The following is a 57,671-nucleotide window of genomic DNA, read 5'->3' on the forward strand; positions in this document are numbered from 1 at the left end:
CATCAATCGACTCAAGCAATTCTTTTACTTGGTCATTTACGTACAACGTGATTTTGGCCGTAAGCGACTTGCCGATTACTTTTTCATTACGGGCTTCTTCTAATGCCTTTAAGACGTCATTACGAAGCTTCATGAATGATGTCCATTTTTCCTCTAAAGCTTTAGCCTTCGGAAGCTCTTCGTACTCTGGCATATCCGTTAACTGGACACTTTCTTCTTTCACTGATGGAATAAAGCCCCAAACCTCGTCAGCCGTATGAGAAAGAATAGGAGCAACCAACTTCGTTAATGCAAGTAAGCTCTCATAAAGAACTGTTTGGATTGCGCGGCGATCCTTATGATCCGTTCCCTCAATATATAAAATATCTTTAGCAAAATCAAGGTAGAAAGCACTTAAATCGAGTGTACAGAAATTGTTAATTGCATGATAAATTCCTGCAAACTCATAATTTTCATAAGCATCACGAACCGTTTTAATCAATTTATTCAGCTTAACAAGCATAAATTGATCCACTTCACGTAAATTTTCATAAGCCACCTTATTTACAGCCGGATCAAAATCATCTAGATTTCCTAGCAAGAAACGGAATGTATTGCGGATTTTCCGGTACACTTCAGCCACTTGCTTTAAAATTGGGTCAGATACCCGGACGTCAGCTTGATAATCAACAGAAGCAACCCATAGTCTTAAAATATCTGCACCAAGCTGGTTCATTACTTTAGCAGGAACAACAACATTTCCAATCGATTTACTCATTTTTCTTCCTTCACCATCAAGAGCAAATCCATGGCTTAAAACTCCTTTATATGGAGCTTTCCCTGTTACAGCAACAGCAGTTGAAAGGGAAGAATTGAACCAGCCGCGATATTGATCAGAGCCTTCAAGATATAAGTCAGCTGGTCTTTGCAGATCATCACGTTCCAAAAGTACAGCTTGATGGGAAGAACCGGAATCGAACCATACATCCATAATATCTGTCTCTTTTGTAAACTTGCCGTTCGGGCTTCCAGCATGTGTGAATCCTTCAGGAAGCAAGTCTTTTGCCTCACGCTCAAACCAAATATTTGACCCGTGTTCACGGAAAAGATTGGAAACATGATCAATTGTCTCATCCGTAATAATTGCATCTCCATTTTCAGCATAGAATACCGGAATTGGTACTCCCCAAGCACGCTGACGGGAAATACACCAATCGCCACGGTCACGAACCATGTTAAATAATCTCGTTTCTCCCCAAGCAGGCACCCATTTTGTTTCCTTTACTGCATCCATAAGGTCATTGCGGAAATCTTTAATGGAAGCAAACCATTGAGCTGTTGCACGGAAGATAACTGGCTTTTTCGTTCGCCAATCATGCGGGTATGAGTGAGTAATGAAGGTGAGCTTTAATAAAGCACCTGCAGCCTCAAGCTTTTCAGTAATCGGCTTATTTGCTTCATCATAGAATAATCCTTCAAAGCCAACTGCTTCTTTTGTCATTACCCCGCGATCATCAACTGGACATAATACATCCAGACCATATTTTTGACCAACATAGAAGTCATCTTCCCCATGTCCTGGTGCTGTGTGAACACATCCAGTTCCAGCATCTGTAGTAACATGTTCTCCAAGCATAACAAGTGAATCTCGTTCGTATAGCGGATGTTTGGCAAGGATATGTTCAAGTTCAGCGCCTTTCACGGTTTTAACCACTTGCGGGTTTTCCCATTCAACCTCTTTTGTTACTGCTGATAATAAATCCTCAGCAACTAGATACTTGCTGTCTTTTTCTTCAACGACAACATAATTAAGTTCAGGGTGAACCGAAATTCCTAAGTTTGCTGGAATCGTCCAAGGTGTTGTTGTCCAAATGACAATTTGCGTATCTGCATCAAGAACATTCTTTCCGTCTGCCACCTTAAATCCAACATAGATAGAAGGAGAACGTTTATCTTTATATTCAATTTCAGCTTCAGCCAAAGCGGATTCAGATGAAGGAGACCAGTAAACAGGCTTTTTCCCTTTATAGATGTAGCCTTTCTTTGCCATATCTCCGAAAACTTTAATTTGCTGTGCTTCATATTCAGGCTTTAAAGTGATATAAGGATTCTCCCAATCTCCTCTCACACCTAAACGTTTAAATTGCGTACGCTGGCTGTCGATTTGTCCATATGCATACTCTTCACATAGCTTACGGAACTCAGCAATCGTCATTTCCTTACGCTTTACTCCTTTATTTGTTAGGGCTTGCTCGATTGGCAGGCCATGCGTATCCCAACCTGGAACATAAGGTGCATTATAGCCAGTCATTGATTTATGACGCACGATGATATCCTTAAGAATCTTGTTTAATGCATGACCCATATGGATATCGCCATTTGCATAAGGAGGTCCATCATGCAGGACAAACATTGGACGGCCTTTCGTATGATCTTGTACCTTCTTGTAAATGTCCATTACTTCCCACTTTGCTTGGATTTCAGGCTCGCGCTTTGGTAAATTCCCTCTCATTGGAAATTCAGTTTTTGGCATTAATAATGTGTCTTTGTAATCCATGTCCATTCCTCCAGTTTTGCTCATTTACTCCATGATTTCCACTTCTCTTCACAATAAAACTTACTGAAAAGTAAATAAAAAAAACCCTCTCATCCCAAAAAGGGACGAGAAGGTTTTATCTCCCGCGGTACCACCCTTGTAGATAGAAATTCAATCTTTTCTATCCGCTCAAGCATTCTTAACGCGAATGAATCGCCTATGCTTAATAATTCATTTGAACGTTCAGCAAGGAACTCAAGGGTGATCTTCCAATATTTTGCTTCTACCGGGCTTTCACCATCCCCGGATCGCTAACAGGCAAATTCATGCACTGCTTAAAGCATATAAATATTGTACTGTCCCTCTCACAGTTCATATTTCTTAATTTACTTTGTTTTAAAAATTATATGCATTTATTTAACATTCGTCAAGCCAATGAATCTTCTTCTTGAGCAGATTTTAATTCAGTTGCATCAAGCTCGTATTCAAGAAGATGATCCCAATCATCATTATTCAGTAAATCTAATTGTGCTTCAATAAGCATTTTAAAACGAGTCCTGAACACCTTTGATTGCTTCTTCAGCTCTTCAATTTCAAGAGCAATCTTTCTTGCCTTTGATAAAGATTCATTTACAATCCGATCAGCATTTTTTTCAGCTTCCTTAATAATGAGCTTTGCTTCTTTTTGAGCATTTCTTCTTACTTCTTCTGCTGCTTCTTGAGCCACGACAATTGATTTGTTTAATGTTTCTTCAATCGTTGTAAAATGGCCAATTCGTTCGTTAAGATCATTAAGCCTTTCTTCTAATTCCTTTTTCTCCCGAATGACAATTTCATAGTCTTTTATCACTTGGTCAAGAAATTCGTTCACTTCGTCTTCATCATAGCCTCGGAATCCTTTGCTGAATTCCTTATTATGAATATCCAACGGTGTTAATGGCATCATGGCCACCTCCCAAAATCCTTCAATTATGTATAGAGCTATTATTCGACAACTTGCAGCAAATTCCTGCAAATTGAAAATAATTTTTATAACAGCAATTCTCCCTAAAATGAAACAAATTAGTATGTTGTATACAAAGGTTGATTTCCGCTTCAGGCTGATCGCTTTCCGCGGGGTGGGCGGTGAGCCTCCTCGGCACATTAGTGCCTGCGGGGTCTCACCTGTCCCACTCATCCCGTAGGAGTCTCTCACCTTCCGCTCCAATCAACTAACATATTTGCATGCAGAGTCAATTAGAGAATGACTAATTGCAACAAATCATTGAAATAGGCAAGATACATGAAAATATCTAAACAAGCCATACTTAAATGTATTCCAAATTGCCAGTAATAGAATTACTTTGCCTTCCCCGCAGTGATTTTCCATTTGTCTTTTTTGGTTTTTCCTTCAATAGAGATGATTTTTGAACGTCCATAGCCCCTGACAGATATCATATCATATTCTTTGCATTCAGAAGCAGGATTTTCGATTAAGCTCCAATTTAATTTTACCAGACCTTGCTGGATAAAACCTTGTGATTTTTGCCTTGATAAATGATAAATAGCTGAAATTACGGTGTCTAATCTCAACGAAGTAGATGTAACAGAAACTTCATGCCAATTTTCTTCTGGCTGAACAGCATTTGCAAGTGGCTGTGCACGTAAACTAACAGATGTTTTCCCAACCGATTCTAATTGCAAGCTTATATAGTCCTCCACATCCTTTGAAACAAAAAACTGAATTCTCCCGTCATGAACAAGAATGTCTCCGAACTTGCCCCTTTTTAATCCTAAAGACATCAAGCTGCCTAGCACTTGCGGATGTTCAAGTGTAATAAATTTACTAGGGTACTCAACTTCAAATAAACAAATCTGATAATCCTCTTCTTCAACTTGAAAATAATCTGGATAAATAATTGCACGTTTTCGTTCTGAAGAGTGTGTACCGCCAAACAGTTCAAATTTCACTTCCGTTTGACTGCCAATGATTGACCTAACAATTTCCTGCTCCCTTGGATCAAGAAAATCGGTTAGCTTTGGTGCATAGGCAGCATCAACTGCATCCTTCCAGTTAAGAACTTGATCAATAAACTCCTTTTCTTCCGGACGGAAATGCTGGTATATCGTCATTCATTCATAAACCCCTTTACAAGCCCAAATAAAGAGGGCCGAGTAAAGCCCTCTTTTATCGTTTAACTTATCCAAACAAATAATTGTCCTAATCCGCTTATTGCAAACTTAAGAACTAAAATCGCAACGATTGGTGAAATATCAATCATGCCAAGTGGAGGAATTATTTTTCTAAACGGCTCTAAATATGGCTCACAAATTCTTGCTAAAAATTGACCAATTACTGATTCTCTTGCACCCGGAAACCATGTCAATAGAATATAAATAATTAATGCCCATGAATAATAGTTAATAATCGTTGCGATAATGTTGAATAATAGTACCATTTAGTGCTACCACCTCGTATTTTCGAAATCTTGCTCTTGCATCATTTGTGAAATATTACCGGAAATTTCAATATTATCAGGAGTACAAAGGAAAATATCTGTACCAATTTTTTGAATATCTCCGCCAATTGCATAGACCGTTCCGCTTAGGAAGTCAACAATTCTTTTTGCTTGATCCTTTTCAATTCTTTGTAAGTTAACGACAACTGCACGTCTATTCTTCAAATGGTCAGCAATATCCTGTGCTTCCGCATAAACGCGCGGTTCGACCAGAACCATTTTGGATGACTTTTGCACACTTTGCAGGCTGACAATATTATTTTTTTGTGCAGGCTGAGCTTTTGGTGATTGTTTAACAGGCTCTAATTCTTCTTCGACGATTTCCTCTTCTTTATAGTCATATTCATCATCTAAGAAGAAAAATGTTTTAAATTTAGATTTGATACTCATTTTTTATCAACCTCCTACTCCTTCTTCACCTACTAAAGCGGTGCCTATTCGTACCATTGTTGCTCCTTCTTCAATGGCAATCGCATAGTCATTTGACATTCCCATTGACAGCTCTGCGCAAGGTGCATACTTAAGTTTTAAATTTTTAATTTTACTCTGTAATTCATTTAGTTTTCGAAAACAGGTACGCAGCACCATTTCATCCTCTGTAAATGGAGCCATTGTCATTAAACCACAAATTCGTATCTTATCATACTTACTTAAGCTCAGTACGAATTCACTTACTTCATCAGGAGATAGCCCTTGCTTTGATTCCTCACCAGAAACATTTACTTGAACAAAGCAATTCGTTACTTTTTCAGCTCTTTTATTTATTTCTTCTGCAAGTGAAATTCGATCAAGTGAGTGAATATAATCGACTTTATCGATAATATTTTTTACTTTTCTTGATTGTAAGGTTCCGATATAATGCCATGTTGGCTTGTCCCTCAGTGCATCCCATTTAGCCAAGAGCCCCTCATCTCGGTTTTCTCCTAAATGGACAACACCAGCTTCAACCGCTTCCTGTGCTCTTTCAATTGTTACATATTTAGTAACAGCAATAATTGTAACATCGTCAGGATGTCTGTTAGACCTCCTACAAGCCATCTCGATGTTTTCTTGAATCTTCTGCAAATTTTCTTCTACCTTCAAACCAGTTAATCCTCCTTCCAGCCGATAAAACCCATCATTCTCCCCGTACTCCCCTTGTCTCTTCGATGGGAGAAAAAATGTTCCTCATGACAGCTGGTACAAAAATTCGATACTTGAATGTTTTTTTCTAACACACCTGCTTGTAAGAGGATCGATTTATTTACTTCTTTTAAATCTAATTCATATTGGTTTTCTTGTATATGATTAAATGGATGCTCCTCAATATTCCCTAGCCTGTTCTTTACTAAAGTAATCACAGGCTCATCTACAATATAACAATTTCGGCATATTGAAGGGCCGATAACTACCTGAACTTCTTTTGCTCCAATACCCTTTGTTTTGTATAATTTCACCATTTCTTCTGCTATTCCATTTACAGTTCCCTTCCATCCTGCATGTGCCACACCAATTGCCCCTGTTTCTCCATGAATGAAAAATAAAGGGACACAATCTGCAAAGCATAGTGTTAATAGGATGTTTTTATTGAAGGTAAAAAAACCGTCTGTGTCCTTGAAGGATTCTTCATAAGATAGGGAGCCTTTTCCCGCATCTTTCATAGCGATCATTTCAATGTTTACCTTATGGGTTTGTTCTGCTCCAACCCAGTTTTCAACTGGAAAACGGAGTGCTTCCGCCATACATTGACGATTTTCTTTCACACTAGTGATAGAATCATTCACATGCAAGCCAAGATTCAAAGTAGAGAAATTTGAATTACTGATGCCGCCATTCTTTGACGTGAATCCCGCAACTAAATTAGGGAATTGATCCATCCATTCCTTTATTAGAAAATATCGAGTATCTTTCAAAATAAATGGTTCCATTGAATAACCCTCGGCTTCCAATTTTTAGCGCAGCGTACCTTCCACAGAATACTACTTTATCAGTGGTAAATCAGATACTTTTCGCTGTTCATATTTTCTTTAGTTTACCATAACAATCATTGACTTCACAGTTTTAAAAGACATATTTATGCATCTTCCTCAGCATTATTCAACATATTATAATCTTTATGCCTCACTAAAATGACATCTTCTCCAATTTTCAGGATATTTTTCCAAGGAATGACAATATCTTCGTCACGTCCAAAAAAGCCCAATACCTTCCCTGCCCCCCCAATGATCACAGCATCTATTTTTCCTGTTTGAATATTTATATCTATATCCCCAATATTTCCTAATTTCTTTCCGTTTGATACGTTCACAACATCTTTCAATTGGAATTCAGAGATTTTAATCATTTCTCGCGCCCCCAGTATTTCATTCTATATAAAATATATGACTACATACGCAAAATTATTGTTAACAAACATATTTTTATTAAGGAAAAACTAAAAGCGGAAGCACCTTGATCATCGCCGTACAAACTGGAGGGGCCTCGACTGAGATAAAGGAGACACGTGAGCGATAGCGAATTGATGTAGACTTATCATAGGGAGGGGACCTGAAGTTTGATAGGCGATAGGAGCTGCAGCTAGACAAAAAAAAGCCGCCAGTCAGGCAGCTTTAGCTTTGGATATTTTTATTCATCTGTTTTATGGCAGCTTTTTCAAGTCTAGACACTTGTGCTTGTGAAATACCGATTTCCTCAGCAACCTCCATTTGTGTTTTCCCTTGGAAAAAACGTTTTCTGAGAATCATTTTTTCCCGATCGTTTAATCTCCTCATCCCTTCTTTTAGAGCAATCTCTTCAATCCACTGGATATCTTTATTTTTTTCATCACTTAATTGATCCATGACATATATCGGATCTCCGCCATCATTATAAATAGGCTCAAATAAAGAGACTGGATCCTGAATTGCATCTAATGCAAAAACAATTTCCTCATGTGGAACATCAAGTTCTTTCGCAATTTCAGCAGCTGTCGGCTCCTTGGATGTTTTACTCATTAATCGTTCTCTTACCTGTAGTGCCTTATAAGCAATATCCCTTAAAGAACGAGAGACTCGAATGGGATTATTATCACGCAAATATCTTCTAATCTCTCCGATAATCATCGGAACAGCATAAGTGGAAAACTTCACGTTTTGACCTAAATCAAAATTATCAATAGATTTCATTAGGCCGATACAGCCGACCTGGAATAGGTCATCAACAAATTCGCCTCTATTGTTAAAACGCTGAATAACACTCAGTACGAGACGTAAATTACCGTTGACGAGTTTTTCCCGCGCGGATATATCCCCCTTATGCATTTGCTTGAAGAGCTCTCTCATTTCTTCGTTTTTCAATACTGGAAGCTTCGAAGTATCAACACCGCAAATTTCTACTTTATTTCGAGTCAATCCTTTTCCCTCCTCACAGGAGCTGCTGTACAAAAAACAGTATTTCCTTGAGAAGGAAAAATATGCACTTGCCTCATTTCACAATTTATAAGAAAACTGAAATAAACATCATAAAATAAGCAGTTTTTCAGTCTTTTTATTTTTAAAAAAATATTTTTGTATCCAAAAAAAATAAAATGGCTTACACCATTTTATTAAACTCCTTCTTTAATCTTTTTATAATTCTTTTTTCCAATCGGGAAATATAAGATTGAGAAATACCAAGCATATCTGCCACATCCTTCTGTGTCTTTTCTTCCCCCGTTCCAAGACCAAAACGAAGCTCCATTATTTGCTTTTCACGGTCAGATAACTGATGCAATGCTTTCGATAGCAGCTTTTTATCCACATTGGCCTCTAAATCCTTCGTGATAATATCCTCATCTGTTCCAAGTACGTCAGATAGCAGAAGTTCATTTCCATCCCAATCTATATTTAAAGGTTCATCAAACGAAACTTCGGAGCGGATTTTATTATTTCTTCTTAGGTACATAAGGATTTCATTTTCAATACATCTTGATGCATATGTAGCAAGCTTTATTTTTTTTTCGGGATTGAAGGTATTGACAGCCTTAATCAATCCAATAGTGCCGATACTTATTAAATCTTCTATATTAATTCCCGTGTTTTCAAATTTCCTCGCAATATAGACAACTAAACGTAAATTTCTTTCGATAAGAATGGACCTGGCTGCCTTATCACCATTTGGGAGTTTTTCTAATAATACTTCCTCTTCTTCTTTGCTTAAAGGAGGAGGCAATGCTTCACTTCCACCAATGTAAAATACTTCATCTGTTTTCAGACCGAGTTTCATTAAAATTTTATACCAATAGTATGAGATGCGAAGCTTTAACCTTTTCATGGTATGTCCTCCTCTGTATAGAAAATAAATAGATAAACTCATTAAGCATGTTTTGCTTCAGCTCTTCTTGTACTTGTTAACATTTTTGGGTGAACGATACACTGAAATGCATCCTCTGGCGATAGCTGCTGTGTAGAAAAAGAAACCAAACCCCTATCCACATGATGTAGCTCCCCTTCTTTTTCGATGAGAATGTTATCCGGTTTTATCGCTATGATTAACTGGTGCTCTTGTCCAAGTACACTGTATGGGATAATCCTCATTCTATTCTCCCAATCAGGTGCTATTTCTTCTGTTCCAAGAATAAATTTATCAGGGGTTTGCGCCATTTCAACTAGATACTTTGGAAAATCTGTTACTCTTTCTCTGATAGAAATGAACATAACAGGCATTTTTGAAATCGGGTCATAGAGCTGATTTCCACTATCAATCAAGCCTTTAAATGAATAGGACACATCATTGATCTGAACAATCACCTTAATTAATGAATCATATTGAATTTTTGTTATTTCAATGGCCTCCACATTGCGTTTAGAAAAATGCCAGGCAATCGGAAACCCTAAAAGAACAAATAGCCAGCTAATCGGATCACCAAATCCTTTTACACTCGCCAATAGAACAGTGGATGAAAGCTTGAAATCAAATTTCACAAAATAATGGACACCTATTAAGGAGCCGCCAATTAAAAAGGTCATTAAATAAAAAGTCATTAAACCTCTTATAAAAAACCGAATTCTTTTATATCCAAAAGAGGTCAATACCATTGCAAATGAAAAAAACAATTTTGTTATCGGATGACCTGCATAGGAATGTAAAGGAGTGATCGATAATAGAATAATTATTGAGCCGACTAATCCCCCTGCAAAAATCCTCCAGAGCCTGACATCTCTTTTTAATATAATTGCTGTTAAATAAAGGAGGAGGCTATCAAATAAGAAATTCAATGCCCAAATTATATCTAAATAAACCTCCAATCTTCTTCCTCCCTTTTGCTATTTCCATAAATCGGATTATGCAAGAATGGATTTATCTTCTATTTTTTTCATCCTATTAATCTGTTAAAAAAAGTATAGCGTACTCCACTAGATGGAGTGTGTCACTTTCTGTAATGAAAACGTTAGAAATTTTCACTATTCTCTTCGGATTTTGTCATTATTTATCTTTTTCATTTGATATAAGTGAATTATTTTATTAAAAGCGTGATGTAAATCACGGTAACGGATTTTTGAATTCACTATAATGACAGGGAAAATAGAAAAAAGGAGTTTTTCAACATGTTAGAACAAAAAACAATTGATATTATTAAAAGTACTGTTCCTGTTTTGGAACAGCATGGAGAAGCGATCACAAAAACGTTCTATGAATTAATGTTCAAAAAACACCCAGAATTATTAAATATTTTTAATCATGCAAATCAAAAACAAGGCCGTCAGCAAAAGGCACTTGCCAGCACAGTTTATGCAGCGGCTAAGTATATTGATCAGCTCGATGCAATAATCCCTGTAGTCACTCAAATCGCTCATAAACACCGTTCATTAGGAATCCAACCAGAGCATTATCCAATCGTTGGCGAGCATTTGTTATTAGCAATTAAAGAGGTTCTTCAAGACGCTGCCACAGAAGAAATTATTGATGCATGGGCAAAAGCTTATAGTGTCATTGCAGATGCGTTTATTGGCGTTGAGAAAGGCATGTACGAGGCAGCTGAAAATCAGCCAGGTGGCTGGAAGGATTTCAAGAATTTCAAAGTAGAAAAAATTGTTCAAGAGAGTGAGTGCATTAAATCTTTTTATTTCAAACCTGCTGATGGGGGAGAAATTACAGATTATACACCAGGACAATATATTAGCCTCAAGCTAACAAATATTCCTGGACAGAAATTCACACATATTCGTCAATATAGTTTATCCACCTCTCCAAATAAAGAATATTATCGTATTTCAGTAAAACGAGAAGATGAAATAAATAATAAACCGGCTGGCATCGTCTCTACCTACTTGCATAATGAAATTCAAGTCGGTGACCTCGTTAAAATTAGTGCTCCTGCTGGCGATTTTGTATTAGAGGAAAACAATGACAAATCCATCTTGCTGCTTAGCGGTGGGGTAGGAATTACACCGATGCTAAGCATGCTTAACCACTTGGCAGATAAGAATAAGAAAACCGTGTTTATACATGCGGCGATCAACGGAAATGTGCATGCATTTTCAAATGAAGTAAAACAAATTGACCTGGCTAACGAGGCTATTACTAGCTATTTCTGCTACGAAAAGCCTACAGATCTTGACAAAGAAGAAAAAAGATTTGATAAAGAAGGATTCATTACAGCGGATTGGATGAAAACAATAGTCAGTGATAAAGAATCAATAGTATATATGTGCGGACCGGTTGTATTTATGCAAGCCATGTTCGAAGCTTTAATAGAAGCAGGATTTAAAAGAGAAAATATTCGCTATGAATTCTTTGGTCCAGCTATGGAATTAAAAGAACCTAAGCATGCGTAAAAAATGCGTAAGTGCCTTGCTAAGCACGGTTGGACCGGGCCATCACAAACGAAATAAAGGTAACACAATGTGCAAATGCGATTCGATGTTGGATTATACTTATCGTTAGATGGAAAGGCAAGTCCAATGGATGCTAAGCTGCTTGCGTTAGACAATACTCAAATTCAAAAATAGTAATACTTATTTTTGTAATAAAAAAGACATGCTCTCCAAAGAGAGCATGTCTTCTTGTATATTAATTTATCTTAGCGTCTTCTATTTCGGTTACGCAAGAATGTTGGGATATCTAATGTTTCATCAGCTTGTTGAGAAGGAGTATTTCTCACTGGTTCATGTGAAATTTCTTCTCTCTTTTGCTCACGCTTCACAGTTCCCATTGGATTTTGCTTTGGTTGTTGCCCAAATGAAGGTCTTGTCTGCTGTTTGACCTGTACTACGTCCTCATTAAATCCTGTTGCGATAACTGTTACAACAATTTCATCATTTAAGTCCTCATTAATAACAGACCCAAAGATCATGTTAACATCCTGATCAGATGCTGTAGCTACAATATCTGCTGCTTCTTGAACTTCATATAGGCTTAAGTTCGTACCGCCTGTTATGTTCATTAGTACCCCTTGAGCACCATCAATTGACTTTTCAAGTAATGGAGAGGAAATAGCTTTCTTTGCTGCTTCAGCTGCACGATTTTCACCTGCAGCAATCCCAATACCCATGAGGGCTGATCCCTGGTTCGACATTATTGTTTTTACATCGGCAAAATCAAGATTGATCAATCCTGGAGTCGCAATCAAATCAGAGATCCCTTGTACCCCTTGACGAAGGACATTATCAGCTTCACGAAAAGCTTCCAACATCGGCGTGCTTTTATCAACAATTTCTAATAATCGATCATTAGGGATAACAATAAGTGTGTCTACCGCTTCCTTCATAGAAGCAATTCCACCCGCGGCCTGTGTTGAACGTTTACGGCCTTCAAAAGTGAATGGACGGGTAACAACACCTACTGTCAAAGCACCTAAATCACGGGCGATTTGGGCAATAACAGGAGCCGCACCTGTTCCTGTTCCGCCACCCATTCCAGCAGTAACGAAAACCATGTCTGCCCCTTTTAACGCTTCTTCAATTTGCTCTTTGCTCTCTTCTGCAGCTTTTTTTCCAACTTCAGGGTTAGCACCCGCTCCTAGACCTCGAGTTAGCTTTCCGCCAATTTGCATTTTAATTTCTGCTTTTGATAGATTTAAAGCTTGTGCATCCGTATTAACGGCTATGAATTCTACACCTTGTACACCATGTTCAATCATTCGGTTAACCGCGTTGTTACCGCCGCCGCCAACGCCGATGACTTTTATCGTTGCTAATGAATCTAAATTAGTATCAAATTCCAACATGACAAATCCTCCTAATTCGTCGATGTTCCTAAAGAACACCATTTTTACTCAAAAAAGTATCCAAGGAACTTCTTCACTCTTGATGTAATTTTTTCTTCCGGTTGTTTTTCCGGCTTTGTTTTCGGTTGCGGTTGTTTTTGTACACGTTTTTCTTTCATTTCCTGAGTATTGGCAGGGGCTGGTCCTCCCATTTTTCTACCTTGCAGCTTTGCATTTTTATACGCAAATTTAATGAGTCCTACAGCCGTTGTATATTGAGGCTCTCTCACACCAATATAATCCGGAATTGCAATACGAACCCGATTTTGGAAAACATCCTGTGCTAATTCAAGTATTCCTTGAGTGTTTGCCACCCCGCCTGACAATACATACCCTCCAGGCAAATCATGGGTACCTAAACGTCTTATTTCATTTTGGATGAGATCAAAGATTTCTTCCATTCTTGCTTCGATAATATCGGAGATTTCCAGCTGATTAAATTGCTGATGCTGGTCACTGCCGATAATTGGAACGCTAAAGACTTCATCTTCAGATGCATGGTCATAGAAAGCATATCCATATTTCGTTTTTATTTTTTCTGCATCCTCTGTAGACGTGCGAAGGCCAATCGATAAATCTTTTGTAATATGATCCCCGCCAACAGGTAAGACACTTGTAGCTTTAAGAATTCCTTGCTCAAACAGTGCAATAGTCGTTGATCCACCACCAATATCAACAAGGGCAACACCAAGATTTTTTTCATCCTTGGACAATGCATATGCCCCTGCAGCTAAAGGCTGAAGTGTAATATCAATAATCTCCAGACCAGCGCGTTCAACACAGCGTAATGTATTATGTAATATTGTCTTCGATCCGGTAATGATCGTTCCTTCCATTTCTAAACGGACACCTATCATCCCGCGAGGATCATTAATTTCATCTAGCCCATCGACAATAAATTGCCTAGGAATAACATCAATAATATCTCTTTCTGGTGGAATGGAAACGACTTGTGCTGCATCAATAACTCTAGCAACATCCTCGTTAGATATTTCCCTATTCTCACTAGAGACTGCAACTACACCATGTGAAGGCTGAAGCATAACATGATTCCCGGTAATACCAACTATTACACTAGTAATTTCCATTCCTATCATTCTCTCAGCCTGTTCAATTGCTTTCCTTATCGAATGAACGGTTTCATCTATATCAACAATGGATCCTTTTCTTAAACCTTCGGACTTCACACTGCCGACACCAATAATATTTAAAGAGTCATTGACCATTTCTCCAATGATAACCTTTACACTGGATGTACCGATGTCAAGACTTACATATATTTCATTGTTGTTCATTCTCTGGCACCTCCTTTAGCATTCAATAACTTAAACATTTTTATCATTTAATTATATAACGTCATGTGAAGTTACAATCTAACATCAATAATTGAGCCTAATCAAACAAGTTCTAGTACGAAAGGGAAAGGATGGAGTCAAAAAAATTGGAGTTTTTCTTCCCAACGAAGCTCCCCTCTTTTCCCTATACTAATTTAATTAATTTATAAAATTCGTCAAAACTATCCTATTTCCCTTTAAAATAATTAATTTTTTTCTGTTTTTTCCTTATTTACAGTCCATTTCGTTAATAATATTCTTCTAATTACTGCAATATTTTGGAATAATCTCACCCCAAATGCAAATACTGCAGCTAAATATAAGTCTACACCAAGATGGACACCTAGAAAAGCCAAACTTGCTGCAAGAACAATATTAAAAAAGAAACCTGAGACAAAAACTTTTTCATCATATATGTTTTGCAGTTGAGCCCTTATTCCTCCAAAGAGAGTGTCAAGGCCGGCAAGCACAGCAATCGATAAGTAATTTGCGTACTCCTCAGATACTTTTATATCTGTAAATAACCCAAGAATCACACCAATAATCAAGCCTAACACAGGAAGCCACATTAAGAATTGCCTCCTTTTTCAGGATCCACAGGCTTCATATCCCTAATTCTAATTGAATTTTGATAGGCGGGAATTGTTATTCTTCCTTCTGGTTTTATAACTTTCACCCGTAAATTGTCAACAAAAAATTCGTCAGCTGATTTTGAAACTTGCATCCTGTTGTATAATTTCTCAGCCCCCTTCGCATCTTCAGCAATCACCAGTATTTCAAATGGCAGTTTCTTAATCGAATGTCCATCAATTTTTGTTTCATTATTTATATCACGGATAACAGTCGTATTGATAAGACGTTGATTGTCTATCGCTATATGTGATGCTTCATACATATTCAGTTCATTTACTAATCTTTTCAATAAATCAGGAGATACATTGGATACAGTTTTACCAATAAGTAAATCTTCCATGACAGGCTCAATTGATAAAATAATCCCATATCCAGTCACTTCTGTTAGTCCTGCCTCTACCTTTAATTCCTCTAATGTGTCTCTTAAAACTTGCTCCTTGCTATGTTTTAGCTCCGTTTCATACTGGGCAATTTTTGCTTCATGTGATTGAACTTCACGGATAAGCTTAAGCTGAAGCTCATTTTCTTTCAAAATGTCATCACGAAGCTGCCATGTATCACGAGTATCACGGACTTCCGGCTCCTTTACCGTTCGAAACTGAATTGCAATCATAAAACCTATAACGACAGCAATAAGAGTAAAACTAAAATTTTTTTTCTTTTTGTCCACGTTTTTCACCTTGCTTTCCAAACTTTATTTAAAAAGTGGACGTTAACTATGTATGGGGTCAAAAAGGGAAGCTTCTCCCTGGGAAATAACTTGCCCTTTCAATTAAGAGGCCTGTAATAATGGCTCCATTATGACTTCAGCTTTTTCTTCTAAAGTAAATTGGATATTCTCATTTACTAAAGAATCCTTCACCCCTCCAGTTAAATTTAATGCAGAAGATAAAACTTCAGCATCTCCAATAGCCGATATTACAAAGGGAGCTGGGTGCTGATAACCGTCAATTTCAATTACAGGACCATTGCATAAAATATAGGAATTATGAGTAAGCCTTTGCCCATTAATAGCAATGGCTGATGCACCAGAAATATACAGTTCATTTATAACCTTAAAAACATGCTGTTCATGAACAATATAATTATTAATATTTTCTTCATCTGGGTTATAGGCTCCATCCGAAAGAGTGACTTCTACCCCTTGACCCTTCACATCAATTTTCCCAAGATACATTCTTAGTTTCTCTGCATCTTCCGCAAGATTAAAATAAACTTGGGCTTCTTGAGATAATTCATTTTCAATTTCACGAACCTGCTCTTGTTTCTCGTGCAGTTCCTTTTGTAATGTGAGATTTTTTTTCTCCAAATCAACCAATTGATTTCGGAGCTCCAAATCTCTATCCCACTGTTTTCCTGTAATAGCAGTATTCTCTCCTTCACTTTTCGTCACATGATAAGAAAAAGCAATAATATAGCCGAGAACAAGAAAAACGAGAGAAAATATTACATGATTACCCTTCACCTTCAGTTTCTTCTTCATCTTTATTTTCATCAGCTCCCTCTTGTTCATAAGCTTTAAAATAAGAGCCGACCTCTATGTCAATAACGCCCTCTTTAGCAGGGTCTAATTGACTTACGATGGAAGGATAATGAGCCATTTTTTCTGAAAAGCTTCTAATTGTTGCACTTACCTCAAATCCATCATTCATAAAAAGAGTGACATGATAGGTATCCGTCTCTTTCGGGGAATGATGAATTTCTGAAATAGTATTAAATACTTCATCTGGCAATATTCCCAATTCTTCAATCATTTCATTCAGGACATTTCCTTCAGAAAATCCAATAAGAATCGGTGCATTCGCTGGAATCCCCTCATTCTCGCCAGTCCCCTTCAATATTTTCCCATTTTCATTCACTGGTAAATAATGCTTGTCCTTTTTTATGTAGGCAATCCGTTTATATTCCCTTATAGTGATCGAAACGGTATTCGGTAAATCAACTTTGACAGCAGCAGCTTTAATTTCAGGAAGCTTCTTTAGTTTCTCCTCAACTATTTTTTCTTTCACCTTCCAAATATTTGTACTTTTTGAAAGGCCAGCTGCTTCAAGCAGCTCATGGTCACTATAAAAAGAATTTCCTAAAACTTCAATTTTATGTACATGGCTTAAAGGTGATTGGAAATATACGATAAAAACAATAATTGAAAAGAACAGAAGCAGTAAAAAAACAAGTCTTCTATTTGCTTTTTTTCGCCTTTGTTGTTTAAGTTTAGGAATTCGATCCTCAAGAGAGACAACTTTCCCATTTTCCATTCCATTTCACCTCAAGACCTTACAAAATTGCTTGTCCGATTATTGCATTCTAAAAACGAGCATATGCCTTTAGGATGCAATAATTGAGAAAATAACGGCACGTTCATACATGCCGCATTTATTCAAAAAATCTAGGATCATTAGAGTATAATTATATCACAAGAAATGGAATAAGTAAGGATTATTTCCCGTTACTTTCGACCGATTATTTCCACTTCAGTATGCATTTCAATCTGATATAATTCATAAATTTTTTCCTTTATATAACGAATTAATGACAATATATCCTGTGCTGTTGCATTGCCTGTATTGACAATGAAATTTCCGTGCATATCGGAAATTTTTGCTCCTCCGATTGAATACCCCTTTAATCCAGCATCCTGAACAAGCTTCCCAGCGTGATTTGGCAGAGGATTTCTAAATATGCTGCCAGCACATGGGAAATTCCAAGGCTGTGTTTCTTTACGATATTCTTTGTTTTTTTGCATTTCTGAGAAAATAACATCTTTGTCTCCTGATTGCAGCTGGAAAACAGCTTCTAGAACAACACCGGGACGTTTCTTTTGGAGCACAGAGGTTCGATACGAAAACATCATCTCTTTATTTGAAAGCCATTCTACTTTTCCGTTCTCAAATAGAATGAGCGCCTTTGTTAATATATTTGAAATATCAGATCCATGTGCACCCGCATTCATAAAGACGGCTCCACCTACGGAGCCAGGGATTCCACTAGCAAATTCTAGTCCACTCAGCCCTTGTCTGCTCAGCTGTGTAGATAGACTAACTAAAGAATAACCACTACCTGCCTTCACTTCGGTTCCGTTTACCGCAAGGCCGGACATTCCTCGTCCAAGTTTAATTACTGCACCTTCTATCCCTAAATCTGACACAAGAAGATTCGACCCTCTGCCAATCGCTGTCCATTTCACGTTATATTCATTTATTAAATCCATTGTTTTAATCATATTTTCAATTGAGGATGGTTCAATGAATATATCAGCTGGACCACCTATCTTCATTGTTGTATGATTAGCTAATAGTTCATTTTCCTTCACAATGCCAATATTTAATTCTTGGAGCTTTGTAATAAACTCATTCACAAATATCTCCCCGCCCTTCCAAAATCAATAAATAATACTATTTTATGCATTTATACATATGAGGGCTACTGCCCTCCTATGCAATCTCTTTAATTTCACACAAGTTCTTCCATTAAATTGTAAAGTCTCTTAGCCGCGTCAGGTATACCCAGTTTTTTTGCTGATTTTTTCATTTCGACCATTTTCTGATCATCCATTATTATGTGATCTATGCATTCAATCAGCTTTTTACTTGTTAATTCTTTTTCTAATACGAGGACTGCTGCCCCATGATCACTCAATGCTCTTGCGTTTTTTTCTTGATGATTATTTGTTACATAAGGACTTGGAATTAAAATACTAGGAATTCCCAAAGAAGTTAATTCTGCTAGTGTTGTTGCTCCTGATCTGGCAACGGTTAAATCTGTTCCAGCAAGAACCTCAGGCATATTATGTACAAACGGTTTAATCATAACGTTTTTCGGATTTCCTATTAAGTTAACTTCCCTCTTTACTTCTTCATAATGAACTTCCCCAGTTACATATAATATCTGATAAGGTTTTTCGCCAAGTTCGGTTAAAGATTTTAAGATCGCTTCATTGATTGGTCTGGCTCCTCTGCTTCCGCCTACAATTAATACGAGCGGGACATTGGTTTTTAAACCAACCGAAAGTCTCCCCCTAATCCCATCCTTCCCTAGAACCTCTGATGCACGAGGATTTCCTGTTAAGACGACTTTTTCTTTTGGGAAGTACTGCTTTGCTTCATCAAAACAAACTGCCACTCGGTCAACATATTTACTTAGAAATTTATTTGTTAAGCCAGGGACGCTATTTTGTTCATGAATAATTGTCGGTATGCCTAGCTTTGCAGCAGCATACACGACAGGACCACATACATAACCACCTGTTCCAATAACAACATCTGCCTTAAACTCTTTCAGCATCCTTTTACTCTCACGCACTCCTTTTAAAAACCGGAGCACGGTTTTTATATTTTCAAATGATAGCTTTCTTCTAAACCCTGTTATATGTATCGATTGGAAAGGAATATTTTCTCTTGGCACAATTGTACTCTCTAATCCTTTTTCAGTACCAATATATAAAAATTCCACGTCTTTTTCTTCTTTTTGTATTTCCCGAATAAGGGCTAGTGCAGGGTATATATGTCCACCTGTTCCACCGCCGCTAACAACAATCTTCATCTTTTCACCTCAAAAGTCGAGTAAATTATATAAATAAAATAGAGCCTTCACTTTCCACTATTCTACTATATAAAAACCTATGATTAAAAACAGAAAACGTTTTGATATGTAAATGTAATAAATTTTAGGTATATCATCCTGCATTATGTCTTTTTTATTAAATGAAACTTCAATCAGTGGGGGTTTTCTTCATCCCCCACTGATTGTTAGTTGAACTAATCGGGCATTTACGGCCTGTTGATCCACACTTAGTGGGGATCTTACAGCCTGTTAATCTGCGATAAAAAATAAAAAGAAACCCTGTTACACAGGGTCAGGTCTTAAAATCTTGAGTAACGGCTTATATTCAATAATACGCCGATGGCCATCAGCATAAGGGTTAATGAAGATCCCCCATAACTTAAAAAAGGAAGCGTAATACCAGTAACAGGCATTAATCCGGTAACAACTCCAATGTTAATCATAACCTGAATGGCCACCATAGCCACTACACCTACTGCAAGAAAGCTTCCATATAAATCCGGTGCCCCAAGCGCAATCCTTATACCCCTCCACAACAGCAGGGCAAATAATATGATAACGAATGAACCGCCAATAAACCCAAGCTCCTCCGACAAAATAGCGAAAATAAAATCTGTTTGCGGTTCAGGCAAGTAAAAAAATTTCTGCCTGCTTTGTCCAAGACCTAATCCGAATAATCCTCCTGGACCAATTGCATATAGGGATTGAATAATTTGAAAGCCGCTTCCTAAAGGATCTTCCCATGGGTCTAAGAATGATGTAATCCGTTTCATCCGATAAGGAGCCGAAAGAACAAGACCTACAAATCCAGATAGACCAATAAGTCCGAGTATGACAAAATGGCGAATCCTTGCACCAGCAATAAAGATCATAACAATGCAAGTGCCGACCATCACGGTCCCTGTTCCTAAATCAGGCTGAAGCATAATGAGTCCAAAAGCTAAAAATACTAATCCCAAAGAGGGAACCAAACCTTTTTTAAATGAAGTAATCAGCTTCTGCTTTTCAGATAAAAATTTTGCTAAAAACGAAATCATCGCAAGCTTCATAAATTCAGAGGGCTGAATAGAAAAAGCACCTACACCAATCCAGCTCCTAGAGCCATTTCTTTCATTTCCAATCCCTGGAATTAATACGATTATTAATAAAACAAAGCAGATAATAATAATAACTTTAGCCCATGTTCTCCAAGTCCAGTAATCAATGTTCATAATGAAAAACATGGCTGCAATCCCAACCGCAGCAAATAGCATCTGTCTTTTCGCAAAGAAGAAGGAATCATTAAATTTATACTCTGCCCATACAGCACTCGCACTGTATACCATTGTTAGCCCTACAGCAAGCAATGTTAGTGTGACGATTATTAATATTAGATCGGGAGTCGTTCTTTTTGTTGGCAACTAAAACACCTCGAATGCAAGTTTTTGGGCTTTGTAACGAAAGCTTTAACTCGCATACAAGCGAATAAGATGACTCACCATGCTGTATCTCTAATAAATCGTGTCCAAGCCCTCACTTAAGCATATGCACCGCTTGTATAAAAATGTCTCCCCTGACCTCAAAAGTTTTGTATTGATCCCAGCTAGCACACGCGGGTGATAAAAGAATCACATCCCCTGGATCAGATAGCTGGTAGGCTGCGGGTACGGCTTTTTCCACATTATCGACACGCTTAATTGTTTTTATTCCTGCACTTTTCGCTGCACGTTCGATTTTTTCTGCTGTTTGTCCGAATGTAACAACAGTTTTCACATTCTTTAAAAACGGAACTAACTCATCAAATTCATTCCCGCGATCCAATCCACCAGCCAATAGAATAATCGGCTCTTTGAAGGCAGCAATTGCATTTTGTGTTGCCAGCATATTCGTTGCCTTTGAATCATTGTAAAATTTTCTTTCCTTAAATTCAGAAATAAATTGCAGACGATGCTTAACTCCCGAGAACGTATTCAACACGTTAAATATTGCTTCATTACTTACACCTGACAGCTTTACCGCTGCAACTGCCGATAAAATATTCTCTAAATTATGTGCTCCAGGTAAAAGAATATCCTTTGTTTCCATTACTGGTTCATCATTAAAATAAATCCAGCCTTCACGAATATAGGCTCCAGCCTCCAATATTCGTTTTGTTGAAAAAGGAATAATACTGGCATTAGACTCTTTCGCAACAGCCATCGTTTCCTCTTGCTCAGCATTGACGATAAAAAATTCATTGGATGTCTGGTTTTTAGTAATATTTGCTTTTGCTTGTACGTATTCTTTTCTTGTCCCATGATAATCGAGATGTGCATCGTAAAGATTAGTTAATATTGCGATTCTTGGGTTAAATGTCTCAATCCCCATTAGCTGAAATGAGGAAAGCTCAATAACAATCGTGTTTTCAGGAGCAGCTTTCTGGGCAACTCTGGAAGCAACCGTTCCAATATTCCCTGCGATAAGCGGGAGCTTTCCCCCTTTTTTCAGCATGTCAAAAACAAGCGTGGTTGTCGTTGTCTTTCCGTTCGTTCCAGTGATAGCAACAAAGGGTGCCTCCGATATTTGATAAGCAAGCTCCACCTCTGTAATGACAGGGATCCCCATCTCAATCGCCCTTTTAATCATTGGATTGTGATAAGGAATACCTGGATTTTTGACTACTAGCTGAAAGCCTTCATCAAGTAATTCTACAGGGTGTCCCCCACAAATCACCGTAATACCCTGTTCAAGAAGCTCTTGTGCTTCAATATTCTCTGACAGCGGCTTAAAATCGTTTACGGTTACAAATGCACCAAGTTTATGTAATAGAGAGGCTGCAGCAACCCCGCTTTTTGCTAGTCCCAGGACTAGTACTTTTCTATGAAGATAGTGATTAACCTGTTTCAATTACATCCACACCTCGATATAAATTGCAAGAATTGCACAAAGTAAACCAACAGTCCAAAACGTAACAACTACACGCCACTCTGACCAACCTACTAACTCATAGTGGTGATGTAATGGACTCATGCGAAAAATTCTTCTTCCCGTTGTTTTAAAAGAAATAACCTGCAGAATAACCGAAAGGGTTTCAATGACAAATACCCCACCAATTATTATTAATATGATTTCAAGCTTTGTTAAAATCGCAACTGCAGCAATCGCTCCACCTAATGCAAGCGAGCCCGTATCTCCCATAAAAACCTTTGCAGGATGGGCATTAAAAACCAGAAAGCCTAGTACAGCTCCAGAAACAGCTACAGAAAAGATCGATATTTCAAATTGAGATAGATTCCACGCCAAAACAGCAAACGCTCCAAAAGCGATTGCTGCTGTTCCTGAAAGAAGACCATCTAAGCCATCGGTAAGATTAACAGCATTTGAAAAGCCAACGAGCCAAAAAATAATAAAGAAAACGTAAAACCATCCTAATTCAAAGGAGTAGTCTGTTAATGGGATATGAATCGCAGTTGAAAACTCATTTTGTCTTAGAACAAGATAAAAAATGACGGAAATGACAATTTGACCGAGCAATTTTTGCAATGAAGTCAATCCCAGGTTTCTTTTCATAACTACTTTAATAAAATCATCTAAAAAGCCAAGTAAACCAAAGCCAAGTGTTACTAGCAGGAGCAAATAGATTTTCATTGTTGGCTCAGAGAATTTACCAGTCATTACCAAGGTTGTAACAGTAATGGAGAGAAGAATCATGATTCCCCCCATAGTTGGCGTTCCTGATTTTTTCAGATGAGACTGCGGACCTTCCTCCCGAATACTTTGCCCGAACTTTAACCTCCGTAAGAAGGGAATAAAAAGTGGAGAAAGTAATGCAGAAATTAAAAAGCCCATGATAATTGTGAAAATAATAACCTTCTCCATCATTTCGCTCCCTCCTTTCCGATCTGGAGCCGTTCCTTTACTGTACGTATTTTTTCCGTCATTACAGCAATATCATATGTTGATTTTGTTTCTTTCAGACGCACTTCATCTAAAAAAAGGAAATTTGTCACTTCTTTTCGTGTTTGTTCCATTTTTCTTAAATTTTCTATATATAGTTCCATCATGTCCTTTAAGCCTTTCAATAAGTCATTTGTTATAAAAATTGGAAAATGATTTGGGGTATAAGAAGGAATATTTTCTTTCTCATCCCACAGGGCAGCAATTGCTCCATTTTCAATTGCCTGACTCAACTTCCCTGAGCAATCTTCAAAAGGAATAAATAACCCCTTAGGCTGCAATACCGCTGAATTCGACGCGACCGTATGAAAATACAGCTCATGATCCTGTATCCCATATTTATTTGGAAACAGTTTCGCTAAATCACCATACGTTAAAAACATTTTATCGCCCCTCTATCGCCTCTTTTGCTACTTCTCGATCATCGAAATGGATGATCTGATTTCCTATTAGTTGATATGTTTCATGCCCTTTCCCAGCAATTAGAATAACATCCCCTTCATTTGCAGCTTTCACAGCATAATATATAGCCTCTTTCCGATCAGCAATTAACTTGTATGGATGTCCTTGGACGCCTTCTTCCATATCCTTTAAGATTTGATTCGGGTCTTCACTTCTCGGATTATCAGATGTAAAAATCGGATCTGAGCTAAAGCGGCAAGCAATTTCAGCCATAAGCGGGCGTTTCGATCGATCTCTATCCCCACCACAGCCTACGATAACAAAAACTCTTTTCTTCGCGAACTGCTTTACTGTCGAAAGAGCATTTTTTAAACTATCAGGCGTATGAGAATAGTCGACTATAACGGAAAAGTCCTGTCCGGCATCTACTGTTTCAAAACGTCCAGAAACCCCCTGTACTTCCTTGATTGAATGAATGATCTCCTCAATGGATATCCCAGTAGCGATGCCTGCTCCAATACTTGCAAGCACATTATACACACTGAATTTACCGATCAATTGCATTGATACGGTATGTACCCCAAACGGACTTATTAATTCAAATGTTGTTCCAGTAGACGTCATCTGAATATTTTTTGCTTGAAGATCTGCTTTGTGATCAATTCCGTATGTTAAGATATGTGCTGCCGTTGCCCTAATATACGATTTAGTTGCTTCATCATCGTTATTTAATACTGCAAATTTAGGAGGATTATGAGAAAAACAACTGCCAAGCTGAGAAAATAGCAGCCCTTTTGCATTTTTATAAGCTTCCATTGTTTTATGATAATCTAAGTGGTCCTGGGTTAGATTTGAAAATACAGCAATATTAAAGTCACACCCATGAATTCGTCCTTCATCAAGGGCATGAGAAGAAACTTCCATCACTGTAGAGCTTACCCCTTCATCTACCATTTGTTTGAAAATTTTCTGCAGGGTTAAACTATCAGGCGTCGTATTTTTCACTTCATATTCTTTTCCATCAATTTTTGTATACATCGTTCCAATTAATCCTGTTTTTTTACCTGAATCAGAAATAATCTTTTCAATTAAGTGACTAATAGTTGTTTTCCCATTTGTACCAGTAATGCCAATTAAATGGAGCTCCCTGCTTGGCTGTCCCAAAAAGGCATCAGCTAGCACTGCCATGGCTCGTTTTGAATCTGGAACAACAATGACAGGAACAGTAAGGTTCATATCCTTTTCAGCAATAATTGCAGCTGCTCCGTTTTGAACAGCTAATCCTGCATAGTCATGTCCGTCAACGTTATATCCTTTAATACAAATAAACAGGCTGCCTTTCTGGATGTTTCGACTGTCGTTTTCTATTGAAGAGATGTCTGGGTTATCTCCGCTATAAGTCTTATATGGCTGCAAATAAGAAATGAGCGTATGTAATTTCATTTCAATCAACCCCACAATCATCGCGATTTTCATTTTACATGAAAACTATCTTTTTAGCTATTTGTTTATAACTGGAAAAAGGCGTGTAAATACGGACGGCATAGACGCCGCCCCATTAATAAATTTATTCCTCATCAAAATATAGTCGAATCGTTGAGCCTTCTTTCAATTTTATGCCTGCTTCTGGCGTCTGTTTCACTACTTTATTCCCTGATCCGCTTGCATCTATTTTCAAATTGATAAATAATTCACCTAATTCTTGTTTTGTTATTCCAACTAAGTCAGGCACTTCAATCATCGGAACATCAGGCCATTTATATTTTTTCTCTATTTGATCTTTTCTAGGTTCAACACCCATCGCTCTTAAACTATCCTTCATGATATTCCCTACTATCGGAGCAGCAACTACCCCTCCAAATTGCATGGTTCCTTTTGGATTATCAACAGCTACGTATACAACAAGCTCAGGATCATCAGCAGGCGCAAATCCGATAAATGATACAATATGATTATTTTCTAGGTATTTTCCATCTTTCGCTTTTTGTGCTGTCCCTGTCTTGCCGCCCACTCGATACCCTTCAATAAATGCATTTCCACCCGTTCCTTGAGCAACAACACTTTCTAATGCGTACCGAATTTTATCTGAAGTGTCCTTGGAAATCACTGTTCGTTTCGCGTTAGGCGTTTTCCTCAACACAATTTCCCCTGTTTTAGGATCAACCAGTTCTTTTGCAACATATGGTGTATACAAGGTACCACCATTTATTGCTGCAGAAACGGCAGCTACCTGCTGGATCGGTGTGACAGAAACCCCCTGTCCAAAGGCAGTTGTTGCTTGTTCTACAGGACCTACCCGATCAAGATTAAACAAGATTCCCGTTCCTTCTCCTTGTAGATCAATCCCTGTTTTTTCTCCAAATCCAAAATCCTTAATATATTTAAACAGTTTTTCCTTTCCCAGACGTTCCCCAAGTTCAACGAAGCCTGGGTTACAGGAATTTTGGACAACTTCTAGAAATGACTGACTTCCGTGTCCGCCTTTCTTCCAGCATCTTAAGCGTGCCCCACCGACTTTTACATAGCCAGGATCATGAAAATGATCTTTATCTAAGTCAACCTTCCCTTCCTCCAAAGCGGCAGCTAAAGTGATAATTTTGAAGGTCGACCCTGGTTCATACGTACTCCAAATTGGCAGATTCCGATTAAAAATATCTGAGGAAACATTTCGGAAATTTGCAGGATCAAAACCTGGTCTGCTCGCCATCCCTAAAATTTCCCCGTTGTTAGGATTCATTGCGATAGCGATAATACCATCTGGATTATACGTCGCTTCAGCAATATCTAATTCTCGTTCCATAATGGTCTGAACCTTCGAATCTATTGTAAGTCTTAAATCTAAACCATCGACGGGCGGCTGATAATCATCCGCCATATCATTCATCCGCTCGCCCTTTGCATTCGCATAAAACTGGACAGATCCCTTTTTCCCCTTTAATTCTTTATCATAGTATAGCTCTAGTCCCATTAGTCCTTGATTATCAATTCCCGCAAAGCCAAGCACATGTGATAAATAGTCCCCGAAAGGATAATGGCGTTTAGAATCTTCGCCAATATAGACTCCTTCAAGATTTAATGCCCTGATTTCCTTTGCTTTCTCATGAGAGATTTTTCTTCCGCCAGATATCCTTACGTACATTTCACTCTTTGTAATGTCAGCTTGAATTTTTTCTTTAGAAGCATTTAGAACGGATGCTAATTTCTCCGCTGTAACTTTTGAGTCCTTTACTTGTCTTGGTACAACATATATCGTTGGTGCACTCACATTTGTTGCAAGAGGCACCCCGTTTCGATCCACTATTTCTCCTCTTTCCGGCTCAAAAGGAATATTCCTGCTCCATAACTCCTTCGCTCCATCAGTTAGAGTCGTGCTTAGAAAAAACTGTACATACCCAAGACGTAAATCAATAATAAAGAAGACAAGGATTCCAACTACTAATGCGATCATCAACCGTTTTCTTACTGTTACATTGGAAACACGCATGCAAGAACGAACCTCCTTAGATTATGGCTCGTTCCAATATATGCTTGTACCTTTTTGAATAGAATATTTAATCTTGAACTTCAACGCTTTCTTCTTCGGAAACAGCTTCATCTCCGGCAACTTCTTCTTCTTTTGTCTTCATGTATTTCTTACTCGGAAGCTCCAATTCAACAATTAAATAATCTCCTTCTTTAAATGTTGATCCTGGTTTTAGATTTTGCTTGACAACATAGCCATTGCCAACTGAATTCAACTCTAAATTGCCTAATTTAGCAACCTTCATGACGTCCCTTAATGACCAGCCTGTCATATCAGGGATTGTTTGCTCATTATCTGTTAATAGAACGACATTCTCCCCTGCCATCAGTTTCGTATCTTTTGCAGGAAGTTGATCGATAACTTTTTTCCCCTTGCCCATTATAATTGGGTTTACACCTTTCTTACTAAGTATATTTTTCGCTTCCTCAGTAGATGCCCCAATCACACTTGGAATTATTTCGTATTGAACTTTCGCCTGTTCTTTAGGCTCGATATTTAAATATTGGAGACTGCTCTTCATAACTGGTTTAAATATATCTGCGACTGGCTGAGCACCACTCGTATGAATATCGATTTGCGGCTGCTCGACTGCTACATACACGATTAATTTTGGATCATCGGTCGGAGCCATTCCTAAAAAAGAAAAGAAAAGATTTTGACGTCCAGTTAAATATCCTCCTCCTGGTTTCGGAATTTGTGCTGTACCTGTTTTTCCAGCAACTTCATAGCCCTCAATATTAAATAGTTTATAGCCAGTCCCTTTTGGAGAGGACACAACATCCTCCAATATTTTCCTTACTTCATCTGCGGTTTTAGCAGAAATTGGATTGCCCGCTACTTCTGGTTCTGTTTTTTCTACTGAATCTTTCTTATTTGGATCAACAATTTTACTAATGATATGGGGCTTCATCATCTTTCCACCATTTGCGACAGCTGTTGCCGCTTGAACCTGCTGAATTGGAGTGATTGTTGATGCTTGGCCGAAGCCTGTTGTTGCTTTATCCCGTGGCCATTCATATTGAATTTTCCCTGCAGCCTCATTTGGCAATTCAATGCCAGTAGGTTGATCCAATTTAAATTTCGATAGATATTCTCTGAACTTCTCATATCCTAGCTTTTCTTTTACAATTTTTGCAAAGGCAACGTTTGATGAACGAAGAACACCTTCATAGTACGATATTGTTCCCCAACCTTGTCCTCTATTATGGTCACCGACAGGTCTCGATTTTGGATCTACAGCATATCGGCCTGATTTATATAAATCATTCGGATTAAAGACTCCTTCTTCAATTGCCGCAGCTAATGTGAAAATTTTCATTGTTGAGCCGGGTTCAAAGGAGTTCTCTACTGCTTCGTTATGCCATGTCTCAGAAATTCCTTCCTTTGTCTTCGGATGAAAAGAAGGTCTTTGTGACATCGCAAGAATTTCCCCTGTTTTCGGGTCTGCAACAATGGCAATCATCTTTTTAGGCTTGTATTTTTCATTCACTTTGCTCATTGAATCCTCAAGGAATGTTTGGATTTTCTTATCGAGTGTTAAATAAATTTCCTTTCCATCAACAGCAGGTGTTACTTTTTCCTTGCTGTCCGCTAATAAATATCCCCAAATATCACTTTCATAATTAACTTTTCCATTTTTCCCCGTCAGGACATCGTTTAGGCTTTGTTCAAGTCCTAACATGCCGACTGTTTCTGTTTTATTATCTTCGTTTTCCTTCTTCTCCACATATCCGACTAAATGGGACGCAAAAACTCCATTTGGATAGAATCGTTTCGTATCCTTAATAAAAGTGATGCCCGGTAGTTTTAACTCTTCAATTTCCCGTTTCTTTTGATTGGATAAGTCTCTTCCTGCTTTTCCAAACTCTACTTGGAAAGGCTGCTCACCATCATCATTTAATTTCGTTAAGAGTCTATAAATCTCCGACTCTTCCATATCAATTACTTTTGCAAGCTCTCTTGCCGTTTTATCCGGATTGACTACATGCTTTGGATTTTTTTTATTCGTTGTCATGCTCTTGTCTAAAATCGCAATCAATTTATATGAGTTTGTATCGGTTGCAATGACTTCTCCATTTCGATCATAAATGGTTCCACGCTTCGCTTCAATTGTTCTTTCCTTTTCATACTTTTGCTGAGCTTTTACCGCAAGTGTTTCTCCACCGGCCTCCCCAGTTACCTGGATAGAAATAAAGCGATACAGTAAGACAAAAAAGAGCAGACCAAATATTACAAATAATATCGCTGCTCCAAAATTAATATTCGGCTGTTTTTTAATCATTAATCTTGCACAACCTTAACATTATTTTCATTTAATTTAAGACCTAATTCTTTTGCTTTTGACCAAATACGTTCGTATGTACTTAGCTCGCCGACTTGCATTTCTAGATCACCATTCACTTTTTGCTGCTCTTGAATCATCTTTTTTGTATCCTGGATATTTTTGTTCACTCCGTATATATCCGCTTGATTAGAAACGATGTGAACTGCTCCAAAACAAACAATCCCCGTAAAAATAATTCCCAAAATCTTTTCGCCAGGAGAAAGCCATGGACTTCTTACCTTTACTTTTTTTGGTGCCTTTACCATTTGTTTCTGCTGCTCATGATGTTGCTCTTGTTGGAGCTTTCGCGCTAAGTTACCCATAAATTCCCTCCTGTTTCAATTTGTTTTTCAAAAATCTCATAGCTTCTCAGCGACACGCAGCTTTGCAGATCTTGCACGATTATTATGCAGAAGCTCCTCTTCAGATGGAAGAGTCGGTTTTCTTGTAATTAATTTTAAAATGGGCTTATACTCTTCCGGAATAACCGGCAGCCCTGGTGGCAGATTAGGTGTCTCGCTTGCTTTTTTAAATGCAGCTTTACAAATTCTATCCTCTAGCGAATGGAAGGTAATTACGCTAATTCTTCCACTAGATTTAAGTATGTCAATTGCTTGCTCTAATGACTTTTCAAAAACTCCCAATTCATCATTAACAGCAATTCGAATCGCCTGAAAAACCCGCTTTGCCGGATGTCCGCCCTTTCTTCTTGCAGGGGCTGGGATGGCTTCTTTTATAAGTTCAACAAGCTCACCAGTTGTTTCAATCGGAGCTGTTTCCCTTGCCGCCTCAATTTTCCTGGCAATTTGCTTCGAAAATTTTTCTTCTCCGTATTTAAAGAAGATTTTCACTAAATCTGAATAACTCCAATGATTAACAACATCAAAGGCTGAAAACTTTGCTTCCGTATCCATCCTCATATCCAGAGGAGCATCATGATGATAACTGAATCCTCGCTCAGGGGTATCTAATTGCGGAGATGAGACACCTAAATCATATAAAACTCCGTCAACCTGCTTAACTCCTAGATGTTCTAACTCTTCTTGAAGATACTGAAAATTACTTTTAATAATTGTTATTCGATCTCCATATTTAGCTAGCTTTTCTTTTGCATGCGCGATTGCTGTATCATCCTGATCAAAAGCATAAAGTTTGCCTTTATCTGAGAGTTTAGACAAAATCAATTCACTATGCCCTGCTCCTCCTAGCGTACAATCCACATAGGTTCCGTCAGGATGAATGTTCAGACCATCGACCGTTTCCTCTAATAACACTGTTGTATGTTCAAACATAGTTGTCCACCTTTCTGGAGGCTTTTCGGCCATTAAATATCAAACCCAATCATATTCTCTGCAATCTCGGAAAAAGATTCCTCTGAATCGGAGAAATAATCTTCCCAAATTCCCTTGCTCCAAATTTCAATACGATTCGAAACACCTAATACGACACATTCTTTCTCAATTTTTGCATATTGCTGGAGCGGGGAAGCAATATTTATTCTTCCTTGTTTATCAATTTCACATTCAGTAGCACCTGAAAAGAAAAAACGAGTGAAGGCTCTGGCATCCTTTTTCGTTAGCGGCAATCCTTTAAGCTTTTCCTCTAACAATGTCCATTCATCTTTCGGGTAGCCAAATAAGCATTGATCTAGGCCACGAGTCAAAATAAAGGCTTCTCCTAGATTGTCACGGAATTTGGCAGGCACGATTAAACGGCCTTTGCTATCAACGTTATGATGATATTCACCCATGAACATGCCCACTAACCCCACTTTCTTACTCAAGCGTACCACATTCCCCCACTTTCCTCCACATATTTTTTATATTCTATTAAAAGTTGAAATCCCCTTTTCAAATCTTAGAATTTCACCATATTTCCGTTCGTCTTTTCCCTACAAAAGAATGCACGTAGTTTGTTCCACTTCTTCTCTTCAACAAAAAAAGACTGCACCAATTAAGAGATGCAGTCTTTTTTTGTTGATATTTATTATTTTATGTTTATAGAAAAGATCCATCTTTTAGTTAAATCCGAATGATTTTATGTGTCCCATCAAAAATAAAACTGCAATTAAGAAGGTCGCTAATAAGAGTGGGTCCATGCTGATTAATAAAGAAAAAACTGTTTAGCGTTCTCTCCTGTGGTGATCCTGCTGGCCACAAGGCATTTTCTACCCTCTCAAATTTATTAATAACGACTTCGTATTTCTTTTGTACAGACTGCTCCAATTTATTCTCCATAAACACGATTTGATCAAATACTTTTCCTTGATTCTTATTAAGTAATGGAAGCAGCCCTTTATTTTCCGTTGTTACATAAGCCTCTAGCTTTCCATAATTAAGAAGCAAATCTTGTTTCATTTTCTCAAATAGCTTATCAAGATTTTCATCTTTTAAAGTTTGAAGGAAATCTCTTTTTTTCTTTTCCGTACCTACTATTAATGTTTCACGTAAATCCAATCCAAGTTCATCCATATCTGTTTCAACTGAGCGATCCAATAGTGTGATGTTTAGACGCGGCACAATCGGGGGCATTTTCAACTCAAACCATTCGAATGCCTGTTTAAGTTCTGCCCAGTAGGCTATCTCACCAGGTCCAGCAATGAAGGAAAGTGTCGGAAAAATCCACTCTTGCATTAATGGTCTCGTAACAACATTATTGCTGAGATTTTCCGGAAATTCACCGGCTAATTCCAGCATCTGCTCAATTGTCAATTGAATTTGGCCATCTCTACCGATAAATAGGTTGTTTTCATCATCATAATCAAGCAATATCCTTTCATGATTTTCTCGATCATAATAAAAAAGATTTGCTGCTTGATCGCTTATGTCAATCGTATGTTCGAATCCATTCGATTTAAGCACCTTTTGCTGTGCCTTTACTTCTTTTGTGATTTCCTTACAATTTTTTATTTGCTTAATAAAGAATTCTTTTTCTAGTTTGCGGATATTCTCATCACCTGAGTCAATGATCAATAACCCGGAATCTTTAAATAGATGCATAACAATCCATGCAAAAAAATCTACAAAGGTTTTTGATTCATGAATAGCCTTTTCAAAAACAAGGAGTAAGTCCTTTGTATAGGCAGTTTCACCAAATGATTTGATGATCCCTTCAACCCATTGATAACAAAGATCATGGTTCAAATCAATAGCTGAAACCATCCTTTTATCAAGCACTTTTTCTGGATAAATCTTTTTTTCTATTTTGTTGTTTCTTTCAACAAATACATGGTTCACTTCTTGATAATCATGATCCTCACCAGCTATCCAAAACACAGGGACAACCGGAACATTTAATTCTCTTTCTTTCTGCTTAGCGAGAGCAATGATCGAAATAATTTTATGTATCGTATATAAAGGGCCAGTTAATATCCCAGCCTGCTGACCACCAATAATAACCGTGCTATTTTCTTCCTTTAATTTCTCAATTGATACTTTAACCTTCTCCGATGTAGGAAATTGATCCATGTATTCTTCAATATGTGCTGCAAGCTCATTCCTCATATACGAACGCTGCTGTATTTCGGTTAATCTTTTTTCATATTCTAAATGATCATTAAATCGATAATGAAAATAGCGCTGAATTTCTGGTGTCTGTTCCAGATATTCAGTTGCAAACCGGTTCGTAGCCGGTAATGAGAGATTTAGAATCTCCATTTTTGAACTTCCTTTCTTATCATTAGTTTTCATTCCATTCTCTCTTAAATCAAATGGAGGTTTTTCATATCTCATTATTACCATAAGAGTATATCATTGTCCGTAATGAAAAGAAAAAAGTTTGTCTTGCACGATTTTAAAGTAAAGTACTCTAGTCACTGCTTCTAAAAAATAGAAATATTATTGCATAGCAACAAATGTATTCACACTTTGCACAAGTCCGATGATCGTTAGAACGATATATGCCATAAAAAATATAAGAAAATTAAATCGCCAATAGCCTCGGAAAACACGCGAGAAATCAATTTCCTTCTTGACTTTCCAAAAAATAAGGACAAAAACAATGGCGATGATCAGCATAAATAAAATAATAATCCAAAAATAATTATGCTCCCATATCGTTAAAATTAAATGATGAACAGAAAAAACAAATAATAATGTTGTGATATCTAATGCAATATGTACAGAGCGACGATGTTTTTTTGTAATTTGTTTACAAATAATAAAGATTAGCAAATATCCTAATAGCGGAATTGTTACAAAGGTAGCAATAATTGATGAAAAAATAGACCCCATTCTAATTCTCCCCCCCTTCATACTCCTTTCCCTTTATCAGATGGTAGTAGTTTTCTGAAAACGGAGCATCCAACTGCTTTTCCTTTGCCATTTCAAGAACAAAGCCGAGAATCGCATCAATCTCTGTCGGACGATGTTCATCCAGATCCTTTAGCATAGATGAACGGTTTTCAGATGTTTTTCTGCAAATATCTTCTAAATGACGAAAGGTTTTTTCCTTATTACTAATATTCAAAATTGTACTCAGTTCCTTAAAATATTCTTTGAATAAATAATTAAAATGAGTATTTTTAAGGAGCATTCCATTTTTCACATTTAACACAGCTGTCAAAGGATTAATTACTGCATTGACAATCAGCTTTTGAAGCAGCATTTCGTTCCAGTCTTCTTGAAATTTAAATGGAAAGTTCCGAATAGGCATTGCTAATAATTCTGCTAGTTCAGATACGTTATTCCCTCGATAAACCGATAAATTAATTAGGCCATCTCCTGTATGTATGACATGATTGTCTTTTATTTTATTTGCGCCATGCTCTGTTGTACCAACGGCAATTGTTTTTGCATTTAGCTCATTCAGCAGTTTCAAATGTCCCATCCCATTTTGGAGAAACAACAATGTACAGTTCTTCAATCTATTTGATTCTCTAAATTTTTCGAGTACTGAAGGGAGTTGGTACTGCTTAACCGCTACAATTATTAGCTCTTCTTCAGCACTCCAGCTTGAAAACAATGAAACATTAATCGTTTCATTGATCAGTTTTTTTTTCTTTTCAAAAAATAGACCTTCTGCTGCCATTTTATCCATCTGCTTTTTTGAGCGGACATAAACGCGAACTTCATGATGCTCCGTTAAATAATGAGCAAGCAACAGGCCAATAGAACCTCCACCAATAATCCCTATTTTCATAATTACCTCATATTTATTAAGTATTTAGTCATATTTTAACAGAAAACTAAAAAATGATGGGAAGAAAGTTAAAGAAAGCCTTTAATGAAAGTAAAAAGACTCCTTCCTATCGAAAGAGGAAGGAGTCAAGAAGGATTATACCGGATACACTGGATGTTTACGCACACTAAATGTTAATTCCTTCGTTTCATATAAATTGAATCTTTGTATAAGTACATTTCTTAAATCAAACGGAGAGACAATATCATCAACGATTAATTCAGAAGCTAGTTTATAAATATCAATATGCTCACTGTATTCTCGCTGTTTTTCTTGAATATAAGTTATTTTTTCTTTCGGATCCTCTATTTTCTCGATTTTATTTGAATAAACTGCATTTACTGCCGCTTCAGGACCCATTACAGCAATTTGTGCCGTAGGCAAAGCAATACAACAATCTGGTTCGAATGCAGGGCCTGCCATAGCATATAATCCTGCTCCATATGCTTTTCTAACGATTACTGATATTTTCGGAACAGTTGCAGAACTCATTGCTGCGATTAGCTTTGCTCCATGACGGATAATTCCAGCCTTTTCAACTTTTGTACCGATCATAAAACCTGGCACATCAGCAAGAAATAGCAATGGAATATGGAATGCATCACATAGCTGAATAAATTTCGCCGCTTTATCAGCAGAGTCAACAAAGAGAACTCCGCCTTTTACACGAGGCTGATTAGCAATAATCCCTACTGTTCGTCCGCCTATTCGCGCAAGACCTGTAATGATTTCAGCAGCAAAAAGTTTCTTTATCTCAAAAAAACTGTCTTCATCTATTAATGCATCGATACACTCATACATATCAAATGGAGCATTCTGATTTTTAGGAATGATTTCCTCTAAATCACGCCCTTGTTTTGGTTCTATTGGATCATTTTTCTTAGGCATCTCTTTAAAATTCGCAGGAAAATATGTAAGATAGGTTTTCGCAAGTTTAATCGCTTCTTCTTCATTCGCTGCTAGAATATCGCCACACCCGCTTACAGAGCAATGCATTCTTGCTCCACCCATTTCTTCAAGGGTAACTTTCTCACCAATTACTTTCTCTGCCATCCTTGGTGAACCAAGGTACATAGATGCATTTTTATCAACCATAATCACAATATCACAAAAAGCCGGAATATACGCTCCTCCAGCAGCAGAAGGACCGAATAATAAGCAAATTTGCGGAATCATACCTGAAAGCTTCACCTGATTATAGAAAATACGACCTGCTCCGCGTCGATTCGGAAACATCTCCAGTTGGTCAGTAATTCTTGCACCAGCAGAATCAACTAAATAAAGGAGGGGCACCTTTAATTTTTCTGCTGTTTCTTGAATACGAATGATCTTCTCCACCGTTCGTGCTCCCCATGAGCCTGCTTTCACCGTAGAATCATTCGCCATAACACAAACAGTTTGCCCGTATATCTTGCCAATTGCTGTAACGACTCCATCTGCTGGCAAATCCTTTTCAGCACAATTCGCAAATTTCCCATCTTCTTCATAGATCCCATTATCAAAAAGGAGTTCTAGCCGTTTTCTAACAAATAATTTATTTTGTTCCTGCAATTTTTCATGATACTTCGCATGCCCACCCGCTTCAATTTCACGGTTTTTTCCCTTAAGTTTTTCTACCAAAGTATTTACTGTCGTCATTTCAATCCTCCTCCTTGCCTTATAAGTTAATCATCATCATTTTTACTCCAGAACGAGTAACACATCTCCTTCATTCACAAAATCGCCAATATTCACTTTCACTTCAGATACTTTCCCCTCTATTTGGCTCTCGATAGGAATTTCCATTTTCATAGATTCAATCATTAATACCTCTTGACCAGAAGTGATCTCGTCCCCGCCTCCAACCATAATATTTAAAACCGTTCCAGCCATTGATGATGTAATTTCTTTCATAATCTATTTCTCCTATTCTGTAATTAATGTTTTATTTGTTAAAAAGCTTGTGGAATAATTACCATTGATGAAATCTGGATCTTTTAGAATTCCCTTAAATAATGGAGCGTTTGTTTTAATCCCTTTAATAGTTAAACCCTTGAAAAATTGCTCTGCTCTTTCAAGAGACTCTTTTCTTGTATCCCCATAAATAATACATTTAGCAATCATTGGATCATAATAAGGAGTAACCGTTGATCTTGATGCATAGCCCGCATCTACTCGTATTCCTTGAAATTCCTTCCATGTAAACTCTTCCATAATACCTGGTGATGGGAGGAAGCTTTTTGGATCTTCTGCATATAAACGAAACTCAATTGCATGCCCTTTTTGCTGTATATCCGTTTGTGCAAGCGGAAGCTTCTCTCCTCGTGCGACAAGAATTTGCCATTTCACCAGATCTAGGCCAGTTACCCCTTCTGTTACAGGATGCTCTACCTGCAATCTTGTGTTCATCTCAAGAAAATAAAAATTCTCTTGTTCATCAACAATAAACTCAATGGTGCCAGCATTTCTATAATTTACTGCTGTGGCAGCTTTAATAGCCGTATCATACATTTTTTGCTTGGCTGAATCTGATAAAAATGGAGAAGGCGATTCTTCCACAACCTTTTGATGCCTTCTCTGAATGGAACAATCTCTTTCAAATAAATGAACAATATTTCCGTAATTGTCACCAAATACTTGAACTTCCACATGTCTTGCATTATTTATATACTTTTCTACAAATACCTCTTCAGAGCCGAAATATGCTTTTGCACGAGCCTTTGTTGAACCAAACGACTTAGCGAGCGCTTGCTCATTTTCACAGCGCACCATTCCAATCCCGCCGCCTCCGCCACTAGCTTTCAGCATGACAGGGTAACCCATTGATTCTGCAAGTCTTACGGCTTCTTCAAGTGTTGAAGTTCCTTCCTCACTGCCTGGTACGACTGCCACACCTGCATCCAACATTGTCTTTCTTGAAACAATTTTATCTCCCATTAAATCTATGGTATCTGGATCTGGTCCAATAAAGATGATACCCGCTTCCATGACAGACCTTGCAAAATCTGCATTTTCTGAAAGAAAGCCATAGCCAGGATGAATCCCATCGACATCTTCATTCTTGGCAAGCTCAAGGATAATCTCAGATCGTAAATAGGATTTATTTACAGCAGGTTCACCAATATTAAACGCATATGTTGCCTCTTTGACAAATGGCATATCTGAATCAGCATCAGAATAAACTGCAACTGTTTCGATTCCCATTTGATGGCAAGTATTCATAATCCGTAAGGCGATTTCTCCCCTGTTTGCAATTAGTATTTTCTTCACCCAAGATCCCCCTTCTATCTTTGATGTTACATTTAAAAGTGATATACACTTTTAGCATAGAAAGATTCCCATTTTAATCACTATTTTCTTAATCTTCCTATAATACAATATATTTCTACAATCTTTTCTCTTTTTCCTGCTAATTTTGAAAACGCTTCCGATTTTTTTATAGACTTTAATTGGAACTAGCTATATAAGGGCAGAATTTTTTATTTCTTTGTTATATAATAAGAATTATAGAAAGATACATTTTCATCGAAATTTTAACTTAAATAGAAATAATTAATTTATTCATCAATTGCTGCAAAGAAGGAGAGGAAAGCGAAGATGTATAAGGTTGAAAAATTAAAAGTAAATTACAAAACTCTTGAAGAATTTAAGAAATTTAGAGAATACGGTTTACAAGAACTTTCAATGTTTGAGGACCTTGAAGCTAACATTATTGAAGATGATAGCGTTTCTCCTTTCTATGGGATTTATTTCGGGGACAAACTTGTTGCTAGGATGAGCCTTTATCAAGTAGAGAAAAAATTCGACCGCTACTTTGATCCTGCTCAAGATTATTTAGAGCTATGGAAGCTCGAGGTGATTGCTGATTATCAAAATAAAGGGTATGGGAAAGCACTTGTGGAATATGCAAAAAGCTTTGGGCTTCCTATTAAAACAAATCCAAGAGTCAAATCTAAAGACTTTTGGGATAAAATGGGCTTCTCGTCTGTTGCTTATGAAATGGAAAGAGATCGCGGAGAAAACCCACTTGTTTGGTACCCTGATGGCGTTAAGGAGCAATTACATTAGATAGACCTTTGCGTCAATATTAAAGCGGACAATGTATATGTCCGCTTTTCTCATTTATAAACCATTCTTAGTTATCCTTTATACTTTTTGCTCATGATCTTCATTTTTTAATTCAACAAGCTTTCTCGCTCTTTCCATTATATTTATTAATGCTTTGTAATCCGCTTGAATAGAGTTTAAGTCTTTTAGTAATTTTTCATTTTCCGAAGCAAGGTAATACAATTGCTTTTCAAGGTTTTGAATCCGTTCTTCATTCGTTTTAATATTTTCATCCTGCAAGCTTGACTGTTCAGCCTTTTCATATAAATCTTTTAAGTAAGTAACTAATTCCTCAAAATCCCACACCTTCTTCTCTTCCTGAGAGGCGACAACCTCTGCTTCAAGAATCTGGTCTGTATCTTGCTGTTTATCCTCTAAGGTCTGATTATTTTGTTTTCTTTCTTTTCTTTGTCTTTTTGCAAGTTCAATTCCAGATTTATATTGTTTTCTAACATATGAGTTCCATCTAAAGCCGCATGCAGCAGCTGTCCTTGTTAGTTCTTTGCCAACTTTTTCAAATGCTTGCAGCTGTGTTCCTCCTTCTCTTATATGGCGGAGCACAATTTCTGCAAGCAGCAAATCTTCATCATGAGTCCATGCATCTTGTCGAGTTGATGACATCAGTTCATCCTCCTAGTGTTTTTTATTAATAATATGCTTATGCTAGAAAAGATAGAATGATATCCTGTTTGAAACTTCACAATTATCTTTGTTTTTACTTTTTCAAAAATTTATCTACTTGCTTATGATGAGCTTCCCCTTCCCACAATATCGCACAATTTCTGACCTCCTGCTTCACTCTTTCCTCCACTCTTGTTTCTGTCCATTTTCTTATAAACATCCTTTTATAAGATTTTAATACATCCCCTTCTAGTACTAGCATTTTATTTAAAAAGGATTGGCAGCTTTCTAGTGGATCACCAGTATATAACGATTGGAAAAAGCCCATTTCTTTTAATTCATCACTACTATACAAACGAGCCTCCATTAGCATTTTCATTGCATTTGCAGGAGACAGCCTTTCAGAAAGGAAGGTTCCGCCGCCCCAGCCTGTAGTGATTGCGAGTGTCCCTTGAATAAAGCCAGCCTTGACATCCTTCCTTGCAATCCGAAAGTCACAAGCAGAAGCAAGTTCACAGCCTCCTCCAACAGCAATACCATTCAGCAGTGCGACAGTTGGTTTTGGTAAGAAAAACAGTCGAACTAGTAGCTCAGACATTCGGTCTAACATCTCAAATGCCTCATCTTCGGTTTTTAATTGGTGAAAGGAAGATAAATCTCCTCCTGAACAAAATGCCCTGTCACCTGCACCAGTTATAACTAACGCTTTAATTCGATCCTCCACTGCCACTTTCAGTGCTTCTCCTAGCCCATCCATTACTTCATAATTTATGGCATTTCTCTTCTCAGGTCTATTAATTGTAAAGACTGCCAATCCGTTCTCATGTACTTCTAACACATATGGTTTCATGAAAATCTCCCTTACCTGATTTTATGTATATAATAACAAAACGACAAAAGCACAAGAACATTATGTTCTTGTGCTTTTTATGTCAGTTGGAAATTAGTTATTAACAACTTCTTTTCCTTTGTATGTTCCGCAAGCTTTACATACGCGGTGAGCAAGTTTCATTTCACCACAGTTTGGGCATGATACCATACCAGGTACCTGTAATTTAAAATGGGTACGACGTTTTCTCTTTGCAGTTTTAGAAGTTCTTCTAAAAGGTACAGCCATTCTTCCCACCTCCTTAAAAAGTTATGAAGGCCAGATCATGCTGGATTCTTCAAATAGTTACTTGTTTTCTTCCGCTCTTATGAGTCAGAAGAAGGATCATTTTGATCAAAAAATTGAGCAAGTCCCGCAAGACGAGGATCAATTCTTTCCTCTTTGTCTCGCTCTTGAATAACCTCCCAATCCTTTCCGGATTGTGGAGCTCCTTCTTCACTGCTATCGGTGCAGAACACTTGCATGGGAACCTCAAGTATTAAGATCTCATGAATGACCGGCATTAGGTCAATCACTTCCCCCTTTACCCGATGAACCTCCTCTTCGGTTTCATAGTCCAGATCCTTTAAGAGGAAAGTTTCTGTTGTTTCCACATTAATTGGGAATTTTACGTCAACTAAAGTACGAGAACAAGGAAGTATTAAGTGACCGTTAATTTTTAAATGAAAAGTCACCTTAGCAGAGTCAATATCTGCTCGACCCGTTATATGCATTGATGAAGCATCCCTGATCGTTGGATCAATGGTTTTGATCTCATCTACATTGACAATTTCATCAAACGGAAAATCCTTGCTTCGATGTTTTTGTAACTGACTTAAAGTCCATTTCATACGAATCACCCCAAGGCAACAAAGGTAATTATAGCTGTCATATAATTATTTGTCAATATTTTTTCTTTACAGTATAATGTGAGCATTATCAGCTAATTATAACCTATTTTTAGCTTATTTGCTTAGTTTTCTCATGATTTCCCACTTTTAAACGAAATGGAAAGGAGAAATTAATATGAATGCTGTTGGTGTAATTGTGGAATATAATCCATTTCATAATGGACATGCCTTTCATATTGAAGAGGCAAGAAAAACAGCAAACGCTGATGTTGTTATCGCTGTTATGAGCGGGAACTTTCTTCAGCGAGGAGAGCCTGCAATTGTATCGAAATGGAAAAGGACTGAAATGGCTTTGAATGCTGGCGTTGATATTGTATTTGAACTTCCTTATGTGTTTGCTACCCAGCAGGCAAATACATTTGCAAGCGGTGCTGTTTCCATTCTTGAAGCTGCAGGATGCCAGTCCCTTTGTTTCGGAAGCGAATCAGGCAGTATGGATAGCTTTAATAAAACTGAAACATTTTTGAAGCAACATAATGAGACTTACCAACAGCAAGTAAAATATTTTTTAGAAAAAGGAAACAGCTACCCGAAAGCGACATCATTAGCCTATCATACACTTTCTCCGGCCAATGATTTAATTGATTTGTCAAAGCCTAATAATATCTTAGGCTACCAATACATAAAAGCAGCGAATGCAATGCAAGCATCTATAAAAATTTTCACTGTTACAAGAAAAAATGCAAATTACCATGATCCACACTTTGCATCTGAAACGATTGCAAGTGCCACAAGCATCAGGAAGGCTCTTTTCTCAGTAGATGGACAACTCCAGTCAATACGTCAATACGTACCTGAGACAACATATGGAGGGCTCCTTGAATATAAGGAGCAATACGGGCTTTTCCATGACTGGGAGCTTTACTGGCCCTATTTAAAGTTTCGTCTTATCCAAATGACACCTGAACAGCTAAAAAATATCTATGAAGTAGAAGAAGGACTAGAGAATCGAATCCTATCCTCCGCACTGGAATCTGAAAGCTTCCTTCAATTTATGGAAAAGCTTAAAACAAAACGGTATACGTGGACAAGACTGCAACGGACTTGTGTCCATATCCTTACGAATACAACTAAAAAAGAAATGCTTATGAAGGAAGATAAAGCCTCATACCTAAGGCTCTTAGGTATGACAACTACTGGGAGAGAATATTTAAATAAATATAAAACAGACTTTGCTCTTCCAATGATCTCCAAAGTTTCTGCTGCTAAGAACAGACAGCTTTTACTGGATATTAAGGCGTCTAGAATTTACGCTATGGGTGCATCTGGCTCCAGTCAAAAAAAACTGCTTGAAACAGAATTCAAGCAGCCGCCAATCATAGTTGCAAAATAGCGGACATCATGCCGCTATTTTGCTTTTAAATTCTTAAGATATGATATTGCCTCATCAAAGGTATCCACAGGAATAATTTTCATTTTAGTTTTTATATCTTTTGCTGTTTTTACAGCTGCTCTATAGTTGGAGTCGGAAGCACCTTTTTCATTCGGCGCAAAAAAGATTTCAGCACCCGCTTTATCTGCCGCGATAATTTTTTGTTCAATTCCTCCTATTGGGCCAATATTACCATTCAAATCAATCGTACCAGTACCTGCTATTGGATATCCTCTCGTTAAATCCTCTTCTGTTAATTGATTATAGATTTCCAATGAAAACATGAAACCAGCTGAAGGTCCGCCGATATCCTCGCTATTAATTGTTACCGTTGGATCAACGACGATGTCCTTATCATCGACTAGTGAAATGCCCACTCCTACTTTCCCTGTCTCTTTCAATCGCTCTAAAGGGAGTTTTACCTCTTGGATCTCTTCATACCGGTCAATTGCAAAAGTTACTTCATCCCCCACACTTTTCCCTGATACATATTGTATAAACTGCTCTGAAGACTCGAACTCATTCCCGTCAACTTTAAAAATCCGATCACCTGCTTCTAGTTTTCCTTCTGCAGGCATCCCCGGCATCACATTTAGTACAAAAACACCATTATAGTCATAATCAATAGGAATACCTGCTTTCTTATATGCAGTCTCAATTGCTGCTAATTTCGATGTCGCCATTAAATGAAGCTGACGTACATTATATTCTTTATCTGTCTCATTTTCATTTCGAATAGCCTTTATCGGGAAGATTTCCTGATACTTACTAAGCTTTGCAATTGCGTATGAATAAATGTTTGCTCTTCCCATCCTTACAGTAGTTAACATAAAACTTCCTTGTTCATCAAACCCATTCTCGACTTCAATAATCGGCTCAAGCTCCTTGGCCATTCCAGGCTTTGAAACGTAGAAGGGAAGGTAATAAAATGAACTTATTAGGACAATAATTGCTGCGATAATAAAGGAACGTATAAAGTATTTATTTCTCATTTACGTCTTTAAGCCCCTTCCACTCTTTAATTATTTTTTTTATTGAACTTATTTGCTTCCTTGTTTCTTGTTCCCCAATAAGGATAATTTCATCAATATTTGTAAAAGCTCTTGAACTATACATTTCAACACTCGGACGAATCATTATATCAGAATCTACTGCTCTATAAGTGACTAATTCCATCTGCATGATATCAAGACTTTGCATAATGACGTCATATATCGATGTGATTTCAGTATTGGTTTTCACTTGGGATACATCTATTGCAATGACAATATCAGCACCCATATCCTTCACGACGGAAACAGGAACCCTGTCAACCACTGCTCCATCTACTAATAGACGTCCATTTAATTTCTCCGGAACGAAAATTCCTGGAATAGAGATACTTGCTCGTACCGCATCGGCAATTGGTCCTTTATCAAATATAACCTTTTCACCTGTCATTAGATCTGTGGCTACCACTTGAACAGGAATATCCAGCTGTTCAAGCATTTTTCCGTGAGTGAAAATACGAATCAGTTCTTTAACCTTTGTTCCTGCAATAAACCCCATTCGAGGGATTGTAAAGTCCAGATAATATTTTCTTTTAAAGGCTTTCGATAATTTATATAAACGATCAATATCCAAACCAGCACCATAAAAACAGCCAACCATCGCACCCATACTGCTGCCAGCAATTAAATCAATGGGGATTCCTTCTTCCTTAAGTACTTTAATTGCCCCCAAGTGGGCAAATCCCCTCGCACCACCTGAGCCTAAAGCCAAGCCAATCTTCGGCCGACACAAAAGAATACCCCCTTTATATATACAAATCAATGACCATGTTCAATCTTATGGTCTTTTTTTTCATTCTATGAGTATATTGATTTATATGAGGACAAGTATGACAGGCTAATTCTATATTTCGTTTATATTATAGTAGCATTTTATCTTAAAATCTATTTTCATTGTAAGTTCACCTTTTGAGGGAGGCTCTGCATGTGTTTCGTTCTAAATTAAAAACAATCATCCTTGCATTAACTGTTACTTTGATGGCAATTTCGCTCATCTCATTTCCTCAAGAGTCTGTAGATGCTTCCATAAGAGGGCTTAATATGTGGTGGGAAATTGTATTCCCCTCGCTTTTGCCATTTTTCATTGTATCCGAAATGCTTATTGGTTTTGGGGTTGTGAAATTTATTGGCGTTCTTCTGGAACCACTTATGAGGCCATTATTTAGAGTTCCAGGAGTTGGCGGCTTTGCATGGGCGATGGGCATGGCTAGCGGCTATCCCGCTGGAGCAAAATTAACAGCAAGACTTAGACAAGAAGGCCAGTTGACAAAAATTGAAGCCGAACGCCTCGTTTCTTTTACAAACTGTTCAAATCCGCTGTTTATTTTTGGCGCAGTATCTGTTGGTTTTTTTCATAACGCTCAGCTCGGTATTATTCTCGCAATCGCTCATTATCTTGGAAATTTCTCCGTTGGCCTTCTTATGAGATTTTACGGCAGGAAACAGGAAGAAACAAAAAAAGAGAAAAAAAGAAAGCCATCCTTAAGAGCAGCTTTTTCAGCACTTCATCGAACAAGAATTAATGATAACCGGCCGATCGGCAAGCTTCTTGGAGATGCAGTCATGTCTTCAATAAAAACATTACTAATGATTGGAGGATTCATCATCCTTTTTTCAGTTTTAAATAAACTCCTTTTCCACGTCGGTATAACTGGCCTTCTAGCTAAAGCTTTAGAGTATATATTATCTGCACTTCATTTGCCAGTTGAGTTAAGCATTCCTTTTATTTCAGGAATATTTGAAATTACCCTTGGAAGCCAAATGACCAGTCAGGTTCAGCAAGCTACATTCATGCAGCAGGCTGTTATTACAAGCTTTATCTTGGCTTTTAGCGGCTTTAGTGTTCAAGCACAGGTTGCAAGCATACTCGCACAAACAGATATTGATTTCAAGCCTTTTTTTATCGCACGAATCTTTCACGGCTTTTTTGCAGCATTTTATGCAGCCATCCTGTGGAACCCCTTATTTGAACGTTTCTACAATAAAGAGCAGCCATCAAATGCTATACCAGTCGGTATCTTTGAAGAAGGCTCCTGGATGCAAAAATGGTACACATTAATTGTTGAAACGGGACCGATCATTACTATTATTGCATTAGCTATTTATGTCTTACTTCTGGCAAAAAGATTTCGGATCCATTCTTAAAGCTTTTTCAATGACGAACGAGCACATAATGTGCTCGTTAGCGTTTTCCTTCAAATTTTTCTTTTAGAGCAATTTCGACCGAATAAGGAACAAGCTCTGATATTTTTCCATTATACTTCGCAACTTCCTTTACGATACTCGAGCTTAAAAAGGAATACTGATTATTTGTCATAATAAAGAATGTTTCAATTTCATCATTTAATACACGGTTCATCGATGTGATCTGCATTTCATATTCAAAATCCGACACAGCTCGAAGCCCACGGATGATTGCGCTCGCATTTACGCTTTTTGCATAATCAACAAGCAGCCCTTGAAAAGAATCAACTTTGACATTTGGAATATCTTTTGTGACTTCCTTTATTAATTCTATTCTTTCATTAACGGAGAAAAGCGGATGTTTAGCAGAGTTATTTAACACAACTACATAAAGTTGATCAAAAACCTTAGCCCCTCTTTTAATAATATCCAAATGACCATATGTAATCGGATCAAAGCTTCCAGGGCAAACAGCGATAGCCCCCATAAAAATCCCCCTCATATATATAATCCTGTCGCTTAACTTATCATTTAGTTAATTCATAAATAGTAATCGCAATGATTCCATACTTTTCATGTTTGCGAACCCCTAAATTCCCAACGGTTTCTGGAAGATGAATATCTGAACCATGCTCACATATAATCGTACCATTTGGAACTAGGAGCTGCTCTCTATCAATCCACTCAAGAAGCTTTAAAAGCTGTTGTTTTTTGTAGGGTGGATCCAAAAAAATAAATTGGAAGCTAAGTTCCCTTTTTATTACAGCCTTAAGAGCCCTCTCAGCATCATTTCGAAAGATTTCAGCAGAATCATCGAGTTCACAAATTTTCACATTCTCGTGAATAGTCTGAATCGCCTTCCCATCCCTATCCACAAAAATAACTTTCTCTGCACCCCTGCTTAGAGCCTCTATTCCTAGTCCACCGCTTCCAGCGAATAGATCAAGTCCTACTCCACCGTCAAAGTATGGACCAATGATATTAAAAATTGCTTCTTTTACTTTATCTGTCGTTGGTCTAGTTGAACTGCCAGGTACAGCTTTTAAAAATTTCCCTTTACGGGTCCCTGAGATTACACGCATCTTATCACCACACACATCATTCCATTAATCATTTTTTCCTTCCTATCCTATCACAAATGATTTAAATAGAAAACATTTGAACGATATGAAAAATATCTGATTCTCGTGTATATACGTTTTCATTATGGAAATAATGTGAGTAACAGCATCTATTCGAGGATGTTGTTGCCAACCGCGGAGAAGACTTACGTTTCCCCATAAGTTCTTCCTCCGGTTTCTCCTCTCCCTTTGCCTTCTATCCTAGTATAGGATATAGAAGGACCCTGCAGAAATTTCTGCAGGGTTTTCTTTTTTTACATAGATATCGTAATGGCCTCTTCACCTTCATCAATCGAAACTTTAAATAACTGCTGCAGCCATTGTTTACTAATATAATATTTTCCATTTAAATTTGTTAGTGGATTTTCCAATAATCCATAATCTTCTTCATTATAAATAAAAATATTACGATTCAAGTAAAAACGATAACTGTTTTTATCCTTAATTACTAGTATTGCCTCATGATCTGGAAGCATTGTAACCTCAAATCCCAATCCTTTTATCGTATCTATAAATGGATAAAGAATTTTATTTTCTTTATAAATCGCTTCAATATCATCCTCCTGTTCCTTTTCATTTATTATCAAACTTCGTGGGTCACAATAATAAAATGGAACAAATTCAACTGATTCATTTTTATTTTTGGTAAAAAATCGGGTATTCCGCCCCTTTAAATCATAGATGAAATCATCTAGCTTTTCAGCAGTTATCTCAGCTGTTTCATTGTTCACACGATTGAATAAATAAGTCAACTCTTCATCAGACAACATTTTATTTAACTCTTCAAGAATGGCCCTGCTTTTCTCAAATCCAGACTCTCGTTTCACTGTATAAGAAGTAAAGACATCCAATAACCATTTATCTTCCTCAGAATTACCTTTAAATTTTGTTTCATAGTAATCGTAAACGAGCTTCCACTTTAAATCTTCATCTTTAATGGCTGGAGAAGTAATTATTAATCCATTGCCGCTTTTCTCAACAGACTGATCAGTTAAAACGACAGATAAATTAGGAAACCCTTTTAAGTTTGCTATTTCATCAAATTGAAAACGATTCTTCTTAACCGATTGTTCACTATAATAAGTAATATTATTTCTCTGAATTTTATGAAGGGACGTTGGCTCCCAATACAAGGATGGTGCATCTCCAACACCTTTAAATAAATAATAATCAATTAAATCCATTTCCTTTAATCCCTTTAAAGGTGCTCCTGCAATCCAAGTACCTTTTTTTCTGTATGTATCAATGATCTCTAAATCTGTCGTTCTTACCGTAACTTGCGAAATTCTTGCTGTCCATTCGCTTAGAAAAAAGGAAGCATCTTCTTTTTGAATCGGAATCGTGTATTGAAATATGAGTGTATTCTGATCTGGTAAAAATGTCTGTGGATTTTCATCCTTAGATTCACATACATCTCCGTTGTCTTTTATACATGTCCAATGAAAAAGTTCATTTGGAATGATAACTTTATATTCTTTTTCTTTTGTAAGACCAGTAATACGCTGTGAAATACGCAGGTCTTTTTCACTAGATTGTACAGTAAGCTCTTGTGTTACTGTTTCATTATGATCTATTTGGCTTTCTTGCTTTGAGTATGCTTTCCACTGCATGGACAACATACCTCCAATGGCTGTTGTCAGAGCTACAAATAATAAACTAGCTGTTCTCCACATTGGTATTCCCCTTACCTATATTTCCTTTACATTTACAATATCAAATCCTTCGACATCAGTCACACAAAATTTGAAACAAATTAGCAAAATTCGTTTCATTTTGTCGTAGGAAGATCACAATTTATTCTATTGCCACTCAACTAATAATGCTTCAAATTTCAAGTAGAAAGTGATAGAGTAGGAGGAAAACTACTTTTTTCGATTCAGAGGAGGAAAATTAATTTGATACAACGGTTTATTGAAATTGGTGAGGGCTATTCTGATATATATGAATTAATTGAGATCGCAAAATCCAATCTATCTCGGCTCAGCCATATGATGGCTTTTCATACTTCTATTAACAATAAAAAGGTGACTTCCCTTGTCGTTGTCTTAAATCCAACAAATCCCGGCAACTTTCAGCCATTGTATATTTGCAGAGAGGGAATCCCTAATCCAAATGTTACACCAAACAAGCGTTTTGATCTCTTTGCGGAGGCTGCAGAAGAATTGCAAAAGACAGTGATCCAACTCGACATCAAACCCTATACAAGTTTTGCTGAAAAAGAACTATTTTACCAGTATGTCATCGGAATCCTCCGATTAAATCACTATATTCCGCCACTCCAATGAGAAAGAGCAGGCTCCTTGCTTACTCACCACTGACAAGCACAAGCAAAAATTCACTGCAAGGTGTTCTTTACCTTTATAGGAGGCTTGGCTTGAGACCTCGAAGAGTAAAGAAGACGACCTACTAAAAAAGCTTCACTTTTTGTCGTGGATGCGTCATTGATGAAGCTTCCCTCGTCCTGTCGCATAGTCGACACTCGTTCGTCTGTATGTCGGGCTATGTATCGTGGCTAGACAGTTCACTGAATGAATGTTAGAAATTCCATCGCAAAAAATACAATATAAAAAGTTGAGAGCATTGCCCTCAACTTTTTATATTCCCATTTTATAATCATATTCTTTTGCCTTGTCCGGCTTCGAATTTTCAAATTCCATTCTTAAATATGGCTTGTAAGATGGTTCGACTTTTTTTACGAATGAATACGAACTAATTTTGGCAATTAATCCTTCTGTTTCATCCATATCACAATATAAGACTACATATTTTAACCGCTTCGATACATAATGAACGTTACCGAACCTTCGTAACATTTTCGCCTGTTTTAATGTATATAGCCAGACGATAATTCCTTGCCGTTGACCGAGCATAAATTCTTCCCCTTCAAGAGTAATTCTTTTTTAACAGTCTAGCATAAAAAAACTGTATATTTCAATGGTCTGAAGAAATTACTCATCAGAAAATTATGAAAAAGGCAACAACCAGCTTGTGCACCCCCGACCAGCACAAGACGAACGTCCCTGAAGACCAACTTCACTAAGTTATTAACAATATCCGATTATATAAATACCTAGTCAATGACAAAAACAGCATGTGATTTACTCCATGCCGTCCGTCATTTATGAACAACCACAGCTTCCTCCGGAACCACATCCGCCTCCACAGCTAGAAGAGTTATCAAAGAACGGATTCCCTGTCGGAACTTTTATTTGATTAGACACTGAATGACCAATTAATACACTCACTTCATCTAATATCGCTTGAAGGTCGTTCTCTGCCTTTCTAAATTCAGCGACATTTTCATCCAAATCCATTTCTCTCTTTAATTCCCTAACGGACTTCATTACCGTTTTGTAATCAGGATGATATTTACCAAAGCGCTGTACGTCCTCGTAATGCTCTTTCATCTTTACGAAGCTTCTTATTTTGGCCTGTGTATCTTTATTATGTTTTAATCTATATAAACATTGGCGGTAATACTCCGCTTCCTCTGAATCAATAATCATCGCAGCTATTTGTTCAGCATGATCTAAAATCTCTATTCCCTCAATTGTAGCAAGCAAAATAAAGCTCACCTCCGTTTCATATTTTATCATGAAACAGAGGAAACGTAAAAGTTATCGAATTGTAACATCAAATTCTTTTTTCATTATTACGGTTGATGCTTTTTCTGTAGCTACCTCTAATGTAAGTCGGTGTGTTCCAGAAGTTAAGCCTTTTACAATAAATGCAGCGGATGAAATCTCTTCCTTCTTTTTCCCGTCAACATATAAAATAATTCTACCTTTATTATTTCCTTCCGTTTCTCTAAAGGTAATTCCTTGAATAATACATTCAATCAGTACATTACTCCCCTCAATCTTATATTTAACAAAAAATGGTTCCTTGCTGTTCAATGTCGTTTTAAATACGGGTATGTCATGAGAAACACTATGAAGGCTGGTTGGTTTTCCATTTGTTTTTGTTTCTGGTTCAGGTATATCTCTTTTACATCCTGAAATTGCCATAACCAAACAAATAGTTATTACATATATAAACATTTTCATTGGCTTTCACTCCTTCATTTCGTCAATATAACTCTTTGATGTAAACGAATTTCAATTACAGATTTCTTTATGTATTTATTGTGTACCTTGGATATACTTTTTACTCTTTCACGTAAGAGCTGCCAAACAAAATAAAGAAGCTCTCTCCCTAAGAGAACTTCTTTTATGATTGTGAATTCATCGCTTGAAGCATCCCCATCATCATTGATGCCATTTGTACGCCGTTTGAAAATTTTTCGACTTTATGTGGGATTGTATTTTTATAATAATTCAAGGCTGCTACCTCTAACGACTGAATTTCCTGAGGGTTCCGTGAAAGTTTTCGATACCAAATGGGCTGTTCTCTAATAAAATTCTGCAGCTGTTTATTTTTTCCCACATAATTTGCAATATCTTGCCTCATCTTTATTCCCCTTTTAATCCTTTTTGAAAACAAATGGATTGCTCAGTTTTGTTTCGGCCACTTTCGTATTTACAGTGCCTCCACCTTGGAATTGGGATATCACGCCTTGTACTGCCGCTAATGCTTTACTTAGATTGTTAACATATCCTTGCATTTCATTTGGATCCACCTTTTGGATTGTCCCCATAATCGTTCCGATCCAATCTGTTTTTTTCTCCTTTTCCTCTTGCGCAGGTTCACTCTCTGCCCCTGTTCGCAATGAATCCCATCTAGAGTCTTCTTCCCCCAATAAATACCAATCTTCGTAAAACTCCTGCAAGGTTTTTTTTCCCGTTTTGACTTCTTCCATAATTTTCGGATTTGCTTTTACAAACGTTTTGAATTGTTCAACAGAAGGATGGAGTTTTTTTTTCGCCATTCCCTATTCACCTCTAACTGTTACAATAACCTACTAATACTTTATGAATATCAACACAAATGGTGAAAAGATAAATGGTGAAATGAATCTATTAGTGATAATATTAAAAATGCAGAATATTGCTGAAAGGTGAATACAAAATGAAGGAACAACTTAGGGAACTATTTGAACAAAGTATGGAAGAAGCTACTACAGAAGAACTGGAAGTCCTAAATGACATACTGCGAGGCTACAATAAAAAACAAAAAAGAATCAACAGCTCATATATTGGTGGTTTGCTTCATATGGAGCGAACAATGGATGATAAAGAATGCCATTTAACCGTTCCACTCTCCCCCCTATTAAATAATACTTTAGGGATTGTCCATGGCGGCATTACTGCTACAATTATTGATTCAGCAATGGGCACATTGGCTAATTCGATTCTCCCAGAAGGGTATGGTGCAGTAACAACCCAATTAAATATTCATTATTTAGCTGTTGGAAAGGGAGATTATTTGCAATGCAAGGCGTATATTGACCATAAAGGAACAAAAAATATGGTACTATCGGCAGAAGTCCACCGATCTGACGGAAAAAAAATTGCACAAGCAACTGGAAGCTTTTTTATTATCAAGAAAAAATAATGACATCTTCTTTCGGGTGGTGGTAAAAAAGTGGTAACAGCCATTGTTATCCCTATTATTTGCCTTTATTTTTACTGGATTGCAAAAAGAGACATGCACGATAGTATGGAAAAATGGGAAGATTTAAAAAATGTCGCAGAAGAAGCCATTATATATGGTGAAATTAAGGAAGTAACCGGCTCAAAGCAACGTTTTTCATATTATCGGTTTGTATACATATTAGAGCTTTCAATTCAAATGGAACAAAGAAAATGGGTAGTAAGAAAAGTCATTCCCATCGAAAAAGGAGTAACAATGCCTAAGGTTGAAAAAGGTGACTACGTACATGTATATGGCAATTGGAAGCAAGATTATTTCCAAGTGAGCAGGATTGAAAAAAGAGCTTGATACCAAGCTCTTTTAAAAGAATTAAAATATAAATAATTGCTATTCAGACCATTTTTCAATGAAATTCTGAGTGTAATGTTTCTTATAAACTCCAACACCTAAGTGTGTAAACTGTTCATTTAGCAAGCTTTCTCGATGAGCCTTACTATTTAGCCAGCCTTCAGCAACTGCTGGTGCATCCATATAATTAGCTGCAATATTTTCTCCCGCTGTCTGGTAAAAAATATTTGCAGCATCCAGCCGATCGGATAATTCTCCATATTTCTTAGATGTATGAGAAAAATCATTTGTTTCAAACATATCTTTGCTATGTGCAAAAGCAACCTCAGCCGTTTGCTCATCCCATTCTAAAAGCTCTAGTTCATGCCGTATACGAAAAATATTAGTAATGTCAAAAATCTGCCTTTCATTTCCTTTTTCGACTTCCTCTTCAATCACTTTTGTTAGTGGACTTACTTCAAGAAGCTTACCTCGATAGACCATTTCATAAGGTCTTTGCTCAATTAAAGTCTCTGCATTTAACAATCGGATACTTGACAAAGTTCCGGTAAATTTATCAATATACAACTGTATAAAGGCATCCCCTACCATTATTAGTGGACGGGTGTTCATATCATCCTCTGATAATTCAAACATATAAGAACTGTCTTTATAATCCAAGCCAATATTCGCTTCAATTGTTGTTAAGTGGTAAATATCTGCAATAGACTGCCCAATCTTGAAAGGAGGGATTTGTACATTTGAACCTGTTGCATAAACCGTTACAACCTTGTCTTTTTCAACACCAACCTGGATATATGTATGCAAGTCCATTTTATATATCCACCAGTCATAGCCATAAAATGTTGGATCCTTTCTTTCAGGCTCACCTAGAATATGAACCAATTCTTCGCTTGTTTTACCAAGCATATTTATTAAGCTTTCTTGAGGAATTTCTAAATTTGAAGGACCTTGTAAAGAAATAACCTCATCCAAAGTTTGGTCAACTTTAGGCTGTTGATCTTCTTCGTTTACCAATATCTCTTCTTTTTGGCTGATATTCGTATTAAATAAAAATACAACTGCTAATAATCCAGATATTAGCACGAGTATCCGAACAAGATTACGCAGAAGGGTTTCCTCCTTTCTATCATTTGTTATTATTATATATTCTTTTCCACTAGTAAGTATATCATTATTCCTATTCATTTTCAGATGAGCGAACTGAACATTCTGATATTGTTTTAAAAGAACATGAATAAGAACACCCTAATAGATGTTCTAATTCAGCATTTATTAAAACACAATTTAATTGCTCTTTAACTTTCTACAATCAAAACGGTCCAATAGTGTCCATATACTCCCCCTTTAACATAGCCAATCCCCATTTTAGTTGCCCGATTATTTAAAATAATTTCTCGGTTCGCACTTGAATGTAACCAAGAAGAGATGACTAGCTCAGCAGATTGATAACCTGCTCCAATACTTTCCTTTACACTTTGATAAGAAATATTTAGCTTACTTAACATGCTTGAAGGGTCACCATATGTAGGGGAATGGTGGGAAATATAATTATTCTCTATCATATCGGCTGATTTTAGCTTTGCTGCCTTTGTTAAGGAATCATCGGTCATTAAAGGTTTCATCCCCAACTGAATTCTCTTACTGTTCAATAGGTCAGCAAGTTTATTCTCTTCCTTACTTAATGAAACTTTAATTCCGTCAGTCCACTCAACAGTTGGAATGATGATAACTTCCCCAGGATAAATTAAATTTGGGTTTTGTAGCTGCTGATTACTTCGTATAATTTTTGCTAGACTAACTTGATAATGTTTTGCAATTCTCCAAAGCGTGTCTCCCTCCATCACAACATAGTTTGTTTGAGCATTAACAGTAGAACTAAATGAAAAATAAAAGAAAATAATCAATGCATACTTAAATACTTTTTTCATTCAAAAACCCCTTTCTGTGACCATACTTAGCATTTCCAATTGTTGAGAAACTTCTCGATCCATTAAGAAATTCGTTACAAATTCTTGAATTCAATAAGGGATTAATCGGTTTATTTAATGAATCCGTTGCATCTTCTCTCTTTTTGAACTATTATTAGATTTGGGATAAAACTTGTTAAATTTCACCTAATATGCTGTAAACAGCTATTAAGGGATTGTTTTTAGGAGGGACAAACATGCAGTTTGAAAATACGGGTCTTGAAAAAAAGAAAGCAGACTTAAATCGATTAGATGAATTAATGTTAACCTATGGACTAGTTCGCGCAGGTCAATGGGATTATGAAAGAGTTACATACGACCGTAAATTTGATTTAAAAGAAGGCGTATATTATTTACGCGTATTCGGCTATGCTGCTGAAGGGGATGTAGGTGCGGATAAAGCTGTCATTCAATTAATGACACCAGCATTAGGAAAACATTACTATCCACATGGCGTTGAATATGGCGCTGATGAACATTATCCAAAGACGCTAGTAAGCCAATGTGAGAAAATCCTAAATGACTTAAATACTGAAATTGAAAAGTTTGCACAATAATAAAGAAGAAAAGACGCATCTGATGCGTCTTTCTTTTTTCTCTATGAACCTAAGATTGCTTTAATCGTAGAGGTTGTTTCACCGCCATGGTAAAATACATACAATAGCAGATACACCACTACACCAGTAATAGCTGTAAAAAACCAAATGATACTAGTTATTGGACCAAGCTTTCGATGTACGGCTAATTTATTTTTATAACCGCTTATAAGCGAAATAATCCCAAATACAGCTCCAGTTGTAGCTAGCGTCACATGAAAGATTAAGAAAATAGTATAATAAATTTTGATTTCATCTGGACCGCCAAAGGCTGTATTCCCAATAAAAATGGTTCTGCTCATATAAATAATAAAGAAAATAGTTGCACAAATACCCGCTAGTGTCATTGTCTTTTTATGTGCGTCTATCTTCCGCTTTCGAATTTGTCCCCAGCCAATTGCAACAAAAATGGCACTAAGAACAATGAATGTAGTACTTATTGTAGGTAAAATCGGCAATGAATAATCCATATATCTCCCTCTCAATGTAATAATTGACCCTCTTCATTCATTTCCACTTAAATAGGAATAGAACCAATACCTAATTACTAGTTCCATCTTTAAGTATACCGCAACTCTCCATCAACAAAAGTATCTATTCTTAAAAGTTCCGAAAATGTTCATACTTTATTTAATAAAACGTGATTTTTTATATAGAACAAAAACAAATGAATATTCCCTATTACAAAACCCCATCTAAGTGAGATGGGGTTTTATTTACTCAATTGGCTGCGGGTTTAGTCTATGTTGTTTTTCAACTTCAGTTTCTTCCTGCTCTTTCTTATACCAGCTAAAGAAAACTCTTGCTAAGACAAAACCATACACAATCTCTTGGATAATCTTCATAATAATTCCACCAAGCTGCTGATCATATATTAAAGACATTGAGCTAAATACCTCTGGTCCGCTTAAAGTTAAGCCAGCCAATGTTGTACCGGGAACACAGAGCTCCAACGCCTTCGCCCATGCGTTTGGATCAGAGAATGTTGCATAAAGTGGCACATCAGCAAAAATAATTAACCCGCAGGCAGGTAATAGCAACGCACCACCAGCAAATATATAGCCAACCTTTTTTAACCCGCTTATCGTATGCTGATCTTCTAATCGATTAATGAGTGGCCACCAAAAGAAGATCCCTAAAACAAATAATATCAATGTATAGCCAGCATGAAGCCACATATTTGTTTTGATGAAATCAAAAACTAATGGAATATGGTAGATTGAAAAGACCCCATTAAACAAAATCAGTGCAATCACTGGATTTGAAAAGACAAAAAATACTTTCTTGAAAGAGTTTTTATTTTGAAGCATTCGCCATATCCATGGTGGAATTCCCAGAATAACTAACTGCGGAATAATTAAACAAAGAACGGCCATTTGAGTCATATGAGCGTAAAACATAAGATGCCCCATCAGATCAATAGGTGAACCTTTAATAATATATAAAAGAATTATCGCCAGTGAGAAATTAATCGCCTGACCCTTTGTTAATGGCTCACTTCGCGAAAATTTATGCCTGAATTTCATAGTAATAAGGAAATAACCAACTAAAACTAATACTAATACGGCGAAAAAGATAGGACTCCATAATGCCCGGAAACCAAATATTGATATCGACACTTCGTTATCACCTCTTTATAAAAAAACATACACCAATAGTATACTCTTATACATTAAAATCTCCAAGCATAGAGCATTTTTACTATTGCTAATATTCGGTTTATATAAAAAGAAATCGGCTAATAGCCGATTTCCCTAGAAAAAGTTACCACCAAATAATAGTTGTATAGCAAAGAATTGTTACAAAAGCAATTAAAACTCCCGTGTACATGAATAACTTTGGCGCTTCATGCCCTTCATGACTCATATGCATGAAGTAAAACAATTGGAAGACCACTTGAACACCTGCAAGCAGTAAGATAAACGGAAC

62 protein-coding genes and 1 other annotated feature (2 of these 63 only partly in view) are annotated in these 57,671 nt (G+C 37.1%); of the genes, 8 read left to right on the top strand and 54 right to left on the bottom strand.

The genetic code is table 11. The features are described from left to right. The 11 genes from ileS to spoIIGA all read right to left on the bottom strand — a co-directional run. Positions 1–2,536: the 5' portion of an isoleucine--tRNA ligase gene (gene ileS, locus FI644_RS25185; protein WP_142108949.1), read on the bottom strand. 236 nt of this gene lie to the left of the window's left edge; 2,536 of the gene's 2,772 nt are visible here — the first part of the coding sequence; the start codon lies at positions 2,534–2,536; its stop codon lies off the left edge, out of view. 97 nt (positions 2,537–2,633) lie between these two features. Next, positions 2,634–2,893: a binding site (T-box leader), on the bottom strand. A 49-nt stretch (positions 2,894–2,942) separates the two neighbouring features. Further along, entirely contained in the window at positions 2,943–3,458 is a 516-nt protein-coding gene (locus FI644_RS25190) for a DivIVA domain-containing protein (protein WP_053475593.1), read from the bottom strand. Between the two features lie 395 nt (positions 3,459–3,853). After that, the gene (locus FI644_RS25195) at positions 3,854–4,627 is read right to left on the bottom strand and encodes a YlmH family RNA-binding protein (protein WP_053475592.1); all 774 of its coding nucleotides are present in this window, start codon (positions 4,625–4,627) and stop codon (positions 3,854–3,856) included. Positions 4,628–4,689: 62 nt separating this feature from the next. Beyond that, positions 4,690–4,953, bottom strand: a complete 264-nt coding sequence (locus FI644_RS25200) for a YggT family protein (RefSeq protein ID WP_056684046.1) — start codon at positions 4,951–4,953, stop codon at positions 4,690–4,692. Positions 4,954–4,959: 6 nt separating this feature from the next. After that, positions 4,960–5,403: a cell division protein SepF gene (locus FI644_RS25205; RefSeq protein ID WP_053475590.1), complete on the bottom strand. Its 444-nt coding sequence runs from the start codon at positions 5,401–5,403 to the stop codon at positions 4,960–4,962. 6 nt (positions 5,404–5,409) lie between these two features. Beyond that, complete coding sequence (locus FI644_RS25210) at positions 5,410–6,096, bottom strand: YggS family pyridoxal phosphate-dependent enzyme (protein ID WP_056684044.1); 687 nt, start codon at positions 6,094–6,096, stop codon at positions 5,410–5,412. A gap of 5 nt (positions 6,097–6,101) precedes the next feature. After that, complete coding sequence (pgeF, locus tag FI644_RS25215; protein ID WP_053475588.1) at positions 6,102–6,920, bottom strand: peptidoglycan editing factor PgeF; 819 nt, start codon at positions 6,918–6,920, stop codon at positions 6,102–6,104. Positions 6,921–7,066: 146 nt separating this feature from the next. After that, positions 7,067–7,336, bottom strand: coding sequence for a YlmC/YmxH family sporulation protein (locus FI644_RS25220; RefSeq protein ID WP_053475587.1), 270 nt, complete (start codon positions 7,334–7,336; stop codon positions 7,067–7,069). Positions 7,337–7,601: 265 nt separating this feature from the next. Next, on the bottom strand, positions 7,602–8,381 hold the full coding sequence (gene sigG / locus FI644_RS25225) for an RNA polymerase sporulation sigma factor SigG (RefSeq protein ID WP_053475586.1): 780 nt from the start codon (positions 8,379–8,381) through the stop codon (positions 7,602–7,604). Between the two features lie 181 nt (positions 8,382–8,562). Continuing rightward, on the bottom strand, positions 8,563–9,282 hold the full coding sequence (gene sigE, locus FI644_RS25230) for an RNA polymerase sporulation sigma factor SigE (RefSeq protein WP_053475585.1): 720 nt from the start codon (positions 9,280–9,282) through the stop codon (positions 8,563–8,565). A gap of 41 nt (positions 9,283–9,323) precedes the next feature. After that, positions 9,324–10,256, bottom strand: a complete 933-nt coding sequence (gene spoIIGA / locus FI644_RS25235; RefSeq protein WP_056684041.1) for a sigma-E processing peptidase SpoIIGA — start codon at positions 10,254–10,256, stop codon at positions 9,324–9,326. A gap of 300 nt (positions 10,257–10,556) precedes the next feature. Between spoIIGA and hmpA the strand changes: the two genes are divergently transcribed. Further along, positions 10,557–11,786: an NO-inducible flavohemoprotein gene (gene hmpA / locus FI644_RS25240; protein WP_053475583.1), complete on the top strand. Its 1,230-nt coding sequence runs from the start codon at positions 10,557–10,559 to the stop codon at positions 11,784–11,786. 245 nt (positions 11,787–12,031) lie between these two features. Here hmpA and ftsZ read toward each other — a convergent pair whose 3' ends face one another. From ftsZ to FI644_RS25360, 24 genes are all read right to left on the bottom strand, one after another. After that, positions 12,032–13,177 (bottom strand): cell division protein FtsZ, encoded by a 1,146-nt coding sequence (gene ftsZ / locus FI644_RS25245; RefSeq protein WP_053475582.1) that lies wholly within the window; start codon positions 13,175–13,177, stop codon positions 12,032–12,034. A 44-nt stretch (positions 13,178–13,221) separates the two neighbouring features. Continuing rightward, complete coding sequence (ftsA, locus tag FI644_RS25250; protein WP_056684038.1) at positions 13,222–14,511, bottom strand: cell division protein FtsA; 1,290 nt, start codon at positions 14,509–14,511, stop codon at positions 13,222–13,224. A 245-nt stretch (positions 14,512–14,756) separates the two neighbouring features. Continuing rightward, entirely contained in the window at positions 14,757–15,119 is a 363-nt protein-coding gene (locus FI644_RS25255) for a small basic family protein (protein WP_053475580.1), read from the bottom strand. Next, positions 15,119–15,853 (bottom strand): DUF881 domain-containing protein, encoded by a 735-nt coding sequence (locus FI644_RS25260; RefSeq protein WP_053475579.1) that lies wholly within the window; start codon positions 15,851–15,853, stop codon positions 15,119–15,121. Before FI644_RS25260 ends, FI644_RS25255 begins: the two co-directional genes overlap by 1 nt. A gap of 102 nt (positions 15,854–15,955) precedes the next feature. Further along, positions 15,956–16,678, bottom strand: a complete 723-nt coding sequence (locus FI644_RS25265) for a DUF881 domain-containing protein (RefSeq protein WP_231690050.1) — start codon at positions 16,676–16,678, stop codon at positions 15,956–15,958. Then, positions 16,638–17,438 (bottom strand): cell division protein FtsQ/DivIB, encoded by an 801-nt coding sequence (locus FI644_RS25270; protein WP_053475577.1) that lies wholly within the window; start codon positions 17,436–17,438, stop codon positions 16,638–16,640. Before FI644_RS25270 ends, FI644_RS25265 begins: the two co-directional genes overlap by 41 nt. 191 nt (positions 17,439–17,629) lie before the next feature. After that, positions 17,630–18,538: a UDP-N-acetylmuramate dehydrogenase gene (gene murB / locus FI644_RS25275; RefSeq protein WP_142108950.1), complete on the bottom strand. Its 909-nt coding sequence runs from the start codon at positions 18,536–18,538 to the stop codon at positions 17,630–17,632. A 95-nt stretch (positions 18,539–18,633) separates the two neighbouring features. Continuing rightward, positions 18,634–19,722 (bottom strand): undecaprenyldiphospho-muramoylpentapeptide beta-N-acetylglucosaminyltransferase, encoded by a 1,089-nt coding sequence (gene murG / locus FI644_RS25280; RefSeq protein WP_053475575.1) that lies wholly within the window; start codon positions 19,720–19,722, stop codon positions 18,634–18,636. Positions 19,723–20,042: 320 nt separating this feature from the next. Continuing rightward, positions 20,043–21,143 carry a stage V sporulation protein E gene (gene spoVE, locus FI644_RS25285; protein ID WP_053475574.1) on the bottom strand — a complete coding sequence of 367 codons (1,101 nt, stop codon included), beginning with the start codon at positions 21,141–21,143 and terminating at the stop codon, positions 20,043–20,045. A 112-nt stretch (positions 21,144–21,255) separates the two neighbouring features. After that, a complete protein-coding gene (gene murD / locus FI644_RS25290) occupies positions 21,256–22,608 on the bottom strand; it encodes a UDP-N-acetylmuramoyl-L-alanine--D-glutamate ligase (protein WP_053475573.1) in 1,353 nt (450 codons plus the stop codon). Then, positions 22,609–23,583 carry a phospho-N-acetylmuramoyl-pentapeptide-transferase gene (mraY, locus tag FI644_RS25295; protein WP_053475572.1) on the bottom strand — a complete coding sequence of 325 codons (975 nt, stop codon included), beginning with the start codon at positions 23,581–23,583 and terminating at the stop codon, positions 22,609–22,611. Beyond that, positions 23,580–24,041, bottom strand: coding sequence for a hypothetical protein (locus tag FI644_RS25300; protein ID WP_142108951.1), 462 nt, complete (start codon positions 24,039–24,041; stop codon positions 23,580–23,582). Before FI644_RS25300 ends, mraY begins: the two co-directional genes overlap by 4 nt. A 1-nt stretch (position 24,042) precedes the next feature. Then, the gene (locus tag FI644_RS25305; RefSeq protein ID WP_053475570.1) at positions 24,043–25,503 is read right to left on the bottom strand and encodes a UDP-N-acetylmuramoyl-L-alanyl-D-glutamate--2,6-diaminopimelate ligase; all 1,461 of its coding nucleotides are present in this window, start codon (positions 25,501–25,503) and stop codon (positions 24,043–24,045) included. Between the two features lie 124 nt (positions 25,504–25,627). Then, a complete protein-coding gene (locus FI644_RS25310) occupies positions 25,628–27,544 on the bottom strand; it encodes a stage V sporulation protein D (protein WP_053475569.1) in 1,917 nt (638 codons plus the stop codon). A 67-nt stretch (positions 27,545–27,611) separates the two neighbouring features. After that, a complete protein-coding gene (locus FI644_RS25315; protein ID WP_053475568.1) occupies positions 27,612–29,864 on the bottom strand; it encodes a penicillin-binding protein in 2,253 nt (750 codons plus the stop codon). After that, positions 29,864–30,229: a cell division protein FtsL gene (ftsL, locus tag FI644_RS25320; RefSeq protein WP_053475567.1), complete on the bottom strand. Its 366-nt coding sequence runs from the start codon at positions 30,227–30,229 to the stop codon at positions 29,864–29,866. The genes FI644_RS25315 and ftsL overlap by 1 nt, the downstream gene beginning before the upstream one ends. Before the next feature lie 36 nt (positions 30,230–30,265). Then, positions 30,266–31,198 (bottom strand): 16S rRNA (cytosine(1402)-N(4))-methyltransferase RsmH, encoded by a 933-nt coding sequence (gene rsmH, locus FI644_RS25325; protein ID WP_053475566.1) that lies wholly within the window; start codon positions 31,196–31,198, stop codon positions 30,266–30,268. A gap of 32 nt (positions 31,199–31,230) precedes the next feature. Continuing rightward, positions 31,231–31,662, bottom strand: a complete 432-nt coding sequence (gene mraZ, locus FI644_RS25330; protein ID WP_053475565.1) for a division/cell wall cluster transcriptional repressor MraZ — start codon at positions 31,660–31,662, stop codon at positions 31,231–31,233. 265 nt (positions 31,663–31,927) lie between these two features. Beyond that, complete coding sequence (gene bshC / locus FI644_RS25335; RefSeq protein ID WP_231690049.1) at positions 31,928–33,595, bottom strand: bacillithiol biosynthesis cysteine-adding enzyme BshC; 1,668 nt, start codon at positions 33,593–33,595, stop codon at positions 31,928–31,930. Between the two features lie 147 nt (positions 33,596–33,742). Next, a complete protein-coding gene (locus FI644_RS25340) occupies positions 33,743–34,138 on the bottom strand; it encodes a DUF3397 domain-containing protein (RefSeq protein WP_053475564.1) in 396 nt (131 codons plus the stop codon). Position 34,139: 1 nt separating this feature from the next. Continuing rightward, entirely contained in the window at positions 34,140–35,045 is a 906-nt protein-coding gene (locus FI644_RS25345) for a 2-dehydropantoate 2-reductase (protein ID WP_142108952.1), read from the bottom strand. A 135-nt stretch (positions 35,046–35,180) separates the two neighbouring features. Continuing rightward, positions 35,181–36,722, bottom strand: coding sequence for an acyl-CoA carboxylase subunit beta (locus FI644_RS25350; protein ID WP_053475562.1), 1,542 nt, complete (start codon positions 36,720–36,722; stop codon positions 35,181–35,183). A gap of 42 nt (positions 36,723–36,764) precedes the next feature. Then, the gene (locus FI644_RS25355; protein WP_053475561.1) at positions 36,765–36,977 is read right to left on the bottom strand and encodes a biotin/lipoyl-containing protein; all 213 of its coding nucleotides are present in this window, start codon (positions 36,975–36,977) and stop codon (positions 36,765–36,767) included. 12 nt (positions 36,978–36,989) lie between these two features. Then, positions 36,990–38,333 carry an acetyl-CoA carboxylase biotin carboxylase subunit gene (locus FI644_RS25360; RefSeq protein WP_053475560.1) on the bottom strand — a complete coding sequence of 448 codons (1,344 nt, stop codon included), beginning with the start codon at positions 38,331–38,333 and terminating at the stop codon, positions 36,990–36,992. 327 nt (positions 38,334–38,660) lie between these two features. Here FI644_RS25360 and FI644_RS25365 point away from each other — a divergent pair, with 327 nt between their 5' ends. Further along, positions 38,661–39,131: an N-acetyltransferase gene (locus tag FI644_RS25365; RefSeq protein WP_053475559.1), complete on the top strand. Its 471-nt coding sequence runs from the start codon at positions 38,661–38,663 to the stop codon at positions 39,129–39,131. A 78-nt stretch (positions 39,132–39,209) separates the two neighbouring features. Here the strand turns inward: FI644_RS25365 and FI644_RS25370 are convergent, their stop codons facing one another. The 4 genes from FI644_RS25370 to FI644_RS25385 form a co-directional block, all read right to left on the bottom strand. Continuing rightward, a complete protein-coding gene (locus tag FI644_RS25370) occupies positions 39,210–39,791 on the bottom strand; it encodes an RsfA family transcriptional regulator (protein WP_056684032.1) in 582 nt (193 codons plus the stop codon). A gap of 94 nt (positions 39,792–39,885) precedes the next feature. Next, positions 39,886–40,641 carry an enoyl-CoA hydratase/isomerase family protein gene (locus tag FI644_RS25375; RefSeq protein ID WP_053475557.1) on the bottom strand — a complete coding sequence of 252 codons (756 nt, stop codon included), beginning with the start codon at positions 40,639–40,641 and terminating at the stop codon, positions 39,886–39,888. Between the two features lie 93 nt (positions 40,642–40,734). Then, complete coding sequence (gene rpmF, locus FI644_RS25380) at positions 40,735–40,908, bottom strand: 50S ribosomal protein L32 (protein WP_053475556.1); 174 nt, start codon at positions 40,906–40,908, stop codon at positions 40,735–40,737. A gap of 77 nt (positions 40,909–40,985) precedes the next feature. Further along, positions 40,986–41,510 (bottom strand): YceD family protein, encoded by a 525-nt coding sequence (locus FI644_RS25385; RefSeq protein ID WP_053475555.1) that lies wholly within the window; start codon positions 41,508–41,510, stop codon positions 40,986–40,988. Between the two features lie 175 nt (positions 41,511–41,685). Here FI644_RS25385 and FI644_RS25390 point away from each other — a divergent pair, with 175 nt between their 5' ends. After that, a complete protein-coding gene (locus FI644_RS25390) occupies positions 41,686–42,903 on the top strand; it encodes a nucleotidyltransferase (RefSeq protein WP_053475487.1) in 1,218 nt (405 codons plus the stop codon). Between the two features lie 14 nt (positions 42,904–42,917). On the opposite strand, the gene FI644_RS25395 is transcribed toward FI644_RS25390, so the two are convergent. Both FI644_RS25395 and FI644_RS25400 read right to left on the bottom strand, forming a co-directional pair. Next, positions 42,918–43,934 (bottom strand): SepM family pheromone-processing serine protease, encoded by a 1,017-nt coding sequence (locus FI644_RS25395; protein WP_053475486.1) that lies wholly within the window; start codon positions 43,932–43,934, stop codon positions 42,918–42,920. Further along, on the bottom strand, positions 43,924–44,724 hold the full coding sequence (locus tag FI644_RS25400; RefSeq protein WP_053475485.1) for a patatin-like phospholipase family protein: 801 nt from the start codon (positions 44,722–44,724) through the stop codon (positions 43,924–43,926). The genes FI644_RS25395 and FI644_RS25400 overlap by 11 nt, the downstream gene beginning before the upstream one ends. A gap of 194 nt (positions 44,725–44,918) precedes the next feature. Here FI644_RS25400 and spoVV point away from each other — a divergent pair, with 194 nt between their 5' ends. Further along, positions 44,919–46,136: a dipicolinic acid transporter SpoVV gene (gene spoVV / locus FI644_RS25405; RefSeq protein WP_053475484.1), complete on the top strand. Its 1,218-nt coding sequence runs from the start codon at positions 44,919–44,921 to the stop codon at positions 46,134–46,136. Between the two features lie 37 nt (positions 46,137–46,173). Here spoVV and coaD read toward each other — a convergent pair whose 3' ends face one another. The 3 genes from coaD to FI644_RS25420 all read right to left on the bottom strand — a co-directional run bounded on the left by coaD (position 46,174) and on the right by FI644_RS25420 (position 48,969). Beyond that, positions 46,174–46,662: a pantetheine-phosphate adenylyltransferase gene (gene coaD, locus FI644_RS25410; protein ID WP_053475483.1), complete on the bottom strand. Its 489-nt coding sequence runs from the start codon at positions 46,660–46,662 to the stop codon at positions 46,174–46,176. A 40-nt stretch (positions 46,663–46,702) separates the two neighbouring features. Next, positions 46,703–47,257: a 16S rRNA (guanine(966)-N(2))-methyltransferase RsmD gene (rsmD, locus tag FI644_RS25415; RefSeq protein WP_053475482.1), complete on the bottom strand. Its 555-nt coding sequence runs from the start codon at positions 47,255–47,257 to the stop codon at positions 46,703–46,705. Positions 47,258–47,550: 293 nt separating this feature from the next. Next, positions 47,551–48,969 carry a stalk domain-containing protein gene (locus FI644_RS25420; protein ID WP_142108953.1) on the bottom strand — a complete coding sequence of 473 codons (1,419 nt, stop codon included), beginning with the start codon at positions 48,967–48,969 and terminating at the stop codon, positions 47,551–47,553. Positions 48,970–49,191: 222 nt separating this feature from the next. Here FI644_RS25420 and FI644_RS25425 point away from each other — a divergent pair, with 222 nt between their 5' ends. After that, the gene (locus tag FI644_RS25425; protein WP_142108954.1) at positions 49,192–49,581 is read left to right on the top strand and encodes a DUF7147 family protein; all 390 of its coding nucleotides are present in this window, start codon (positions 49,192–49,194) and stop codon (positions 49,579–49,581) included. A gap of 309 nt (positions 49,582–49,890) precedes the next feature. Here FI644_RS25425 and FI644_RS25430 read toward each other — a convergent pair whose 3' ends face one another. The 5 genes from FI644_RS25430 to FI644_RS25450 all read right to left on the bottom strand — a co-directional run bounded on the left by FI644_RS25430 (position 49,891) and on the right by FI644_RS25450 (position 52,163). Then, positions 49,891–50,166, bottom strand: a complete 276-nt coding sequence (locus FI644_RS25430; RefSeq protein WP_053475479.1) for a YlbG family protein — start codon at positions 50,164–50,166, stop codon at positions 49,891–49,893. Between the two features lie 249 nt (positions 50,167–50,415). Beyond that, complete coding sequence (locus tag FI644_RS25435; protein ID WP_053475478.1) at positions 50,416–50,859, bottom strand: YlbF/YmcA family competence regulator; 444 nt, start codon at positions 50,857–50,859, stop codon at positions 50,416–50,418. A gap of 54 nt (positions 50,860–50,913) precedes the next feature. Then, the gene (locus tag FI644_RS25440; RefSeq protein ID WP_053475477.1) at positions 50,914–51,342 is read right to left on the bottom strand and encodes a hypothetical protein; all 429 of its coding nucleotides are present in this window, start codon (positions 51,340–51,342) and stop codon (positions 50,914–50,916) included. Between the two features lie 163 nt (positions 51,343–51,505). Further along, on the bottom strand, positions 51,506–51,745 hold the full coding sequence (locus tag FI644_RS25445) for a YlbE-like family protein (protein ID WP_053475476.1): 240 nt from the start codon (positions 51,743–51,745) through the stop codon (positions 51,506–51,508). Between the two features lie 13 nt (positions 51,746–51,758). Then, on the bottom strand, positions 51,759–52,163 hold the full coding sequence (locus FI644_RS25450; RefSeq protein WP_053475475.1) for a YlbD family protein: 405 nt from the start codon (positions 52,161–52,163) through the stop codon (positions 51,759–51,761). A 140-nt stretch (positions 52,164–52,303) separates the two neighbouring features. On the opposite strand from FI644_RS25450, the gene FI644_RS25455 reads away from it, so the two are divergent. Beyond that, entirely contained in the window at positions 52,304–52,789 is a 486-nt protein-coding gene (locus tag FI644_RS25455) for a PaaI family thioesterase (protein WP_053475474.1), read from the top strand. Positions 52,790–52,819: 30 nt separating this feature from the next. Beyond that, positions 52,820–53,176, top strand: a complete 357-nt coding sequence (locus FI644_RS25460; protein ID WP_053475473.1) for a hypothetical protein — start codon at positions 52,820–52,822, stop codon at positions 53,174–53,176. Between the two features lie 39 nt (positions 53,177–53,215). Here FI644_RS25460 and FI644_RS25465 read toward each other — a convergent pair whose 3' ends face one another. Both FI644_RS25465 and safA read right to left on the bottom strand, forming a co-directional pair. Beyond that, positions 53,216–54,364, bottom strand: a complete 1,149-nt coding sequence (locus FI644_RS25465) for a CAP domain-containing protein (RefSeq protein ID WP_082446531.1) — start codon at positions 54,362–54,364, stop codon at positions 53,216–53,218. A gap of 110 nt (positions 54,365–54,474) precedes the next feature. Further along, a complete protein-coding gene (gene safA / locus FI644_RS25470) occupies positions 54,475–55,107 on the bottom strand; it encodes a SafA/ExsA family spore coat assembly protein (RefSeq protein WP_142108955.1) in 633 nt (210 codons plus the stop codon). Positions 55,108–55,343: 236 nt separating this feature from the next. Between safA and FI644_RS25475 the strand changes: the two genes are divergently transcribed. Continuing rightward, the gene (locus FI644_RS25475; RefSeq protein WP_053475471.1) at positions 55,344–55,703 is read left to right on the top strand and encodes a YugN family protein; all 360 of its coding nucleotides are present in this window, start codon (positions 55,344–55,346) and stop codon (positions 55,701–55,703) included. A 41-nt stretch (positions 55,704–55,744) separates the two neighbouring features. Here FI644_RS25475 and FI644_RS25480 read toward each other — a convergent pair whose 3' ends face one another. From FI644_RS25480 to ctaF, 3 genes are all read right to left on the bottom strand, one after another. Continuing rightward, on the bottom strand, positions 55,745–56,212 hold the full coding sequence (locus FI644_RS25480; RefSeq protein ID WP_053475470.1) for a DUF420 domain-containing protein: 468 nt from the start codon (positions 56,210–56,212) through the stop codon (positions 55,745–55,747). Positions 56,213–56,458: 246 nt separating this feature from the next. Continuing rightward, entirely contained in the window at positions 56,459–57,361 is a 903-nt protein-coding gene (ctaG, locus tag FI644_RS25485) for a cytochrome c oxidase assembly factor CtaG (RefSeq protein ID WP_142108956.1), read from the bottom strand. Positions 57,362–57,506: 145 nt separating this feature from the next. Continuing rightward, positions 57,507–57,671, bottom strand: partial view of a cytochrome c oxidase subunit IVB gene (gene ctaF / locus FI644_RS25490; protein WP_053475468.1) — the 3' portion only. The gene runs 171 nt beyond the window's last position; 165 of the gene's 336 nt are visible here — the last part of the coding sequence; its start codon lies beyond the right edge, outside the window; the stop codon is at positions 57,507–57,509.

The organism is Cytobacillus solani (assembly GCF_006704205.1).
GTDB lineage: Bacteria > Bacillota > Bacilli > Bacillales > Cytobacillaceae > Cytobacillus > Cytobacillus solani.

Coding starts and splice junctions, on each gene's coding strand:
- FI644_RS25190 (WP_053475593.1), bottom strand. CDS start 3,458: ATGCCATTAACACCGTTGGATATTCATAATAAGGAATTCAGCAAAGGA.
- FI644_RS25195 (WP_053475592.1), bottom strand. CDS start 4,627: ATGACGATATACCAGCATTTCCGTCCGGAAGAAAAGGAGTTTATTGAT.
- FI644_RS25200 (WP_056684046.1), bottom strand. CDS start 4,953: ATGGTACTATTATTCAACATTATCGCAACGATTATTAACTATTATTCA.
- FI644_RS25205 (WP_053475590.1), bottom strand. CDS start 5,403: ATGAGTATCAAATCTAAATTTAAAACATTTTTCTTCTTAGATGATGAA.
- pgeF (WP_053475588.1), bottom strand. CDS start 6,920: ATGGAACCATTTATTTTGAAAGATACTCGATATTTTCTAATAAAGGAA.
- FI644_RS25220 (WP_053475587.1), bottom strand. CDS start 7,336: ATGATTAAAATCTCTGAATTCCAATTGAAAGATGTTGTGAACGTATCA.
- sigE (WP_053475585.1), bottom strand. CDS start 9,282: ATGAAAAGGTTAAAGCTTCGCATCTCATACTATTGGTATAAAATTTTA.
- hmpA (WP_053475583.1), top strand. CDS start 10,557: ATGTTAGAACAAAAAACAATTGATATTATTAAAAGTACTGTTCCTGTT.
- ftsZ (WP_053475582.1), bottom strand. CDS start 13,177: ATGTTGGAATTTGATACTAATTTAGATTCATTAGCAACGATAAAAGTC.
- ftsA (WP_056684038.1), bottom strand. CDS start 14,511: ATGAACAACAATGAAATATATGTAAGTCTTGACATCGGTACATCCAGT.
- FI644_RS25255 (WP_053475580.1), bottom strand. CDS start 15,119: ATGTGGCTTCCTGTGTTAGGCTTGATTATTGGTGTGATTCTTGGGTTA.
- FI644_RS25265 (WP_231690050.1), bottom strand. CDS start 16,678: ATGAAAATAAAGATGAAGAAGAAACTGAAGGTGAAGGGTAATCATGTA.
- FI644_RS25270 (WP_053475577.1), bottom strand. CDS start 17,438: ATGGAAAATGGGAAAGTTGTCTCTCTTGAGGATCGAATTCCTAAACTT.
- murG (WP_053475575.1), bottom strand. CDS start 19,722: ATGAAGATTGTTGTTAGCGGCGGTGGAACAGGTGGACATATATACCCT.
- mraY (WP_053475572.1), bottom strand. CDS start 23,583: ATGATGGAGAAGGTTATTATTTTCACAATTATCATGGGCTTTTTAATT.
- FI644_RS25300 (WP_142108951.1), bottom strand. CDS start 24,041: ATGTTTTTAACGTATGGTGATTTAGCGAAACTGTTTCCAAATAAATAT.
- FI644_RS25305 (WP_053475570.1), bottom strand. CDS start 25,503: ATGAAATTACATACGCTCATTTCTTATTTGCAGCCATATAAGACTTAT.
- FI644_RS25310 (WP_053475569.1), bottom strand. CDS start 27,544: ATGCGTGTTTCCAATGTAACAGTAAGAAAACGGTTGATGATCGCATTA.
- FI644_RS25315 (WP_053475568.1), bottom strand. CDS start 29,864: ATGATTAAAAAACAGCCGAATATTAATTTTGGAGCAGCGATATTATTT.
- ftsL (WP_053475567.1), bottom strand. CDS start 30,229: ATGGGTAACTTAGCGCGAAAGCTCCAACAAGAGCAACATCATGAGCAG.
- rsmH (WP_053475566.1), bottom strand. CDS start 31,198: ATGTTTGAACATACAACAGTGTTATTAGAGGAAACGGTCGATGGTCTG.
- mraZ (WP_053475565.1), bottom strand. CDS start 31,662: ATGTTCATGGGTGAATATCATCATAACGTTGATAGCAAAGGCCGTTTA.
- bshC (WP_231690049.1), bottom strand. CDS start 33,595: ATGAAAACTAATGATAAGAAAGGAAGTTCAAAAATGGAGATTCTAAAT.
- FI644_RS25340 (WP_053475564.1), bottom strand. CDS start 34,138: ATGGGGTCTATTTTTTCATCAATTATTGCTACCTTTGTAACAATTCCG.
- FI644_RS25345 (WP_142108952.1), bottom strand. CDS start 35,045: ATGAAAATAGGGATTATTGGTGGAGGTTCTATTGGCCTGTTGCTTGCT.
- FI644_RS25350 (WP_053475562.1), bottom strand. CDS start 36,722: ATGACGACAGTAAATACTTTGGTAGAAAAACTTAAGGGAAAAAACCGT.
- FI644_RS25355 (WP_053475561.1), bottom strand. CDS start 36,977: ATGAAAGAAATTACATCATCAATGGCTGGAACGGTTTTAAATATTATG.
- FI644_RS25365 (WP_053475559.1), top strand. CDS start 38,661: ATGTATAAGGTTGAAAAATTAAAAGTAAATTACAAAACTCTTGAAGAA.
- FI644_RS25370 (WP_056684032.1), bottom strand. CDS start 39,791: ATGTCATCAACTCGACAAGATGCATGGACTCATGATGAAGATTTGCTG.
- FI644_RS25375 (WP_053475557.1), bottom strand. CDS start 40,641: ATGAAACCATATGTGTTAGAAGTACATGAGAACGGATTGGCAGTCTTT.
- rpmF (WP_053475556.1), bottom strand. CDS start 40,908: ATGGCTGTACCTTTTAGAAGAACTTCTAAAACTGCAAAGAGAAAACGT.
- FI644_RS25385 (WP_053475555.1), bottom strand. CDS start 41,510: ATGAAATGGACTTTAAGTCAGTTACAAAAACATCGAAGCAAGGATTTT.
- FI644_RS25390 (WP_053475487.1), top strand. CDS start 41,686: ATGAATGCTGTTGGTGTAATTGTGGAATATAATCCATTTCATAATGGA.
- FI644_RS25395 (WP_053475486.1), bottom strand. CDS start 43,934: ATGAGAAATAAATACTTTATACGTTCCTTTATTATCGCAGCAATTATT.
- coaD (WP_053475483.1), bottom strand. CDS start 46,662: ATGGGGGCTATCGCTGTTTGCCCTGGAAGCTTTGATCCGATTACATAT.
- rsmD (WP_053475482.1), bottom strand. CDS start 47,257: ATGCGTGTAATCTCAGGGACCCGTAAAGGGAAATTTTTAAAAGCTGTA.
- FI644_RS25420 (WP_142108953.1), bottom strand. CDS start 48,969: ATGTGGAGAACAGCTAGTTTATTATTTGTAGCTCTGACAACAGCCATT.
- FI644_RS25430 (WP_053475479.1), bottom strand. CDS start 50,166: ATGCTCGGTCAACGGCAAGGAATTATCGTCTGGCTATATACATTAAAA.
- FI644_RS25440 (WP_053475477.1), bottom strand. CDS start 51,342: ATGAAAATGTTTATATATGTAATAACTATTTGTTTGGTTATGGCAATT.
- FI644_RS25445 (WP_053475476.1), bottom strand. CDS start 51,745: ATGAGGCAAGATATTGCAAATTATGTGGGAAAAAATAAACAGCTGCAG.
- FI644_RS25450 (WP_053475475.1), bottom strand. CDS start 52,163: ATGGCGAAAAAAAAACTCCATCCTTCTGTTGAACAATTCAAAACGTTT.
- FI644_RS25455 (WP_053475474.1), top strand. CDS start 52,304: ATGAAGGAACAACTTAGGGAACTATTTGAACAAAGTATGGAAGAAGCT.
- FI644_RS25465 (WP_082446531.1), bottom strand. CDS start 54,364: ATGAATAGGAATAATGATATACTTACTAGTGGAAAAGAATATATAATA.
- safA (WP_142108955.1), bottom strand. CDS start 55,107: ATGAAAAAAGTATTTAAGTATGCATTGATTATTTTCTTTTATTTTTCA.
- FI644_RS25475 (WP_053475471.1), top strand. CDS start 55,344: ATGCAGTTTGAAAATACGGGTCTTGAAAAAAAGAAAGCAGACTTAAAT.
- FI644_RS25480 (WP_053475470.1), bottom strand. CDS start 56,212: ATGGATTATTCATTGCCGATTTTACCTACAATAAGTACTACATTCATT.